The sequence below is a fragment of the Paenibacillus thermotolerans genome (assembly GCF_028745515.1).
Lineage (GTDB): Bacteria > Bacillota > Bacilli > Paenibacillales > YIM-B00363 > Paenibacillus_AE > Paenibacillus_AE thermotolerans.
In genome coordinates this window covers 115,343-173,013 of record NZ_JAQZSG010000007.1, presented here as the reverse complement: position 1 = coordinate 173,013, position 57,671 = coordinate 115,343, and the positions used below count along the sequence as shown (strand labels likewise).

Sequence of the window (57,671 nt, the reverse complement as noted above, 5' to 3'; positions counted from 1 at the left end):
GTCGTTGGCTAAGAGATACTCCCCAATTTCCTCATGAAGTTTATTGCGTAATTCAACCACATATTCGTTTTTCTCCAATGTACGGATGTTTGCCGCTTTGCCTTGGCTGCGTATCACTTCTGGAATGAGATCACGAACTAGCTTGTTATATGTAGGCATTTTTTCTCCCTTCTTACACTTTAACCGCAGTCTGTAGCACGAAAGCAGGCAATGCCTCTCTCATTCTCCATTCGATACTAATAGGCGCTGACCCACTGTGGCTTTGGTAATCTGCTAGCCCAATGCAAGTAAAAGGCATAGTAACGGTTCCCTCACTCTTCTTATCCCTAACAAAGAGCAGCACCGGGTGTTTCGTCTTCCTTTGGTTAATATAACGCTGCCCGGTTGGCGATGTTACCGTCGTGCGGCTTTGAGTTTGCCAATGAAAAACACGCTCATTGATGGCGTAGTCGTGATACATTGTTGAGGGCGAGTAATCCTTTTCGTACTTGTTCAGCGTAATAAAGAATACATCCATGTTACGATCTTTAAGGTGTAGAACTCCCTCTTGAAAATGACTGTGCTTCCAAGCCTTATGCTTGCCGAGTGCGGCCAATACCTGATCAATCGTATAGTTACAATATAAATCAATAGGAACGTCGCTGCCTAACTCGGGAATGGCTCGACCTACGATATCGATCTTATCGCACTGGTATTGAATAACATCCTTCAGTTCTTCGAAACAGAGTGGATTTTCAATCAGCCAATACAACGCGGATTCCACATGGTCAAAATGCTGCTCCTTAAGCTCCGATAATCCCGCATCCCAGAACGTGTAATACAACATAAGGAGCAATTTCTGTTCCTCTTCTGATAGACCTAATAACGCCTGTCCTTTTACCGTCCGAATATTCTCTATGAATCGAAGTGAGGTCTCTAAAAAACGAACCGAATTATTAAATGATAAACGCTCCAGCCCTTTCGCAAGAACGCGTTCCCGTTCCGAATCAATCGTTATATCATAAGGAACAACCTTCTCCGCAACACCGATTCCGGAAATCGTTACCCTTCTTTTGCCTTCCATAGATTTCAACGGGATCCACATGATAGTTTTCGAAAAAATCACCGATTCTAGCATCCGGTTGATGCTCGAAGAAATCACGCACTTTTCGCCGAATATTCCGCAGATTGTTGATTGAACTTTTAATATGATCCAGGACAATTTCCTGAGCTCTCTTCTCCAATATGACGGAACAACCCCGAGGTACATTGGGAAAATGCTGTTCAATCTCCATCACCACGGATTTCCGATTTCTAGGCAGCAACGCCTTAAAACGATCCTCGAAATTATACTCACGGCGCGCATGACCGACAAAATCGAGCACCGTCAGCGCTTCCTTACCCTCGGAGAGACGAAGTCCCCGCCCTAACTGCTGCAAATAAACCGTTAAGCTTTCCGTCGGACGGAGGAATAGAACCGTGTTAATTTCCGGAATATCGACACCTTCATTATAAAGGTCGACAACAAAGACGAAATTGATCTCTTTCCTTACCAAACGCTGTTTCACCGTGTCACGAACTTCGTCGGCCGATTCAGAAATAAGATATTCCGATGGAATTCCTAGAACGCTAAACTGCTGCGCCATAAACTCCGCATGTCGCTTTGAGACACAAAATCCGATCCCGATAATATCGTGCATATTCGTACAATAACGCTCAAGCGCCGAATAAATATAACGAACCCGTTCATTCGCTTGCTTATGTTGGAATACGAAAACATTTTCTAGCTCGGATTCATCATATTTTCCATATCGCCAGCTTAGGTCGCTCAAATCAACACAATCCGTAACGCCAAAATAGTGAAACGGACTTAACAGCTTTCGCTCGATGGCCTCGTATAAACGAATTTCAGCTGCGATCCTTCCATTGAAGTAATCCGTAACGTTTTTTCCGTCGGCACGCTCGGGTGTTGCGGTGAGACCTAATAGCACCTTGGGTTGAAAGTAATTCATTAGCTGCTGATACGATGGCGCGGCGGCGTGATGGAATTCGTCAACAACGATGTAATCGTAGAAATCCGGAGATGTTCGGCCGATGAGATCCTGCGAATTCAAAGACTGAATCGATACAAATAAATGATCCAGACTAGATGGGGTTTCCCCGCCAACCAACATTTCCCCAAAGTTTAAATCTCGAAGAACGGATCGAAAGCATTCTATGCTTTGACTAAGAATCTCCTTTCGATGCGCCACAAAAAGCAGCCGACAAGGCGACCCCTGGTGCTGCTGACGAAATCGACGATAATCGAAGGCTGAAATGACCGTCTTACCCGTACCCGTGGCCGCGACGACGAGATTGCGATAATAATGATGAATTTCGCGTTCCGCTTGCAGTTTATCCAGGATCTCCTGCTGGTAATAGTAAGGCTGTATATCAAAAAAATGTGCCCTCCGCACAGCTTCCTCTTGGCCGCTAACCCGCTCCGATCGAAGCGCTCTTCGAAGCTCCGCTGCGTGGAGCTGTGGTATATAGCTCATAAACTCCTGGTTATTCCAGTAATGCTCGAAGGTTACGTCAACCTTTTTCAAAATATCCGGTGCATCTTGCTGTGTCAGCTTCACATTCCATTCTAAACCGTTTGTCATAGCGGATTCGGACATATTTGAAGAACCTATGTATAACGTACTGTAACCGGTATTCCGCCAAAAAACGTACGACTTCGCGTGGAGCCTAGTTGTTTTCGTATCATAAGAAATTTTCACTTCCGTGTTCGGAAGTTGGGCAAGCTTCTCCACTGCTTTATAATCCGTTGCACCCATATAGCATGTCGTGATTACGCGAAGCTGGCCGCCGCGGGAGGTAAATGCTTTTAGATCATCGAGCAAGAGCCGAAGACCACTGAATTTAATGAAAGAAACAAGGAAATCGATTCTGTCACTCGTTTGGATTTCCTTTCTCAACTCCGCCATCATGCTCGGTTCCCGCTTGTCCCCGGTAAAAAGTGAGCTCAATGCAAGTGATGTGCTGGGGCGCATCGCTTCCCGCTCCGGCTTACTTAACTTCGGGAGCTTGCGTGAGTCGATAATTTCGAGCAGCACACGATCCAATCCAAAATGAAGCGTACCACGCTCAAGGGTATTTGCTGTATGTCGGATAATTTCATTGCAAAGAGCGACATGATCCTTCACTGTGTCATCCGAGTTTTCAATATAAAGAAGAACTTGAGTAAGCAACCGCCCCATATACTGACCCAACAGCTTAGCCGATACGGCGCTATCGATATGCTTCAAATCTGCTTCCCATTCTTCGATTAGCGACTGAATCTCTGTGACAAGCATCTCGTTGACAACTTGTTCGTAGATTCCAAGTGTAAGCATACGTATGCCCTTTCATGGGAATGAGAAACATGATGTTTTTACGCTCTATACCTAGCCGGACCTTTAAACACTTCCCGAAAATGCCACCCTGTAAAATGATCTCTTGGTGCATAATCCGGGTGAATAGGAGATCTTATTGCCTTACCGTGATATTTCATAAGCCAATCTTCAAAGCCTTGTGTCCCGTAGGCACCTTCAGCTACGAGTACCTCTTTATCAGATGAAATAGTGAATACTCCACGGTCAAAAAGCTTATGGTGGAGCGAACAAAGAGCCACTCCATTCTCTTCTCGATCCGGCCCACCCGCCTGATGCCATTGGATGTGCGCCGCTTCAACCGCTACCAGGACATTGCCTAAGCGGACATGAAAACCGCATATCGCGCAGCTATGCTCATAAGCTCGAAGGATTCGCTCCCTGAAATACGGATCCCGCGATTTCTTACGAGTGAGATGATAGTGAAGCCCGACCTCTTCCAGAATATCTTCATGCATCGTATCCGGAAAATGCTCCTCTAGCACCTGCATGGCAAGCTCCATCACTAACGTACGGTTATTATCCAGTAACAAGATAACATCCGGGTTAAAGCCACCGGCAACTCCGTTTTCGAGTAATTTTTTATCATTTGGATTTCTTTTATCAACCGCTGTGTCTAACTCCCAGATTCCGTCACCAACCAATCGTACGAAAGGTTCCTCAGGGTGGTACGACTTACGAGCCGGTCCGAACTCGGTGAGCAAGTTCTTAAGCTTGACTCTCGCCTCTTCGTAGGGAAGATTTGTTTTACCGTTCAAATACTGTCCGAGTGCATAAAGGATGAGAAGCGGTTTGTGCGGAGCTCTTTGACCGTTTTTCTTCCATATGGTTAGATTCGCAAATTTTTGTTTTAGTTCTTCCGGTTTCATGTCATTCACCCAATCAGAAATGCGTTATATACTTAGACGACTTCGGCAAATAATAACAAAATCCTTTTAACCTCCTCGTAACGTGTGTTACAACTCAAAAACAATACAGATGTCTTGATCTATCAGAAGGCTTAACAATAAGGGCAAAATAAAGACGGATGAATTGAAAGTCTAGAATTTGTTTCCCTTTTCCGCATACCCTTGCTTGGTCAGGATTGACCACAAATAGCAGGTCAACTTACGCCGTCAACTGCCGGAAATTATGAATTAATAATAACAATAATACTGGGATGACATAATGATGATTGTTACTAAACTAAATAGCCAAGATCTTATGTTAGATCTCGGCTTCGTACTGTGATCTTTAAGGTAAACTACCACCTGCGAATTTAATCCTGTCAAGATAAGAAATTGGAATTTGAGCATCTCAGGATTTTTCCGAGAGAAAACCCAGTCGTATCAAGGGGTTTCGGGTTTTAAGATAAATGTTCGAGGAATCCGAATCATAAAAACGATTTTTTGGCCAATTTTGAACCACAGTCGGTCATATTCTCTAATGCGACTGGAAAATTGGGGCAAAGTGGAACCGAAATGATAAATTGTATCATTTAGTCATGATACAATTTATCCAATCGCATCTAGAATCAGTTAATAAGATTGCAAATATTGTTTCGAACTCTACTTGGCATGTTCTAACATAACATAAAACAATGACCAACAAATGGGGGTAATCGCTTTTTATTTTTGGGCTCTATAGCGTTTATTATTGCTAATCGTTCTCTTCCTCAAACCAGTCCACAGGAATTAACGCTCTTCCGTTTCGCCAAGGTTCTTCAACTAATGAGCTCTGAAAGTCTTCGTCATCTATATTGGCATGGTCTAATACAATAATTTGGAATTTCCCTTCTAATTCATTACAAACAGAATATAATAGGTTGAATAAACGTGAAACTGCTAATCGATCCTCGTCTGTCAGCTCTTCGTCTAAACCTTCCATAACCTCATACTTTTCCGGTGGAAAATACACCTGAGTTGGCTGATCCAGAATAATAAATGATGGGACGGGTCTGTCGCGTTGTATAAAGTATTTATGAAGAGCCAAATGTGAAATTAAATGACAACCAAGCCAGTTTTCGCCACTGCCCATCCTGTACATTGGAATAGGTCTTTCTTCTTGATCTGCAATGACAGTAAGATATTTTAGATCCAGTCGATATGGAGATGATGAATGTTCCAGTTGTAAATCTTCAGCCCATTTTGTCATGTATGTAGATATTCTGCTTAGAACGGATGTCAATAATTCATCTTTCTTTTCTTTATCAAGCTCCTGCTCAAGTATCTCGATTCTACCTTCTAATTCTGCAATTTGTATTTTTAAGTCCTTATCTTCGTTGACTTCTTGATAGTTCTCTAAAAATAAACTAATTCTGCCCACCACTCTGGCAATTCTTGTGTTGATTTCTTTAATATCATCGGCTACTTGCTGTTCCATCAAAAGAGTGTTCATAGCATTCGTAATCGACTGTAACTCTTCTTTATAAGCCTGTAGTTGATACTCCAATTTTTGCAGGAATTCCCGTAGTTTAGGCCGTTCTCTTTCAACAGATATTAAATTATTTCTCAAATTTAAAAGTGAGTTATTAATCATCTCAACAGTTGGAACGGTGTTCTCCAATCTAGACGTACAAAGTGGACAATGATTTTGCCCGTCACCATCACTTGGAAATAAATGTACTGATTCAAGTCGCAATCTTTGTTGATTCGCTTCAAATGTATATCCAACAGCTTCGGCAGCATAAGCTTTTGCTGAACTTATTTGATCATTAACTTGTGCAATTTGCTCTATTAATCCTCGTCTTTCTGATTGCATTTCCTGCAAACGGTCAGTTTCGAATATGGGTTCTGCAAACGGTTTCCATTTCAAAGTGCCTTTTAAGCAACTAAGAATGTAATCCGAATCACCCGATTGAACCTTTTCATCCAACAATCCAACTTGTTTCGCTTCTTCAAATAAAGTGATTGCCTGTGCATTTGAATTACCAACTATAGTGGAAGCTTCGTAAAATTTCCGTTGCAGCAGCTTGAGTTGCCTTTTTGTTTGCCGAAGTTCCTGCTCTAACTTTAATTGATCCTCACGAATTACACCTAGAAAGTAGGGAAGCGTATCCTTAATAGATTGCGGGATAAATGGTTCGTTTTGTCGGTGGAAAAGAATAGATTCGTTTGCTATAACACTTTGTTTTTGAAAGAGAAAGGTACGTGCGTGCTTGAAATTCGCTTCCAATGGATCACGCGATTGCCCCTCGGAAGGGATATGTAGATTGGGCGAAATTCCTATCAGACTTCCTAAATAATCAACCAGACTATCATCGTTGCTATTTGTTGTTATGTTGTCAATTTCAGGAAAATCTATATCTGCCCCTACTTCTAGATGGATTTGGCTTTGACTTAACGCATTTCCTTCCGGAGCTTTTTTTACGATTAAGATCTCTTGTTGTTCGTAGATGAGTTTTATTCCAAAATATACGACATGATTTCGAATTACACCTTCGGGGATTCTAAATTCCGATCTTCCTAAACAATATTCGATTATTTCAATAATTGCTGATTTACCAACTTTAGATTTTCCTGTGATAATATTTACCTTACCTATAATAAAAGGAACAATACGCTTGCGCCCTTGTTTATTATATAGAGCAAGCTCTTTGATCTGAATACTCATGGACAAATCCCCCACATTGTATAAATAGTAGAACTTGAAGAGTTAGAAAACCAACGACCAACAAATTTGCTTTTATTCGCGATCTCCTTAATTTCGTCATCAATAAGAAATCTTCTATATCTCTTCTCAGTTGCAAAAAAGCGCCCATTTAATTCTGTGAGATATCCCTTGTGAATAAGAAATAACATCGACTCACGCGTAATACCAATCATCTCATTTACACGATTTGCAAAGCCAATTCGAATTTCAGGATTAGATTGCAACCAATATTGGAGGTGCGTTCGAATGGTAGAAGGGAGTTGCTCCCGTGTATGACGATGCAAAACAATAGGTAATAACAAAAACATGAGCTCGAACGGAACACCCGTACCAGTTTCGCTTTCATAGGATTTTACGTATTCTTTAAGTATGTACCCACAAAAAGCGGGGTTAAGGAGGTTCGCTACTTCAGTCGGACGTTGGTTCCAACTATTCATCCTGCAGCCCCTTCCTTATGTGCCGTTTTTAATTTATCAAGTACTTGCTTAAAATGAGGATGCCATCCTAAAGGGGTTCCTTCTTTATCAGCAAGTATATGGTAACTCCCTTTTAACACATAGGGTTCTGTACAACCTGGTCTAATCGTTAAATGGGTCGCTTCCATCAAACGATTGTATAATGATTTCCCTCTTTGTTCCAATTCTGGACCAGTTAATCCTTCAATACCTGATTCAATTAAAATTTCAAAATACTCTTCCCATGCTTCATGTAATCGTTTCTCGTAACGCTCCAATTCACCGATACTTACCAGGTGGTCAGATATCCATTTAGATCGCTGCATAAAAGCCCTATAATAATCCCTTAGAGCGAGTTCAATTCTCTTTTCACTTAGAGATATGATTTGTAATTGTTGAACAAACTGTCTTCCATCGTAAGTTTGTGGGTCTTCGGGAACATCGCTTTGATAATCAATTGGTAATCTGTCTGGTCTCAATTGATCTGCGATATCATGTATTTTTTCGGATAAGACTGCTCCAGATATAGTTCCCATTGATTGCTCTTTTAAATGGATTATGACCTGCTGGAACCACCATCCTTCAAGCCGTTCATATAAAGAATCTATTAAGTTTCTTCTTACCGAGAGTGCTAATAGACCTTTAACCTTATCCGAAACGTCAACAATATCTGGTGATTGGTCTAGTATATACATGTTTTCAACTAATGAAAATTGCTGCTCCGGAGTTAACGAAGAGAATGCTTGATATGCAGTCTGATTCGTTTGACTTTCTGACGTAGCAATTACATCAAGCATCATAGATCTGGCTTTGGAAGGATCTCTTATAAGGTTATCCTTCAAATAGTGTCCAATTGAGCCGTGTGGCACAGTCGCCGTTGTCACTAATGTTAGACGTGCTAAAGGAACTTGTGATTTTAGTGCCTCACTCCAAACTCGTACTGTTTTCCATAAATCTGAACAAGCATTTGTTAAGGAAGCAGTTGAGTTCAAATGGTGCTTGAGTTGTAGGAGTTCAGCAGGTGAATAACCATCTTCAAAAGCAACGTCATCCAACTTCTCTATTGATAATTGAGAATCAATCCTTTGCAATAATAGGTATAGAGCATATCTGGATTGATAAAGGTAACCTATAGCAGAGCCTCCAGCTGAAAAAGGTGTAGTCATAACAGATTCCCCCCTACTAAAATACAATATATGCTAATATTCTATCAATTATATTTTAGAGATGCCATACCATTGTTTTTATTAGTCGAAGATATCGAGAATTTGATGGCCTTGCCTGTCCAAGAATAGACGAAAATAATGTCCGTATTCATGGAAAAGGAAAAGGATGCCCCATTGTGTGAACTTATGGATACAGTTCACACAATGGGGCATCCTCCAAAAAACCGTGTGATGATCATTATAGCAGACTTTTGTTGGATGCAAAGGAAAATGAAACCGACATTTTTGTTAGGAGTAAGGAAATGTTCCTTGCCCCTGTTGGGGGGAATCTGAGTCTAATAAGGAGCTGCATGTGGGTGCAAAATTCCGGCGCTATCGGCTCATCATTCGACGAATACTAAGCGGATCGTGCATATAATCATCATGAACTTCCGGATCTGTTAGCTCCATATAAGCATTACGACACTAATAGCATTGAAAGGGTAATTCAGACCTCCCCTACACTGACGTTGCGGCAGATGAATCCACGATCATGCGCTGGCGAACTGGGTTTACGGCATAGTGTATGCAAAAAAGAGTTCTCACATCGCTTGCCATCCGTTATGACCTACCTGTAGCATGTTTGTCAGCGTCGCCATCGTCCGTACTCCATCCTGTTAGACAATTTGTTGGAACCCGCGCTACCTTTTGGTTCTCTCGAGCTGTCCGGCCAATTGCAAATTCACATGCTTGAGGTTACAAACCCGGTATGCCTTCTTTTCCGCAAAACACGGGGTTACACTCATGTCATCCTAAGGATTGGAGGAATGAGATTGAAATATTTACGAAAAGCGAAGATGTAGCGGAAATGCGGTTTCATGTGTCGCCGTTTATCGCAGGGAACGACCGAACTAAACTCAAACAGCTCAAAGTATAGAACTACAATCAAACTGGATTATCCGAACGATTGTTGCGCCGGTATTTGACACAGTATCGGCCTCAAAGTTTGCGTGTTCAAAAGCCCAAAGAACGCGGTCGCAAACTGGTTAATGGTGTTATTTACGAGGTGATCCTGAAAGTGTCGATTCTTCTTCGGCACGAAGTGCCTAGCAGGAGCGTCCGACAATTCATCCAAATCCAATGGGAAAACAAGATCCAGCCGAGTAACAATGAAAAGGAACACATTACAGGAGTAACTGGCACGTCGTGGTTACAGCTCGAGGCAGTTGCGCCTGTATACGGAAACGTGGCGTTCGCCGCGCGTTGCTTTCAAAAGTGCTATCGCAACACTTTATGGCAAAGTGACATCAAATATAACCCTTTGTCATCGTAGGCCCAAACGGGGCGAAGAAACAGGTGTATCTCGTACTCATTGTCGATGATGCTACGCATTTCATTGTACACGGCCAGTGGGATGTCTCTTTTTAATGTACTGCTATTCTCATAATCAGCTGTGGCCACAGGCAAGCTACGGCAATCAATCATCAGAAAAATAGCACATAGTTTTTATACTGAATAATTCCGGTTATACACTTCCTCGAACCATGTCTCCCTTGTTCCTTGAAAAGTTGCCCCGACGTGCTCCTTAAGGATTTCATGAATTGGGGAACCGAAATTCTCGCGAATCCATGTATCACCTATCCGCATTCTTGCCAGTTGGTATTGCATTCCCCTAAGTGAGCTCTTAGTGAACGTAATACCGATTTTCAATGAACCTTTTGGACCAGTAACAGTAAAGTATTTCACTCTACTGTTTTTTGGGATTTTGATATCCGTTGGTGAAAAGGGTTCAATATGCATCATAAACTTCCTCCTCAATATGTTATCGCGAAGAACATTTGGGCTACTTTCAAATGACGAACCCTTTAACAAGGGCACGTCATAAATTTCATAGAAAATTATTGTAAATTAATTACCTCTTATCAAGAAACGTGCCTAACCTCTGTTCTATTGTTATTAAATCTGCTTTTTTACTCATCTCGCAACTCCATATGATTAATACATCCCATCCTAGTTCTTCAAGTGATTTAAAATGTTTTAAATCTCGTTCAATATTCTTTCCGATTTTTTTCAACCAAAAATCTTTATTTGTTTCAGGAAGTTTGCTTTTAACACAGCCATCATGCCCATGCCAAAAGCATCCATGCACAAGTATTACTTTCTTGTACTTTGGCAACACAATATCTGGTTTCCCCGGTAGATCAATACGATGCAATCGAAACCGGTAACCCATTCGATGAAGAAGTTTACGTACGATGATCTCCGGTTTCGTGTTTTTACCTGATATTTTACTCATAATTTCGCTGCGTTTTACTTTATCGAACTTATCCATTAACTCAACCCGTTCGAATACAATTATGGATCACCCAAGGAACCTACTAGGAAGGTGATATTAACCAAACACTCCCGATTTCTATATTAGAAGTATGTTTCTACTGCCGGACAAAGTGTTCAGTAATATGAGAATGAATGTTAAGGCTCTGAACCTTACTAAACATCGGTGGCAATGCATTCCCAATCATAAGTGCCAATGACGTTTTTGGAATATGCGCAGGGAAAATATAATCAGGCGGAAATGTTTGTAACAATGAAGCTTCTCTTGCCGAAATGCACCTATTTTCTTCAGGGTGAAGGAACCTACCTTTTGAGGGATTCAGACACCCGCCAGTAATAGTCGAAGAAACATCATTCCACCTAAGCCGCCCATAGACATCATTAAATCCGACATTGTCCTTCTTGTGACAGTCTAAAATATACTTTTCCGGGAGATCTCTCCTGCTTCCCCCGTTTTTAGGAATGTTACTAATCATTTCTTCAATTCTTTTAACATGTTTCGGAAAAATTCTGTGTACTGGGTCAGAAGTAGTAAATGCACTTTCCAACCCCCCAATCATCTCTCTAACAGTTTTTCTTTCATTGTTTCCGGGTGATATTTTTATCTCACCGACGCGTGAACCAACCATAACAAATCGTTTTCTTCTTTGAGGAACTCCATATTTTGAAACATTCACAACATCAAAATCGATATTATACCCTAAAATCTTTAACTCTTTGGCTACTTCCTCAAAAAGTGGATAGCTTATGATCGAGGGCACATTCTCCATCATCAGAGTAAGGGGCATGAATTCTTTTACAAACCTCAAGTACTCCAAAATAAGGTCATTTCTAGGATCTTCAACTGGTTCCTTCCGGTTTAGTCTTCTCATCGAAGAAAATCCTTGACATGGAGGACAACCGGCAAGCAAATGCAAGGTTTCCCCATTCAATAATTTCTTAATTTTTTGCAAATCTATCGTGCGAATATCTTCGTCGAAAAGCAATGTTTCTTTGTGATTTTCGGTATACGTTTCGGCTGCGAATTTGTTAATCTCGACAGCTGCAACTACGTGAAATCCAGCTTGCCGTAATCCTTCGGATAACCCTCCACAACCTGCAAATAAATCAATAGCTGTATAAGTTTCACTCTTATTCATTGAATCACCCATTTAACTATTCAACCATTTATTATAAAATCCTATATCCTTCTCTTCAAACGTCCCCACTACCAGTCCACGATCCAAAAATACGTTAAATTCTTCACAACTGGTCTCCGGAAGAAGACCACAAGAATGACAGGAAGCTAGATTTAATGCATCTCTACCTTGACCCTTACTGGTTATACATACCGGATCATTTGAGCACAACTCACCAAATTCGATCGCTTTTCTAAAAGTGCGGGGTAAACAATCCCAATAGCCTTGTCTAACAAGTCCGCCAAGTGTACCTTCGGAATCTCCGCTGGCAGTGTAAATAAGAATTCCTGACATTTCAACTCCGTCTTCTTGTTCACTGCAGTAAAGTCTTTCTCTCAATGATGCAGCTGTATATCCACATTCAAAGCTCAGTTGCCTAATAAGTAGATGAGCAATCGTATGCAGCAAGATGAACTTGGGAGTTATTTCCCTATTTGTAACATCCCCTTGGTATGAAGACTGATAGTTAGCGTTAATAATTCGAGCTCGCCGTTTAATTGCTTCATCGTTTTCGTCTATCCATCTATTTATATCAGAATTATTAAATTCAATAAATATGCCCTCACCTCGGACTTCATAACCGGGGTACCACCTTGTTTCGGGCTCCTTAACCGAGATAAACCCACGAATATTCTCACCCGAATCATATGCATCAGGCGGTTCTAGGCGCGTAAACCCTGTTAATGCCCGAACTTCTCTGATTTTATGAATGAGTGAAATATCTTTAACAAAAGGAATTTCATACATATTTATATCTGTCGCTTCTCTAACAAAATCATTACCATTTAGATCATTAATTGATATTTTTCCCGAAAGAGCCTCAAACTCTTCAATACGATATTTAATCCCGTTCGCATTTACCGGCTCATCTTCACCATTATCTAGCAAACGCCTTGACAAGATATTCTTAACCACTGCTGAATCAGCGGAAAGCTCTCTTGCTATATCCTCAGCCCACTTATCAATGCGTTTCCTAATTCTTTCGACCTTTTCATCCTCTTCATAATCACCGATTATTCTTAGGACATCATTAAATCCTACCGAATTTACAATGCGATCGTTAATCTTTTCTGAATATGGAGGAATTACAAGTGAACTAACAACTTTGGGATAGTATAAGGAAGATGCACCTCGTTGCATTGCCCTGGGGGACTCTACACAATCAACGGAGTGATTTTTCCATGGCATCTTCCCCGTGCATTGATAACCTATCTTCTCCATCGCATCCTTATCAAATGCGCCCTTCAAGGTAGCTCGAGAATTGCAATTCTTACACCTTACGTTCAGACCTTCAAGACCAGCAGATGCTGTCGCACCGGTCTCAAATGTTAAGATTGGGTTGGAACAAATTTCACTCTCTTTTTTCCCATGGGCCCATAGCACCCATGGGAAATCGTCGATATGTCCTTTAGTACAAGCAACCACAATACGACTGGGGACTAGGCCTTGCCTACATTCCATACAACGAGGTTTTCTCATATGCGGATCAAATTCTTTTTGTTTTGATGTAGCCTTCCTTAAATACTCATTGACCCAAAGTTTTAATGGTTTAAACACCCTGCATTTCGGGCAAAAATACCATTCCGGGAATCGAGCATACGCAATTCCCCAATCGTATTTATTTTGGCCCCCAGGCATACCAAAGTAATCAACTTTCAATGCTTTCTCTAATCTTTCATCGTGTATTCGCGTAACCTTCGTTTCCCAATATTCAGGGGCAGCAGTCATTAAAGTCTGATCCGGGAAATCAACCATTGCACCAACGCCATATTGTAGTATTGCTTGTGCGCTTCTGACACTATGTGTAACAATATTAAGCCTTTGTATATCCCTCTGCCTTCCTAATCTAGACAATAGTCATCACTCCCAAATAATTAAACCGGCAGTTACACTCTTATCAACATTCCTCATTGATGTTAGAGTTTCTTTAGCGGAGTCAGGGCTGCCGTTTCCGAATACTTTAAGCAATCTTTTCGTGTCTGACGGAGGATCTTGCACTATATATCTGTCCCCATAATAAAAGTTACTGCCTGTGGAACGATTAATGCGGTCTTCCCAGTCACCCCAAAATTCTTCCATTTCCTCAATGATAGCATTACTCTCATCTTTTAAATCGATATCGACGCGGTCTCTAATTTCATTTATCCGATCAATTATAAACTCCTCAATTTCCCTTATCGCTTCATCATCTCGTTGAAAAAAAGCAGCCTCATTATCTGAAGTGAGTTTATATTTGTGCCTCATTAATGTGACCATTACTGCGTGTAGAGCCCGGTCACGGGCAGGTTTTGAAAATGGTGTTGCGCCTGTAGGTTCTACAAATTTATAAAACGATTCATGGTAACTTCTGAATTGTTCGTAGTGTGATCTATCCCGACTCTTAGCACCGTCGTACAACACAAAAGCTACGCCAGGATAAGTTCTTCCAATTCGGCTGGATGCTTGAATGTATTCGCTTGTCAACTTTGGTTGCCCGACAAGTAACATTACATTTAATCTCGCAACGTCCACCCCTACCGAGATCATATTCGTCGCGAGTAATACGTTAATCGGATATTTCTTTTCTCTCTGGTTTTCCTCGCTATAAACAACCTGTTCGAGCTTTTCTAATGTTTCGTTTAATTGCGAAGTGGAGATTCTGCTCGTCAATTCATCGGCGGACCCAGTTCTTCTCGTTAAACTTCTATTCCCAAAACGCTGTGCCGTTCTTCTTAAAAAGTCTTTAACGTCATCATCCACCAACATCGAACATTTACTCAAATCGCGCAAACTATTGAAATATACCGCCAAAGTCCAAAACTTATCCTTCACCTCATATGGAATATCCATCATATGAACACGTTGGAGTATTGCCGCAATAGATCTTACTTCCATCATTGCTTTAGTTTTCCCGGAAGGCATTATACCTACATAAAACCGTCCGTGCTGCTCTTTTATGCAAGCTTCCCGCGCAAAAAAAGAATCATCGGAATCAATGCCGGGAGAAGGGAACTGTTTGACATCGCGATTGAATAAATTTGAACATTGATCTTTTGCGCGACGAATCGTTGCTGTTGATGCGATAATTTTCGATTTCACACCTTTTGCACTAACCAGTGCATCGATTGCCGTTTCGTATAATCCCACCATTGTACCTAAAGGCCCCGATATTAAATGTAGTTCGTCCTGAATGATTAACTCAGGGGTTCGATTATTACTTCTCGTTGCAAAGAAACTTCCCGCATCACTCTTCCAAGGCAGCATTGCAAATTTATCTACCGTACCAAATAATAGTGTCGGGGGATTTTCGTATAATTCCTCGTCAACAACTTGAATTGGCAATGCTGTTTCAAATTCGCAGTTTTCCTGAGTACAATATATTTCAAACCGCTTCTTATTTTTCATTAGATAGCCCCAGCGGCCAATCAGATTGTTACCTGTTCTGTCGTAATCTTTAACAAGCTTAGTTCCACACCATGGACATTTTAATATTTGAAATTTGTTATGCTTATCCTTGACGTCACGCAGGTTACTGCTGTTTGCCTTTTGAAGCTCATCTAGACATTTTTTTGCATCATCATTCTTATTTGGGGTATGCGTACCTCCGATCCAAAGTCCAATCGTTATTTTCTCGCTTCCAAGTTTGTAAGATGGATACTTTGGTTTCCTGCTTTCACAATCTTTTCTAATAGATTCACAAGCACAAATAAGAGTGCCTGCTCTTAAAAATTGTTGGGCAGCAAGTAGTCTTAAAGTATACCTCATAATCACTGTGGTGCCTGCAGACGTAGGAAGATGGACGAGCCTGCGATAAAATATCGTGAATGCTGTCAACCCCAGATACGCCTCTGTCTTTCCACCGCCGGTAGGAAACCAAATCAAATCAACTAAGTTTCTCTCAGAGCAATCTTCTTCCACTATTGATCTAATACTCATCAATAAAAACGCCAATTGAAACGGACGCCATTTATGATTTTGATCATCTTCCTCGTAATAATTTAAATTCATTATTTTATTTTGCAATTCTTCATCTTGGGGGTAATGATCTTCCTTCTGAAGAACGGAATGAATGCGTTGCATGAACATGGATCTGTTAGCCAATTGGAAAGCGTCATATATAACATCGTTCTTCTCTAACAATTTTAATCCATAGTACATACGGTCACAGGATTCTTTACATTCCTTGATATGATGTTCCATTGCCTCTTGAAATCTACTATCGAGAAATTTACCCTTTGACTCGATCTTTGAAATCCAAGAAGAATAGGCGTCAACTAAATCTTTCATTGATTTGATTTTCAATAATTTATCTGTTTTATTCAAATCGGATAGGTACTTCATTGAGAATGTGTTGAGATCTACTCTACTGTCTTTAATACTAAAATCCATTTGGGGCACTTCGAATGTCGGCAAGAATTCAGACCATATTTTCCCTTCGCCTGTATCCCTAACATCCCAATCGGCCGAAACTCCATGTCCGGTTGCAAACACCTTTTTATCTCGATAAAGAAGATCTAGTCCCTTTTCTTCTAGGTCGCCATTATCAGCATATTCCCGGTTGGAGTAAACTTCAAAACGAAGCCCATCATTTTTGCTTGAATCAATATCAATTCTTGGCTGAAAGAAAGAATTGGTTCCGTTATAACCGCCGGTGTTCATGTTCACCAACAGAATGGTTATCGCTTGTAATCCATCAAGAGTATATTTTCTAAGAGCCACACATTTAATTTCTTCATTATCCAACTTGAATCTTTCAAAATATCCCTTGTCAGAAAAACGAATAGTAACAGGCAAACAATGCGGAACCCTAACAAATCCCTGGGTAAATTGGTTACTTAACCTATAAAGGCAGTCAAACAAATAATCATCATCGATCTCGCCACTTTGCTTTATTTGGGTTACTTCCTTTGGCATCAATCGATTTTTCAATATTAAAAGTTTACTTTCCTTATCATACTCGACCAAAAAACTCAATTTATCGGGAAGTATGTACTTTTCCGGATCTTCCGGAATAAACGGCACCTTACAATCTTCAATTAATGCTTTTCTATATGTCCCAAATGAAATATTCGCAACGATCTCTTGAATATCCTTATTCACAAAAAAAGTAATCCCCATTGAAGACGGCATGTTTTGCATTGATAAACTGATGTCTTCATCTAGCGTGCCATTATCGGAATCATCCGCAATGTTGCCTAAGTATCTCTGTTTCTGTTCAATATCTTCATCGATGACGGTCCCTAACGGTTCTTCGATTTCGTGTTCCGGTTCCTCAGCTTGTTCGGTTATTTTCGGTAAAGCTTCATCAGTATTTTCCGCGTTTATTAAATTTTTTTGCGGAAAAAGCACACCAACACAATATCGTGTTTCCGGTAAATCGGTGATAATCTCATGTTCTACATCAGGAATTGAGTATTCAGAACCGGGCCCTAGCAATTCTTTCTTCATTTGTTCGATTAACTGGGATCTCGTATCTAATAATAAGTCCTTCACAGGCGTCACTCCCAAATCCTACGATATTATTGGTTTATTGGCTAAATGAGAAGGTACTACAAGATTTTCCGCCTTTATAATTTTTTCTATCTGAAGCAACCTTGACATCTTTGAGAGGTCGATCGGCAATTTACTTAATATTTCATCATAAACATCCTTATTTTTGTTGTAATTCTTAATAATGTTCTTTCCTAGATATTTTAAAATCCTTATTCTCATTGATCTAACTTCTCTGCTTGATTGATGATATGTTTCGGGATTCGAAAGCATCTCCGGGTCTTTCGTGATCTTGGCAATAGTTTTGTAAGAATCAAGATCTCTGGGCCCAACTATATGACTTGCCTCATCCAACCAAGTTCTCAATGTAACTTCATGTTTCCAAGCTCCAGCATCCGCCATCATATCTGATAATTCTTTGTAACTTATTCGTTTTTTATAAATATAGTCCTTCAACACTTGTTTCCAGTGTATCGATTTACGATTTGCTTCTCTAAATTGATCGCTACAATCCTCACTCTCCAAAATAATTTCTAGGATCCTTTCCACAATATCTCTTGTACCACTGTCGTAACTAGTAAAGATCAGAAAGTCTCCTACATTTAACGAAGAAACATCCGTTTCTTTCACAACCTGGCGGTCACTATCAAATACATATGCAGAGTAATACCTGGTAAAAAGAATTTTCTCACCTGTTTCTAATAGGGCGACCCTCACAATTTCAGATGTCTGCATACCTGTATTCGAGGAGAATTTAAAATCCTCACTTGAAAACGATAAAGAAATGCTATCTGTAAATATCTCCAATTGATCTTCAAGATAACGTTCATCTAACTCGGCATCGACACTAACTACAACTTCTTTGGAGTCGTCTTGATCAAGGGTTTCATTATTTTGTATCAACAAATTTCTTTTTTGTAGAGATACAAGCTTATTTTTTGTAACTTCAGCCGCTAGGTAATATTTCTTAATTTCATTTTTGTACATTACAAAAGATACTACCTTAGAATTGCTAAATAACAATGGATTTAATTTAGTCCAGTCCCATATACCAACGACGTAAACTTGGTGGAAAAGTATTGATGAACTATATTTATTAGGTGTGAAAAAAGCGCATTTATCAACTGTTTCCCTCAGATATTCAGGCGCGGCTTCCCAAAAAACTTTTTGATAATATGTTTTCGCGCAAATTATAGATAATTTTCTTTTTGATATTTTACTATCTTTTATTTTTTCCAGTAAGTAGTTAAATTTAGGATTCGTATATTCCAGTTTCGTCTTTATGTGATCTATATTTTCAACTATCTCTCTGGCTATCGACTCCAACTTTGTACCCATAAACTCAACCATAATTTTCTTTATCAAATCCAACTCTGAGTTTGGTGATGGAGCATTTATTTGACCGTTAGAGACCATTTTCTCCATCACTGATATAGGAAAAAATGATCTTTCAAGGAGATTAAGTAACCAGTATGCTTTTTTAATAAAGAACTCTTTTTTATCGCTATCGTCTATTTGTTTTGATAGTTGAAGTAAATTCTTTTTACACTGGAAAAACTCATCATTATCAAATGGCCCGTCAATTAGAACTGTTTCTTTCTCGATATTTTTATAATTGAATATCAATCTCTGAAGCAGCTTACTTTCTTCATGTATTTCGTTTTCCTGCTGTTCAGATACAATCTCTTCACTTTGAATTGTTGTATCGTTTGTCCAGATGAATGGTTTAAGATTTTCCATTTCATTAAAAACAGGCGAATTGATTCCCTTACAAATCTCACCAAGCAAAATAATGCTTTTTAACGAACTTCGTTCATATATACTTGCTATTTCTGAAGTGTCATTTACAAAATATTCTGAACCGTTGATTATTACTGTCTCAATGCTTTTATTTTCTATTATTAATTCTCTGGCTAACGATAATTTGTTTACGAACCTTATTACCGGATCACTCTTTGCAGTATTCCCTGGATAATGATGAATCTCGTTAGGTGTAATATAAGCAGCCGGAAACAATTCGCCCATTTTTATACGTTTATCGTTGACCTTAAGGCTCATACTTCCTATTATCTCATCAGCTTCGATCTTGTCACAAACAATCAGAACCGATTTATTTATTACGCTCTTTATTTCTTCATTTTTAATATCAAATAACTCTGATATTACGCTCATTACATTCCGCTTTCTTTTGATACCACGACCGTCCAAAGTCTTTCCGTCACCAAAGTACGGTTGTACTTTATTCGCAAGGGTGATAGGGATATAATTAGTAGTTCGTGTCCCTCCTTTATCAGCATTCACAATTATAATTTTTCCATTGGGATCTCTACCTTTATAAATCCCCCTTTTATTCTCATAAAGTACTAAGTCCCCTGTATTTAAATCATCTAAAAATGCAGTATTATCTCTTTCGTCAGATAAATATGTCTTAAAACAGGCAAGCACAATAGCGAAATATAGGGGGATTCTTGTACCATGATGTAAAACTATGCCTCGTTCTTTTTTTGAAATTGTAAGTAGACCAATCATTGTTTCAACGTGGCGTAATATGATTTCGTTTTTTTCCAGATACTTATCACTAAGCATGAATGAAGATTTAACGAAAGCATTCCTAAGGATGGATACAATATTTTCAGACATATCGACACCTCAAAATAGACATTTTAATTGTCTCCTACTAAAAAATCTTGATATGGCCTTGTCTGGACTATTCTTGCACTTCTCACGGTCGATCATAAGTGGACATTTCACGATATTAAGGTCCCATATTCTAGTTATACTACCGAAAGATGTAGAACTCTAGTAGGAATTTAAATATTGGAAGTAGGCAGAAGAGGAGAATGGGTGGGTCCATCTGAAAAAGGGGGCCGAGTAAACGCGATGCAAACAAGTACTGCCAGCTACAAAGTAAACACCTTACTCGAATTTTCGTGAAAGGATAAGACCAATTGAAAAGTCCGGCTCGGATCGCTTCACCCGGATATTTTCCGGATACGCTGCCAGCTTTTACGACCCGAAGAGCACAGTTAAGAGCTTGCAGCGTAGGGACCAGTTGTGACTTGCGTTCAATTCGCCTCAAAACTATAGGTCAATTATGGAAATATTCATTTACAATGAATAAGGACATCAACCGAATGATGTCCTGTACAATTTCATTTTGCAAATCCTCCACCAATCTATTTACACATCATAAACTTCACCTAAACCAAACAAAATATGATAATCTGTTACTTATACTTCTATTAGCGATTGCCGGCCTAGAGGAGAATGAGAACCGATGCTGAAAGACTTGTTTCTGCACACTTTGATTATTTTGCTTCCGATCTTTCTATATCAGGTTCTCGCGATCAATTTTTCAACACTGCTTAACACCAAAAATACCAAATATTTAATAGGGATACTAAGCGGTTTTTCGTCTGCTTTATGTATGGTGTTTCCGATTAATATGGAAGGATTTTTGTGGGATTTACGTTTTGTCCCCCTCTTTATTTCCTTTGTGTACGGGGGATACCGTTCAGGGGCGATTGCTTCGGTAATTGTACTGTTATTCCGGTTCTTTTTGCCTTACGACACTCTACTCCTCCTGTTTATTTATATCATCCACGCCACGTACTGCGTTCCTGTGCTATTTGTTGTGAAACGTTACCCCCAATACAAATTGCTCAAAAAAATAAGCATCAGCATCATACTAAGCTGCTTTTCTTACCTTGTAATTTTCAGCAACTTGTGGGCATATATGAAGCTGTCACATAAACCGAACCCCTTCGAGCTAAAAACGATCGATTTCTTCCTAAACATTTTCTTTATTGAAATGTTCGCGGTAGCTCTCTCTGTGCTTCTTATGGAAACTTATTTGAACACAGCCAAAATGCGAAATAATATTATACAATCCGAAAAGCTGAACGTCGTCAGTCAGCTGGCCGCAAGTGTCGCTCACGAGGTTCGAAACCCGCTTACCGTTGTCCGCGGATTTTTGCAATTGATTGGACAATCCCCTACAAACGAAAAAAATGCCGATTTCATCAAAACTGCGATTACCGAACTCGACAGAGCGGAAGAGATCATCGGGGATTATTTGAATCTGGCGAAGCCCCAGCTGGAGAAGATCGAGGTCATGAATACCCTTGAGGAATTGCAAAAAATCGCCGATCTCATGGCGTCTTATGCATCGATGCGCGGTGTCGGGCTGCTACTAAGCTGTGACAATCCTTCCCTTTATATTAGCGGCGAGAAAGCGAAGTTTGCTCAGGGCATGATCAATATCATCAAAAACAGCATCGAAGCAACCTCGTCCGTAGGCGGCGTTGTGAAAATGGAAGCGTTCAGGGAAGCGAGGCATGTCATCATTAAAGTAATCGATTACGGACATGGTATGGCGAAGGAAGAACTCAAGCGTTTGGGTACTCCGTTTTACTCCACGAAGTCGAAAGGAACCGGCCTCGGTTTGATGGTTACGTTTCAAATCATTCGAGCTATGGAAGGCAAAATCGAGTATTCCAGCGAGAAAAACGCGGGCACGACAGTAACCATTACATTGCCTGCACGTTAAAACTATCGACATGTAACTGCACATCTATTGTTTTACACTACCTACCCATTGGGGGTACATTTTTTCTACTTAGAGAAATTAACCGTGTAGATTGATAAGTGATTAGCCTTTCATTTCTTATTTCCTTTATGTTATCATATCAATAAATAAGCCGAGTGCTGTGAACACTCGGCTGTACAACGGCTTGGATGGGGCATCCCTTCTAAAGTCTGGGGAAAAGAACCCACCTTCGGCGCTCAACCTACGGGTGGGTTCTTACTTTCTCTTGGTAGTTACCTATTATACCAACATTATTATTACTATTAAATAACGTTTATTGTATTCCCTTCCACCCCAACCCCACTCTGTCCCCCAACCACTAGATCCAACAACTCTAAACTCGTACAATACTTCGAAACACTCTTATACAAACACCCATACTCACTCAACAACCTCGTCAACCACAACGGCACACTGTCACTCACCTTCACCTCAAGGATCACGAGCCCAGGATCCACAAAGTACGCTTCATCTCTCCCGCCCCCCATAAAGGGAGGATCATACCTTCTGCACATCAAATGATGATCGAACGTGATCCGCAGCTCCGGATCCTCAATGCCCGCCATCGCCTGCCGGTCATAGCTTACGATCACCTTTGGCGCCAACTGATACGCTTCCCTAAAAGCCACGATCTCCTTCAGCACCTGCTCATTGGACACAGGTAGCCCCTGCCCATCCCCCGCAATAAAACGATACGCATCCCTCACCTTCAGCTGCGTCCGCCGCTTGTTCACCACGTTGCCGTGCTTCTTCTTAATCTCCAAGTAGGAAAAATCATTCGCACCCGCCTGATTGTACACGCGCATCCGCAGCTTTTGGCGGTATTTCGCCCGATTCTTCGTCTCGTAATAAATCCGGTAATCCGGCGATTCGAAATATAGGCTGTGCACCCGATACCGGCCCTGATTCCCGCCGTAATCGTCGGATCGCACATAGGGAGCGAGCGCCTGCTGCAGCGACAGGTACGTGCCGAAAGGAATCAAATATTTGACCTCATATCTCGTAAAAACCTCTTTCGCCATGAAACACCACGCCCCCTATGGCATCAATTCCTCAATATGCTCATCGATCCACGCCGCCCGCTCCGCGATCCAATCCTTAAGCCGGTCGACCTCACCCTCATACGTATCCGGGAACGGCGCCACGTTCGGCCAAATATACCTCCCGAGAATGTCCCACCGCTCAAAGTTCCGGTCCGCCGATTCCTCCAGGAACGCCGCATTCTTATCGATCACATCCTGCATGTCGTCAATCAAAGGCCGGATCTCTCTCCAACGAGCGATCACCTTCCGCACAAACTCCGGATCCTGAAACAACCGTCCGTACCAGCTGCCCGGATGCGTCCGCACGATGCCCCATCCGTCCGTCCGCCACCCGCCGTCATAATCGGCATTCCCAAAGCTAATGTCGAAATCCCACACCGGCCCCATCCGCAGCTTATCGCCCCGATCCTTATACATGAACGTGCTCAGCCGCCACGCATCGACGTCGCGGGACAGCTCTCGGATCAAATACCAATCGATGAACGAATCCACATCGATATATTTGGCATACCCGTTCTCCGGGTCGTCAAAATCTCCCCCATACAACACATCCTCAAACTCGTTGATATAGCCGATGATGTACGACTTTTGCGCGGACGTAAGCTTCACCGGGTCCGGATAATGGTAAATCAAATCCACGCCGTGCCTTGTCATGAAATACGTCTGCCCCTCCACCCGGTCGATCCGCAGTATATACCCGCCCGTCACATTCGGCTCCACTTGATCCGCTTCCGCATCCGACAACGCCTTTACCCCTACGCGGTTGATGTCCCGCTTAATCCGCTCAACGAGCAAATAATTGCCGACATAATCGTCGTTCAAGTACACTTCCACATAACGCATCTTCGGCACATACAACATCCCTAGCTTCCGCGCGAGATCGTTGGCGATATAATTCCGCATCAAGCTCTTATCAAAATGATTCGGAATCAACAGCCAATCGTCGTTCTCGGGCATATCGAGAATAGGTGCCGAAATATTGTTCCGCTTGTTGTCCCAAAGCTCGATGTTGTAAGGCTTCTTTTTCTCCTCGGTCCACCAGGAGCTGTTCCCCCTGCCCCGAATGCCGATATGGCCGCTGTACAACCCCTCCGCAGGGTAATTGGAGTAGAGGCTGTTCTTGATCGTCATCGTTCCCCGGATGCGTTCCGTCAACGACGTAATGGGCACTCCGTTCGTATCGATATAAACCGCAGGAATCCCGTTAAAAGGCCGCACATAAAAGTCCTTTTCCCCGATCGAGTGATACAACCCTTTTAAAGGAGAAAAGTCGTTGATCGAATTTCCGCTCAAATACAGCCGAGTCCGCAAATTCATAAGCTCGCCCAGCGGCGTCACATCCGCAATCCGATTGCCCCGCAGGTTCACATCCGTAAGCCTCTTCAGCCCGGCAAGCGGCGAAATATCCTTGATGTAATTTTCGCGAGCGTTCAAAACCTCGAGCTGTACCAGCCCGTTGATCGGGCGCAGATCGGAAATCAGATTGCCCCTCATATTCAAGTCTTTGAGCTGCAGCATATGCCGTAACGCCGAAATGTCCCGAATCCGATTATCCTGCACATTCAGCTCTTGCAATCGCTTAAGCGACGCTAATGGAGATAGGTCGGAAATTACGTTCTTTTCCAAGTCGAGCCGAACGAGGTTTGTCAAATACTCCAAGCCCGCCAAGTCCTGAAGCCCGCGATTGCGCAGGTCGAGTTCCTCCACCTGTTTCAGATCGGCGAACGTCAGCTCATCCGGGTCTTTATACAGCTGAGCAGCGACTGCTGCCGCCAAATCCTGATTGCGAAGCGGAACCTCCGAATGCTCGGCAAGTCCCACCAATGCGAAAAGGCACGCGATAATCCCAACCGATCCGGCAAGCGCGGCGATTTTTTTACGAGTGAGCCCCATGCTCCGATCCCCCCTGCCTAGGTTGAATATTGCGTCATGACGAGAGATACTTTCATGTTGGCATTTTTCACCCGGATCGCATCAATCAACTCTTTATCGGAGCTGCCGTCCTTCCCCACAACCACATACTCAAGCTGAAACATCGTCCCAAGGTTGGTCGTCTCTACGCTCACTAAGGAATAGGATCGCAGGTATTGGTCGAAGACGTCGTTGAACGCATTCTCATAATAGAAGTTTTCGGGCACGGTAATTTTGAGTGTTTTTTCGTCGCTCGTTTTTTTACCGTAATCGAGGACGAACAGCACGTAAATAAGCACGCACAGCGCAATCGTAAAAAGCACCGCCAGCACGTAAAACCCTAGCCCGCACGCAATGCCGGAGCCCATCCCGAAAAATATGAACGCAATATCCTTCGGATTGCTCATCGCGGTGCGGAACCGAATGATTGAAAACGCTCCCACTAATCCGAACGCCACAGCCACGTTGCTGCCGATGACGATCATAATGACCGACACGACAACGCTCATAATAATGATGGTATGCACGAACGATTGCGAGTACCCTCTTCCGCGAAACGTTAGCTTATAAACCTGGGTGATCACAAGCCCCAACACGAAGCTCAGCACGATCGCAATCAACGCTTCCGTCAACGATACGACCGTAAATTGGCCGATATTGTTCATCCAGTCCGTCAGCATTTCATCCGTCCTCTCTGTTCCTTAGCAGCTTTGTAAATTCTTCTCGAAATTGATTCGCATTGCCGTACGATGGGTGTGGGATATGGTCATGGTTGATGCCATGGGCGTCCAATGTTCGTTTCGAAAACTGGCCGATCGAAATCACCTGTGCGTCAGGGAGAAGTTTTTGCAGCGATTTAACATAGCCGATTCCTACTCTCAGTTCGTCGCTTCTTGGGTCCCGGTTGCTTAAGCGGCCGTCGTTTCTGTCATAAGGATGAAAGGGAAAAATGTTCCAAAAAACGACTTCCCTTGGATCTAATCCCGCACGATTGACAATGAAATCCCATACGATCGTTGCTGTCGGCTCTGCCATGCCGTGCATTTTCTGCGACTCTCTGAGGTGAACGCACGTAGGGTCGCTCGTTCGCCGGCCTACGGCTTCTGAAGAAAGTATATAATGCGGCGGAATCTCCCTCACCTTCCCCATCACCATTCGCTCCGAAGTCATCGCGATGCCGGAGAAGCGTCCGCCCTGGTATCCCAACGCCTCAGCAACGAGTAAATATTTCGCATGCGGAATGCGCGCTTCCAAATACGCTTTCAAGTGGCGGGTTCGAATCTTAGGAGCCTCGGGTCCGATATCGATCCCTTCGTGGTAATCGCGCCAAGGGTTGCAGACATCATCCGAAGAGAAAGCCCTTAGCTTCTTTAGAAAAGCTGTAACCTCTTTTCGCTTCATTTTGCAAATAAACGGTCTACCTCTTCCCGTAGCTTCTCTACTAAAGGAAACGGCTTCCCATGGCTCAAGCTCTCGATGATCCCTCGGTAATACCACTCTTGCTGCTCCTTGCCGCGCTTGAACTTCGTCCACAACTCCTCCCCGATCGCCGAGTAGTCCTCGATCATCGAACGAACATTCTGGAGCTTATCCGCGCAGCTGACGAGCCTGATTTCGTCGGGCGCCGCCTTTAACGCCTCCAGCGTATGCCGTTTCCGTTCTTCCCACGACAGCGATTTGTCCGGCTCCGAGCACCCCATGACGATGTCCGCGACCTTTTGGCCGAATTGTCTCTTAATATCATCCGGCGTCAATTCGGTATCCTCGACCGTGTCATGGAGAATGCCTGCTGCGATGACCTCATCGCTGCATCCCTCCTGCGCCAATATCATTCCAACGGAAAAAGGATGCGAGATGTACGGCACATCGGAGCCTTTTCTGCTTTGATCTTTATGGGCAATGGCCGCGATTCGAATCGCTTTGTCGATCATCGTCAACCGGATCCTCCGCCTTTCTCTTTCATTTGTTTATTCTTTAGATCTCATTAACATTCGACGGTTACAATTTATTTCCTGTTCTGCAGCGGGAATCCAAAAAAAACGACTACCGGAACGCGCCTGCCCGGAAGACAGCGCCCGCCAAAAAATCCGGCCGCTTTTTCTAACGGACACGGATGCAGTTATTCGGCGTTTTGAAGGCAGTTTTCAGTTTTAACGGACACCATTGCAGTTATTAACTCGAAAAAGCAGGGAAAAGCACCAAAAATCGGGGTTTAGCGTCCGTGATGTCCGTTAGCGGAATCACAGCGGGCAAATCGGGGATATAGCGTCTGGTGTGTCCGTTAGCAATACATTAGACCTTACCAACAAAAAAAGAGGCCGATCCGCTCGGCCCCTCAACCAACGATATGAAAAACAATACGGCAAATGGATCGGATCCATGCTTTACTTATCGCGGCCAGCGTCTTTCCACCGGAAGCAAATCCGGAAACTTGGCGTGAGGCTCCGCTTGATACCAATACGCGACCGAAGATACGTCATCCGTTCTTTCGAACAAGCCTCTGCTGTTGTGCCCCATTTGCTGAATCGTCACTCGAAGGTCGCTTTCGAAGCGAATCGGGTCCATCAAATGCCAACGGTACAACCCATGCATCGGCACGCTGTCTTCGCCGAAGTGGTCCGCTCGGGTCGTATCGGTCTTGGAATAATACGGATATCCCAAATACGGCGTATTATAAGGCGTCTCTACGACTTTTCCGTCCTTCTTCTCGTAAAAGCACCAAGCCCCGCCGAAATAGTCCTCGGTACCCGTGCCGCATATGGTCGGCCATTCCTCGTCGCCGTCCATGTAAAACTTGATTTCCCCTTCGCCCCACCAATAGCGTTCCAATGCGGCCCATGCAAGGTAAGTGCCGACGTAGTGGCCTTTCCCCTGCACATTGTCCAAAATCGTGAAGTCCTTCGCCTCGGTCGTTATGTTTTCCCTTCTCCACTGTGCGTGAAAATAGGCCGCTTCCTCCGGAATGGCATCTACCAACGTATAGTTGAATTGATAGAAAAAGCCGTGAATATCCGCAGCATGCTGGTTCTCGACGGTAATTTTCGCCGATTTGCGGAACGGCATCGGGAAGTAGCAGTTCATGCCCCCCGTCGGATTGACGACGATCGGCAGCGAATTGACATTCGCTCTGGCGCCGAAGCCGTTGCAGAAGAAATCTCCAAGCGGCACCTCTACGGACGGAGCCGCTTCATCGTCCCAGTACATGCGCAGCACCAAATCCCGAAGGACAAAATACCCTTTATCCGTGCGGTCCGTTACCGTAATCCAGAAGTGTTGAATGACGCCGGTTCCGTCGATTTCGGCCAGCGTCACGGTTTGCCCTTGCGGAAGCGTAATACAGGGGCGTCCCTTGCGGCCTACGCCTAAGTTGCTCGCCTCTTTCCCCCCGGCTCCTGCTTCGCCTCTCGGATTTTCTGCGCTAATGGAGCGGGTTTTGCCGTTCGTCATCAGCGGTGCGGTCGATAACCCGAAACCAAGCCCTTGATGTTGCATCATGATAATAACCTCCTAAAGTGAAATGTCGGATTGATGATCGCGAGCCATGCCGCTGCCCGCAAGAGCGGGTGCGGGTGCCGGCGCCGCAGCGTAATCGTTATGCTTAAAGCAGAGCACTTGGTGCCGGTCCTGCACGTCGACCATATACGGCTTCGCCGTATGGCAAATTTCCTTTGCATACACGCAGCGTCCGGCAAACTTGCAGCCGTTCATGGCGTATTCCTTCGTTTCGATGTCCGGGAGCGCCATTCGCTCGTCCCACTTCTTTCCGACGCGAGGAATGGAGTCAAGCAGCAGCTCCGTATACGGATGCGCGGGGCGGTTCAATATTTGCTTTGCGTCGCCGAACTCGATCAAGTTACCGCGGTACATCGTGGCGATATAATCGCTGACGTAATAGGCGGTAGACAGGTCGTGGGTAATATAAATAAAACTGACGTTATATTCTTCTTTTAGCTTCTTAAATAAATTGACGACGTTCATTCGCAACGATGCGTCGATCATCGCTACGGGTTCGTCCGCCACGATCAATCTCGGTTTCGGGATTAACGCTCTCGCAATCGAGATGCGCTGAAGCTCCCCGCCGGAAAACTGGTTCGGATATTTGCCGGCGACTTGGCCGTATTCGAGACCGACGGAACGAAGCGCCTCCGTGATGATTTGCTTCGCCTCCGCTTTCGACTTCGCCGCGTCCAAATTTAGCGCCGTTTCATATAAATAAGCGTCAACCGTTCTTCTCGAGCTGAAGGTGGTGAACGGATTTTGGAAGATCGGCTGAACCTTTTTGTAAAACTCTTTTTTGTTTTTTCGCTTTGCGTAATAGGATAACGGCACGCCTTCCAGGACTATGTTCCCGGAGGAAGGGTCGAGCAGCTGCAGGATCATCTTGGCCAGCGTCGTCTTGCCGCATCCCGACTCTCCCACGATGCTCATAATCTGCGGTTGATCCCCGGGAATCGTAATGTCTACCCCGTCTACCGCGGTGATTTTACTTCCGAACAGCATGCCGCCGATTTTAAAATGCCGCGACAATCCGTTGATATTGAGTATGTCGGCCATAGAAACCTCCTTGTGCAGCCTAGTTTAGCAAATGGCAGCTCGCGTAATGGTCATCCTCTACGGCTACCCTTGCAGGTTCCACGAAACGGCACATCTCTGTCGCATGCGGGCAGCGCTCGGCGAATCGGCATCCGGCCGGAGGATGCTTCAAGCTTGGCGGCGTTCCCGGGATTCCTTCCTTCTGACTGTTGTCGCCGATTTTCGGAAGCGCGTTGATGAGCATTTTGGTATAAGGATGCTGCGGATTCGTAAAGATTTGCTCCGTAGGCCCGATTTCGATCATTTGGCCCGCGTACATAATGCCCATGCGATTCGTAATTTGGTAATGCACGCCCATATCGTGCGAAACGATCACCATAGAGTTTTTCATTTTCCTCTGCACTTGAGACAGCATCGTCAGAATGCCTCTTTGCACCACGACGTCCAAAGCGGTGGTCGGCTCGTCGGCAAGCACGATGTCGGGCTTTAAGAAAGTTGCGAGCGCAATGAGAACGCGCTGCCGCATGCCGCCGCTGAGCTGATGCGGATAAGCCTTTAACGCTTCCTCCGGCAGCTCCAGCTCTTTTAAATAGCGGACGATTTCAGCCTGCAGCCGCTTTTTATCCGTAATTCCGTGGTATTTGCTGATCGTATCGAAAAACTGATCCTTCACCTTGGCAACCGGATTCATTACATGCATGGCGCCCTGCGGCACGTACGATATGACCTTCCACCAGCTTTTGTGAATGTCCCCGTTGCGGTAAACTTTGTTCTCGCCTTTGCGGTCCGTAGAGTGAATCTCAACCGAGCCGTGAGAAATTTCAAGCGGATAGCTGATCAGATCGTACATGACCTTCAGCAGCGTCGATTTGCCGCACCCGGATTCGCCGGCGATTCCGAAAATTTCGTTCTTCCTGACCTCAAAGTCGACCTTATCCACCGCTTTTACGTACCCGGTGAGGATGTTGTATTGCGCGCTAACCTCGTTCAATCGCAGCATATTATTTCCCTCTCCTTAACGCAGAATATTGTTGATATCCTGTCATCACCAGGAACAGGGCAATAAAGATCAACGTAATGGCGACCACCGGCGAACCGATCCACCACCAGCGGCCCGCCAACATCGCTTGGTGCTGATTTGCCCAATAGATCATCGTTCCGAGCGTCGCTTTCTCGTTGCTTGACATCCCGATGACCGCAAGGCCCGATTCGGAGCTGATGGCGACGAGAATCGTGTTCACGAAATTCGCCACGGACCATCCGGCGACGAACGGGAAAATTTCCTTCACGATGATCTTCAAGGTGCTTTGGCCGGAAAAGACGGCGGTGCTGATAAACTCCCTCTCCCGCAAAGACAGTGCCATCGAGCGCAGCTGGCGCGCCGGCCACGGCCAGTTGAAGATGATCAACACAAGCGCGATATACAACAAGGACGCTCTGCCTTTCATCATGCTTCCGAGCAATATTAAAATCGGAAGCGACGGAATGACGATGAAAGAATCGGTGAGCAATGTGATGAGCCGGTCGATGAAGCCGCCCTTAAACCCCGCCCATAGCCCTGCCAAAGCGCCGATCACGGTGGCGAAGAAGGCGACGATGATGCCGATGACGAAAGAGTTTTGGACCGATGCGGCCAGCAGCCAGAAGGTGTCTTGGCCTAAATTCGTCGTTCCGAACAAGTGGTCTGCGCTCGGTTTTAAGTTGTTGGGGAACGATCCCCATTCGATAGGATTGACCGGTGAAAAGAAAGGCACGACAAATCCGAGAATCAAAAAGATTCCAAGGACCAATGCGCCCGCCTTTAACCGAAAATTCCAATTTTTCACGTCGTCACCTCCAAGCGGCAGTCTATTGATAACGAACCCGGGGATCCAAGAACGGATAAATCAAGTCGACGATAAAGGTGGCGCCCGCTACGGCGACAATCGAAATCGTAATTGTCCCCATGATCAAGTTGTAGTCCGCCTGCAAAATCCCGGTATAAATCAACGTGCCGACACCGGGGTAGCCGAACAAAATTTCCGTTATTAAAGCTCCGTTGAAGATCGTTCCGATTTGCAGCGCCAGCATCGTGATTTGCGGAAGCGCCGCATTGGGAAGCACGTACCTGGACATAATTTTTCTCTCCGGCAACCCCTTCAACCGCGCGAAATGAACATAATCTTCTTCCGCAATGCCCGCGGACAATGTTTTCATGCTAATGACCCACCAGCCTGTGCCTCCAAGAATGATCGAGAGTGCCGGCAAGGTAGAGTTGTAGATCAGGCTTTTGATAAACTCCCAAGAAAAATCGTAGTTCATGAACGTTACTGTTAAAGGAAAAATCGGATAAATATAAGAAAGCGTCATAATAAGCAGCAATGCCAAGATGTAATAAGGAATCGGATACAAAACAATGGAGAACGCTTCTAAAAGCTTCGAATATCCCTTTTCCTTGCGAAATCCCGCAAGCAATCCGACCGCGTTGCCGATCACCCAGGCGATCAGCGTGGAAATGAGCAGCAAGCCCATAGTCCAAGGCAGTGCGCGGCCGATCATTTCGTTGACCGGCGTCGGGTAGCTGGCAAGCGACGGGCCGAAATCCTGCGTAAACACGACCCGCTTCACAAAACCGAAGTATTGCGACATCAGCGAGCCCTCCAGACCGAACGTCTCATTCAACGTTTCCCGAAGCGCCGTAACGGCAACCGGGTCCATGAACGCCGATTTGGACGTCATCTGGCCGATCATCGCTTCCACCGGGTCGGACGGCAAAAACCGCGGGACGAAAAATACGGTCGTTATCCCGATAAAAACAACGAGGATAAACGTGATGACTCTAGAAAGCAGAAACTTATAGAAATTCATTCGGTATCCACCCGCCTTCCGTGTGTGGTGCGGTTCGTCATACATACCGGGCCTCCCTTAAAGCCCGGTATGTATTTGTTCGAACCGTGTGCTTATCTGCCGGTCGGCTTCAGATGCGGCGTGTAGTACTTAAACTGCGACCACCACCACCACGGCCCTTCGAATGCGTTCTCGGACGTTTGGAATCCTTCCCAGTAATACGTATCTACAGGGACGAATTTCGACGTTCCGAACATCGGCAGGAACGGTATGCCTTTGACGAATTCCTTGTTGATTTCCGTAATTTTTTCGATAACCGCCGGATCGTCGCCTTTCATACCGTTCAATTCGTCCAGCAGCGCACTTACTTGATCGTTCGCCCAGCGGTTGCGGTTGCCCGGCGCCTGCTCGCCGATCGGCACAATATATTGCTTATGCCAGCCTTGCATATTGGCCGTCGTATCCGGAATCAATCCGCACGCAGGCCAATAGGAGCCTACTTCAAAGCTGCCTGTGGACTCGCTGTCCCAGAACGTCGCTCCGTCCATTTGCTGCACATTGACGTCTACACCGTTCTTTCTCCAGCTGTCGGCTACGGCGAACGCAAGACGCATGGATTCGACCTCGAAGTTTGCTGGCGCGTTGATCGTGATCGTGAACGGTTTGCCGTCCGGCTTCAGCCAGCGGTCGCCGTCCTTCTTGAAGCCATGCTTCTCAAGCAATTCGGCGGCTTTATCCGGGTCGTATTTCCACCAGCCTACGCCGAACGTATTGACGATTTCTTCGTTGTCCGTCGGCAAGCCTTCGACGCCTTGCTGCTTGAGAACCTCAACGATGTCTTGGGCGTAAGAGTCGTCAAACGGTTTATACCCGTCGGCCAATTGGAACTCTTTCAACCAGTCCAGCATCGGTTTGTGGTACGTTTCTTGAAGCACCTGGATCGGCGGCAATTGAATCGGGGATACCCGCAGCATGCCTCCGAACGTTCCCATAGAGACGTTCTTAATATCGGTCATAAGCGCGAGGGCCCAACGAACATCCTCGATGTTGAAAGGATCCTTCGCAACGTTGAACGACATGCCCCGTTCGCAAGGATCGTCCATCGTTGCGTAAGGGAAGTTGTCGTACCAAGCTTTCGCGTATTCGTTCTTTTGCTTTAAAATATCCCAGCTTTCAGGCGTGATATCCTGCAAAATATCCATATCGTGCTGGATGGCGGCCATAATCCGCTTCTCTTCCGGCCCGAAATATTTAAATAGAATATATTTCGGTCCGGGCTCGCCTACCAGCTTGCCGACCGTACTGTTCTGCCAATCTTCGCGTTTCTCGTAGAGATACCAGTTTCCTTGCGGATCGCGCTTTGTTAACTTATACGGGCCGACTCCGACAGGATCCGTAAATTTAAACTGGGTAGGATCTTCGTTTTCCCAAATGTGCTTCGGCATAATCCGGAAGCTTTGCCCCCAGATGACGACGCCGAGCTTTTGGGAAAGCCGCGTCTCCGGTTTTACGGTTTCAACCTCGATCGTGAAATCGTCCGTTGCCTTCATGCTTTTGACGATGCTTGAGAAATATCCGCTGTACCCGAGCTCCGTATTTTCCAAAATCATGTTCGCCGTAAATTCTACGTCTTTCGCGGTGAACGGCTGGCCGTCGGACCAGGTGAGCCCATCTTGAACCTTAAAGCGGAATTTGGTATTCGTATCGTCGAGCGGCTCCGGGAACGTTGCCGCCAGCTCGGGAAATTGCTCCCCCTTCAGCGTATCGATTTCCCACAGGTGCGAGAAAATCAGCTGGTGCAATCCGCTATCCATCGAAACAGCGCCCGGCACATAAGGATTCATCCGGTTAGGGTCCGGACTTCCGCCGTTTAAGATGTCTACGATCAGCGTTTCGCTGCGGGGGGTGCCGACATCGGTCATTTTCCCGCTTCCCGCTTTCGTTCCCGTCCCTTCGCCGGAGCTGTCGCCGCCGGCCGTCTCATTCCCCTTTGAGCCGCCGCCCCCGCCGGTACAAGCCGTAAACAACAATGCCATAATCAGAACGAGGGGTGTAAGCCTTTTCAATTTTCTCATTCCCTTTCCTCCTTTGCTGGAATTACCCCGATTGTAGCAAGATGGGAAATTGAAAAATTGGAATAATATTTGATTTCTTTCAAAATAATTTGAAAGTGTAAACGTTAACATAAAAGCCGTTAAAAAGCCCTCTGATAATCTTTCGGACTCATATGTTCAATGCTTTTAAACACGGTGCTAAAGTAGGCTGCATCTTGAAAACCGACCATTTCCGCAACTTGGTACACCTTTAAATCCTTTTGCTTTAAAAATTCCTTCGCCATACGTACCCGAACTTGATTCAGGTATTCGCTGAATGACAAGCCCGTGTATTTCTTAAATTGCGAGCTGAAATACCAAGGGTTTAAATAAACCGTGTCCGACACTGTTTTCAGGGAAAGATCCTCCATATAATGTCTTTCGATATACCGTAATGCGGCTTGAATATAGTGCGGGTTATGCTCCTCATCGTTCATGCACATCATCATGGACATGGAATAATGTTTAAGCCAGCCGATCAGCTCTCTGAACGTTTGAAAGCCGCTTATCCGATCTACATAGTTGTCCTCGCTTCCCGTTTCCAGCTCCATTCGGTGCTCCCTAAGCTCATGCTCCAAATAAGCAAATTCGCTCAACAGCTCTCGCTTTACTCTCGCAGGATCCAGGTACGCGTCCAATTGCTGCAGTTTTAGCATGTTCGCTTCGATGTATTGGTGCATTCGGTTATGATCCGCGCCGACGATACAACGCCCCACCGTTTTCCCGGAGAAATAATCTTGAATCGAAATTTTTTTTTGCCGCTCCATCTTTTCGGCATAGGCTGTCTCGTCAAGAACGACAAAGTGTTCGTTAAACCGTAAGAAATCCAGCATTTGCTTGCAAGCGGCGAAGGACTGCCCCAACCCGTCCGGCCGATGCGTTACCCATGCTAAAGCAATAAATACCGATTGGCCGTATTTGGTCAAGGAATGACGGAACTCGTACAGCTTCTGTTTAAGCGCCGTCATATTGCCCGGCTTTCGAAACAGAACGACGAGGGTATCTTCCAATACAATCGTAAAGATCGATTCGGAGCACATTCCCCAACGGTTTGCAAGCTGAAGCAGCGAATGCTCGATCGCCGGGTCATAATAATCCTTTGCCTCGATTGCCGCCAGAGCTGTCTCCGAATCCGCAGCCCAATCTGCCGGCATTTCTCTTTTTCCTTTGAGAGAAAGCTCGAGCTGAAGGCGGATTGTCGCTTTTTCCGTCTCTCTCCCCTTCTCTATTGCCTTTTCCTCGATTTTTGCAAGCAGGTCGATAATCGTTTGGTAATGGCATGGCTTCAGCAAATAGTCGAACGCGCCCTTCTTCATCGCTTGCCTTACATAATCGAAATCCGCGTGTCCGCTTAAAATAATGACGGATATATCCGGGAAACTATGATTGATCTCCTCCGTAAGCGCAATGCCGTCCATCTCGGGCATTCTGACATCCGTCACCACAACGTCCACATGCTTCGTACGAAGCACCTGCAGCGCTTCCGTACCGCTTTGGACCATGTCCACGATTTCGTAGTGCGGACAATGCTTCTTCAGAATGTGCCGCAACCCGTTCAAAACCGACTTTTCATCATCGACAAGCAATAGGTTTAGCATCGTTACCCCTCCATCACGATCTCTTTTCTCGACCGAGCCGAAAGACCTTCTGTTTCTTCCTTCCATTGGACGGTGTAATCTTCCGTTAAAAAATTCGTGTTTTTATTCAACCGGACGGAAACCTTCGTGCCTTGTCCCACCTCGCTTTCTATGGAAACGCCGTAATTTTCGCCGAAAATGTATCGAATCCGCTGATGAACCAAGCGAATGCCGATTCCCGTTTCTTCGCCCTTGCTATGGGAATCTTCATATAACGAACGCACTTTCTCCTCCGGAATCCCCGTACCGTTATCAATGACTTGAAACCATAGATCGTCTTGATCGCTGTATCCCTTAATGCAAATCGTTCCGCCGATTTTCATATTCTTAAAAGCGTATTTAATCGCATTTTCTACCAGCGGCTGAATCAACAGTTTGGGAATTTTTACGTCCAATACATCCTTCTCGATCTCAAACCTGTATTCTAGCTTGTCTTCAAATCTCATGCTTTGTATTTTTAAATAGTTTTCAAGCTGGTTCATATCCTCCCTTACGGAAACGAATTCGTTCTTATGAGAAATGGAATAGCGCAATATGTTGGACAACGCCAAGATCGCCTCGCCGATTTCCTCCTCGTCCTTCATGACCGACATCCAGTAAATCATGTCAAGCGTATTATAGAGAAAATGAGGATCGAGCTTCGATTGAAGATTGACGATTTCCGATTTGCGGTAATGCAGCTGTTGATAATATACCGTCTTAATCAGGGTGTTCACCCGTTCCACCATAGAATTGAAGTGATGAATGATGACGCTGAATTCGTCGTCGCCGTGATTGCCGATGATGACATCCAATTTGCCGTTCTGAATATGTTCCATACCCTTCATCAGCTTTTTCATAGGCTTTAATATGATGCGGGCCGTAGCCGTAACGAATGCGAGTATGGCAATGAAGATCAGCAGCTCCATGAATAAAAAAATACGGTTTACTTGATTGACCTTGTTTACCGTTTCGTTCTGAGGGATCACTCCGATCAGCTTCCAGCTTCCGCCCTCCAATTCATACTCCAGTTTGGAGCCGTTCATCTGATATAAGGACGCTTCATTCTTGCTTACCCATTCCCTGTCTTGGGCAAATGCGATCATTTGATCTTTTACCAGATATACGGTTCCGCTTTCACCCAGCTTTACTTCGTCCAATTGTTTGTAGAACACCTCATTTACATCGATACGAAGCAGCCCGAGCAGCTCCCCGTTGTCATGGATGAATGAAATCACGCTGACCTGGAACGGTTCGGATTGAGCAAGCCAAACGGTCTCCTCCGAATTATGACGTGAAAAATCTGTCATTAGCTTTCCGGCAGCCGCGTCCATCTGAAACATCGGAACCGAGTAGAAAATATTCATCGGCGGCCGGTTGACCGGGAAAATAATAATGTTGTCCATCGTGTCCAAGTTAGGGCTCCGGAGCACTTGATTGCTAATTCGATATTTCGCCACGTTGTAATTCAACTTTTGGGCCTTTAAGTCTTTCAAATTATTTTTAATCACTTGATTATTGCGGATCGCCTCTACATTTTCGGTAAACTGTTCGTTCTGCAGCTCCACCCTTTTTCCGATTTGGCGTATCGTTTCCTGGAAATTCGTATTTGTTTGTTCCAAAATAATCGCGCCGATCCAGCGCTGAAAAACGCCTACCTGCAAAATAAGGACGATACAGGTGATAACGAGAAAAATAAATATAAATTTGTGTTTGAGGGACCTGATCCTAAGCCATCTGAACATCCGGCATCCATTCCGTTCGAAGGTTTCCGCAGCGGGCGGTTATAACTACTTACTGTGTTCCCCACCCGAATTCCTTTGTCGAAAAAGCACTATTTTTGCGGAATAAACAAACCTCCCAAGCAGCACTCGCCGCCGGGAGGTCTTTATTTAACTATTCACGAATGCTTTCTAGCGCCCTTTGCAGCGAGTCTATGACCTTATCGCACCAATGGTCGAATTCTTCGTCTTCCTTTTGATACTCGGGATTTGACAATATGTGCCCCACCGTTCGCTTGATCCCTTGATCGAAGCGGACCGTTGCCACGAAATCGGGGACGAGCCGCTTCAGCTTGGAATTGTCGAATACGACGGAATTCGCCTTATCGCCTATAAGCCCGCCGCGGTAATCCTGCGTACTGCAAGCTGCCAAAAACTCCGAAGGGACATGGACTGCGTTCAGCTTTACCCCAAGCGCGTCGGCAATCGCCTGATAGATTTGATTCCATGTGAGCGATTCGTCCGAAGTGATATGTACGGATTCCCCAATCGCGTGAATATTGCCCATTAGCCCGATAAAGCCCTTCGCAAAGTCGCTGTTGTGCGTCATCGTCCACAAGGACGTTCCGTCGCCGTGAATGATGACCGGCTTCCCTTCCAGCATCCGCTTGGCTACTTGCCACGAGCCGTTCTTTCCGTGAACGCCGAGCGGAATGGAACGCTCATCGTACGTATGGCTCGGACGCACGATCGTAGTCGGGAAGCCGTGCTCCCGGTATTGCTTGATCAAGTATTCTTCGCAAGCGATTTTATTTCTCGAATACTCCCAATACGGATTCGCCAGCGGCGTGCTTTCCGTAATCCGGTAATCGGACAGCGGCTTTTGGTAAGCGGACGCGGAGCTGATGAAGATGAATTGCTTCGTTCTGCCGTGAAACAGGCGGAAGTCTCTTTCCAACTGTGCAGGATGAAAGGCGATAAAATCCGCAACGACATCAAAGCTTAGCTCCCGGATGAGCTCCGCCACATGCGCTTCGTCGTTAATATCCGCTTGGATCACTTTGACGTTTGCTGGTAAACCGACATTTTGGGTACCCCGATTCAGCAAATACAGCTCGCAGCCTTGTTCCGATAATTGCTTTGTGATGGCGGAACTGATCGTCCCCGTGCCGCCGATAAAAAGCGCTTTCATTTTCCCACCTCCATAAGAAATAAAAGAGAGTTCCCTATTATATATTCCTTAAGCCTGAATTTTCTCCTTCCTTACTCCCTAAGACGTTTAAATAACATGACGAGGGGAGAGTATGATTTAATACGACATTTATTCTTGAAAGCTGGGAGCACTAATGAATTTAGATTTTATTTGGCAATCGTTGGTTATTATGACGGTAGGCTTCATCTTATTGCGAATTGCAGGCAAAAAAACCATTTCGGAAATGACCGGGCTTGAAATCGTCACTATGCTGGCCATCGCTTCCGTCATCGCACATGCCATAGCCGAGAAAGGGCTGTGGAAGACCATTGTGACTTTGTGCATATTTGTCGGGCTTTTGCTGACCGTTCAATATCTTTCGTTAAAATTCAATTGGCTCGAAAAATGGTTCATCGGAAAATCGACGCGCGTCATTCAGGATGGGGAAATACTTACGGACAATTTGAAAAAGCTGCGCATGACGGTCGATCAATTGGAAGCGAAACTAAGGGAGAAAGGGATTACCTCGTATCGCGACCTGAAGAACGCCACGGTCGAGATGAACGGGCAACTCGGATACGAATGGATGAAGCATGCGAAGCCCGTTACGTGGGGAGATTTCGAGAAGCTCCTGGCAGCCATGCATTTGCCGCAGCCGCCCAAACAACAGCAGCAACAGCAGCAACAGCAACAGAATGGAAACATCTTTTATGAGATCGAGCATCAAACCCATCAATCGCAGATTCCGAAAGAGTTGGATTGAGTGTTTCGATTCGGCGGCGTTAGTACCAACTTTTGGTGCTAACGCCCAGTCCGGCGAACGCTAACGCGGCGTCTATCACCGACAGCAACTGTTTCAGCCTTCCGGCTCCAACAGCCCCATCTCCAAGCAGGTTCCGATCGATAACACTTTTATCCCGGTTACAAACTTGATGTGCACCTGATCCTCGCCCATATCTACGATACTCCCCGTGCCAAACACTCTATGCTTCACCGTCATCCCCGTCTCCAGCGCCGCACGACTAACGATCGCATTCGGATTGTACGGAATGTCGGCCGCTGTTTTGCGTTGTTTCGTATGGCGTTTCGAAGCCGGCCCCTTCTCAGGCTCACTCCGCTGATTCCGCTGCTTCGGCGGATTCATGATTTCCCTTACGGCCGTAACGAACCGCGATTCCTTCGCGCTCTCCCCATCCCGCTCCCGATAAACGATAAGCTCCAAATGCTTCTTCGCCCTCGTCATGCCGACATAAAATAAACGTGCCGCCTCCTCCATCAAGTCGATACGATCCGAATCGTCCGAAGACGGTAGGATGCCTTCTACAAGATCGATCATATATACTCTTTCAAACTCCAAGCCTTTGGAGCTGTGCATCGTAGAGAAGGTTACCGCCTGCTGCCCTCTTCTGGTCTTCGCAGAAGTAAGGACCGATTCCAAGTGCTTGAGACGGTTCGCAAACTCCTCCATCGTCGGCAGCGTGTCGGCGATTTCTTCCAGCGTATTGAGGATGCCGATCAAGTATTCCTTGCGGTAGCCCATACGCTCGCACGTTTTTTCAAGAGCTTTCTCGTATCCGAGCCGATCCCGGATGACACGGATCGCATGAAGCGGCGGCATCCCGTTCATTTGGCGGAACGTCTCTTTGGCATCGGTAAGCGGTTTCACTTGATAATCCTGCAGTGGAACATAGTTCAATAAATTATCGAAGACCGACTCGTTATTTCGAATTTCATGCAATGCCGCCATTTGCTGCTTGGAGATGTAGCCGTTGAATTTTAAATGAATCTTTTCCAAAATATCCGTGCGCTTGTCGGTGAACGTCATTCGCATGAAGTTCAGTACGTCCTCGACGACCCAATGCGAAAAAAAGCGGTTATCCGCATCCTTCATATAAAACGGAATGCCCGCACGGTCAAACTCGTTCATCAAGGCTATCGAGGATGAATTGTTCCGGTACAGCACAGCGACCTCCCGGAGGTTCTCAACACCTTGGATTTCCTTCACCAAATACTTGGCTTGGTTGCGGTAATCCGCGAAGCTTTTGATTCGGATCGGCCCGGCCGGCGGATTGTTCGTGAACATATTTTTGTTGTAGCGGTTTTTATTTCTTTGGATGAACCGGTTTGCGACATGCACAATATCGCTGGAAGAGCGGTAATTTTGCTCCATGTACAAAGTGACGGCGTTCGGATAAACGGTCTTGAAGTTCAGCAAATAGGACGGCTCCGCGCCGCTCCAGCTGTATAAGCTTTGGTCGTCGTCGGCAACGACGCAAAGATTGCGGTGATGACGGACCAGCTTCTCGATAATCGCATGCTGCACCATCGATGTGTCCTGGCTCTCGTCGGTAAGCACATAATCGTACCGGCCTTGATACTTCTGAAGAAATGTCCGATCGTTCGTTAACGCACGCTCGCAGAGGGTCAGCATATCGTCAAAATCAAGCAGCAGCTTCCCGTTGCCGCTATGTTGTTTAAAAGTCTCGTATTCACGCAAAATCCGCTCTGCTTTCGGCACTTCCACATGAACGGACGGCCATTTTTCGGGTGGAATCATTTTATTTTTGATGAAGCTGATATAAGTGGTCAGGTCATCCAATTGATCGTCCGTGATGTTTTCTCCGACGATCGTTTTAAACAGGCTGCGCAAAATCGTCTTCTTATGGAACGGAACATGCCCCGAGCGGCCGCTTTCTTGCGCTTCCGAATCGATCTCTCCCTCAATAATGTCAAAAGAGGTGTTCGCAGTACGCAGGTAATCCCGCACCACTTCGAATGCAAAGCTGTGTATGGTAGAGAAGTCGACCGGCTGAAGCTGTGGAAAAAATCGCTTGAACCGCTCCTTCATATCGCCCGCCGATGCGCGGCTAAAAGTAACTGCCTTTATGCGGGACGGGTCGATCCGTTTCTCTTCAATCAAATATCCGATTCGCATAATCATTGTCGTCGTTTTTCCGGAACCGGGCGAAGCCAGCAATAGCAACGGTCCTTCCGTGTGAAGCACCGCTTGCCGTTGGACATCGTTCAAAGCGACACCCAATTCTTTCTTCTTATGTGCAAAAAAATTTTCTTTCACAAGCATTACCAAATACCCTTTCACTCGATCGGTTTCACGGATTGCGGGGTTCGCCGCTTTCTGCGGAAACAGAATTCGAACGTTCGGCATCCGCAATCACTACTTTTAGTTTTGACTCAAGATAGGTTCCTATAAACCATACAGACGCGGCCCCCGTCACCCAAAGAAACACCAGGATGAGCATTCCCCACCAATTTAAATAGAACAGCAACGCCCCAAATATGAGTTCGCATAACACAATGAAAAACGCATTCCCGTGCTCCCGCAAATGTTTGTAGGATTCAACGTATTCATTTACTTGGGAGAGCTGTTTTCTTTTGGCCCGGCTGCCGCTTAAGCTCAGGTAATATTTAAAGACGCTTCCTTTGTGAGCCAAGCCTCTAATCGCATGAAGCAGCAGTACGGGGCCGCTCGCTATATAACAGTACGCTAAACCGATCAGCCCGTATATCCAAAGATGGATCGGTTCCCAAGGGATGCCCGGTTGTTTCGAATTTCCGATGCCGGACTCGATGATCGTTAGTATTAAGCTGTGTACTTGCGATTCCCGGTGGAGCACAAGAAAGATGACAATGATTGTCCCTACAACCGTCCCCACAAAATACCGCACAAGGTAAAACTCCCACCATCGGAAATTCGAGTCGGCATTCACTTCGTCACACCTCACCAAGCATCAATTAGTATTCTAGTTACTAACATAGCAGATCAATATAAAATCCACTAGCTTTAATGTGGAAACCTTTTTTGCGTGCCGTACGCAAAACTTTGCGTTGAGCCTCTCAATCTATGCGCCCAAGCACCCGATGTTTGCGCGTAATCGTGGTCTGCCCTCCTATATGATGGGTTTATCCAAAAAAATGACCACGAAAGGTGCTGTTGTCGTTCATGTCACATCATCATCAAATGCAAGCTCAGGCTCATAGCCCGAGCATGCGCACGCTGTTTGCAAACCGTTTCGTTCAAGCGTTGCTGCTCTCCGGTCTGTTCCTGCAGTTAGGCATCTGGATCCGGAACTTCGCGATCCTGCTCTTCGTCACGGAACAGACGAATAAGGACCCTGTTGCGATCTCTCTCATCTCGGTAGCGGAATTCGCTCCGATCTTTCTGTTCTCGTTCATCGGCGGCGCCTTCGCCGACCGCTGGAGACCGAAGAGAACGATGGTGCTCTGCGATTTGCTAAGCGCCGTATCCGTATTCGTCGTGCTGCTTACGCTCGTATACGGCGGGTGGAAAGCGATCTTTTTCGCCACATTGGTTTCTTCCGTCTTGTCTCAGTTCTCGCAGCCTTCAAGCATGAAGCTTTTCAAGCTGCACGTGCCGGAATCGTTAATGCAAGCCGGCATGTCGATGTACCAAACGATGATGGCGATTTTCATGGTGTTAGGTCCGATGCTCGGTACGCTCGTTTATTTCCGATTCGGCATTGACGTCGCCGTAGCTATTATGGGGATCTGCTTCCTGCTCTCCGCTGCCGTGCTTTCTTTCTTGCCGGCCGACAGAAAATCGGAAACCGATGCAGCACCGGCTACGAATGTCAGTCAAGAGATGAAGATGGGGCTCCGTTACGTACTGTCCAACAAAATCTTCGTTTATATGGGCGGCTTCTTCCTGGCCGGAGGACTTGGGCTCGGATTAATTAATCCGCTTGGCATATTTCTCGTAACGGAGAAGCTCGGCTTAACCGAAGAGCACTTGCAATGGTTTACGGCCGCAAACGGAGCGGGGATGATTCTCGGCGGAATCGCCGCAATGGCTCTCTCGAAGAGCATGACGTCGCAGAAAATGCTGTTTATCGGATTTTTCTTCAACGCCCTCGCCGTATCGATTCTTAGCATGACCGATTTGGCATGGCTGGCGCTCGTCTCCATGTTTATTTCGGGATTGATGGTGCCGCTCATTCATATTTCGTGCAATACGCTGATTCTGAGCAACGCGGAGGAAGCATACGTAGGCAGAGTGAACGGCATCCTCAATCCGTTGTTCATGGGCGGTATGGTGCTCACGATGAGCTTGGTCGGCGTATTGAAAGCGTCTCTTCCGCTCAGCGCCCTTTACCTGATGGCTTCGACATTATTTGTGATCGGCTCCATAGGCGTGTTGCCGCTGCTGCGGCTGCGCCTCAAGCACAATCAGCCGATGTCGGCGTCCGGCGCAATGCACCATTAATCAAACAAAAGCCTGCACGCCGCTAACGGCATGCAGGCTTTTGCTTAGCTCCTTATTCAAACATCGGCTTCGACTTATCGGTTTGAAGCTCGTTCACTTCTTCAATGAGCTTCGCGCCGCCGGCTTCCTCCCATTTCTTCAACTGATTCATCCAATCCTGCTTCGTCAATTTGTGGTTGATCGCCAAGCCTTCGACCGTAGATTTCATAATGTCCTCGTACAGCTTGGTGCCTTCCTTCATCTCGAACGGGCTGACGATCGTGCGGTCCCGGTAATCGGGATATTGGACTTGAACGTACTCGTCGAATTTTTGCTTGTACGGTTCGAACTTGTCGCCGAATTCGTTAAGCTCGAAGCCGTTTTTGATCAAATCCCAGTTTTGCATCGCTTCATTGTAAGGCGTGATCGTCAGGAACGGCTCGATTTGCGGCTTCTGGTATGCAGGATCACGATCGGCGTCCAGGATGTCTTCTTTCTGTCCGTCGGCGGATACCGTATACGTCTTGCCCTCGATGCCGTATCTGCGCAGATCGTACCCTTCCGTCAGCTGCCAGTTCAGGAAGCGGAATATGCCTTCCGGATCCTTCGCCTTCGACGAAATATATATGCCGCGGTCGATCGGTACGATGGTGCGAATGCCGCCTTCCTCCCCGTTAAACCCGGCCAGCGGGGACATCAGGCCGATCTTGGCGTCCGGATTCATCTTCCTCATGTCGCCGAGCAGCGTGAGATAATCCGAGTAGTTGTTCGGGAAGACGGCTGTCTTGCCCGACAAAAACTTTTCCCGTACTTTCTGATGATCCTGGACGACTCCGAAATCGGGATCCAGCAAGCCTTGCTTGCTCAAGTCTTGCAGCCATACGTTAAAGTTAATCCACTTGTCGTTCGCGAACTGCGGAATGAGCTTGTTCGGGTCTTCCGGAGACGGTTCCCAGCCGTCATGGCTCGTACCGAAGGAAGTAGCCAGCTCCTTCAAATACCAGCGTGTTCCGACGGAAAGCGGAATCGTATCGTTGCTGCCGTTGCCGTCCGGATCGCTGTTCTTGATAACTTCCAAAGCCGCAACCAGCTCTTCCAGCGTCTTCGGCTCGGGAATGTTCAGCTTCTCGAACCAATCCTGGCGGTACATCAGCATGAACGGAACGTACGGGCTGACCGGGTTGGGGATGAAATAAATGTCGCCGTTCTCGTCGGTGACCATATCCCAAAGGTATTGCGGAAGCGCCTCTTTGATGGCCGGATACTTGTCCAAATAGTCGTTGATTTTCAGGAACGCCCCTTGCTGCTGAGCTTCTAGGAAGACGGAGTTCGTAGGGCCGCTGCCCCACAGCACGTCCGGAAGATCGCCGGAAGCGAGGATGGCGTTTACTTTCGGGTTATACTCTTTGACTGGAATGATTTGCGCTTCGATTTCGACATTGCCCTGCTTGAACAATTCTTTCTCGTACGGGCCGCCCTTTTGATACGTTGCGGGACCCCAAACGGGACGCAAGTAGGAAAACTTGGCCGGCTCTGCGGCTGCGGCCGGAGCTTCCTTCGGGTCGGACGACGCCGGTTCGGCGGCGTTGTTGGCGGCGGAGCCGGCGCAGCCCGCTACAAATCCCGCGAGCATGGCGGTTGCCAACATGGTGCTTGCCTGCTTGAGAAATCTCATCTTTTCTCTACACTCCTATACTCTTTTTTTTATGATCAGCTTTTCAGCCTTTCACTGAACCTAGGAAAATCCCTTTGACGAAATACTTTTGCAAGAACGGGTACACGAGCAAAATCGGCACCATTGCAAAAATGATCGTGGCGGCTTTAATATTTTCAGGCGTGACAACCGCCTTCTCCGCCGACAACGCATCGTTGATCGACCCCATATTCATCATGTTCTGATCGATGATGATCGACCGCAGCACAACCTGAAGCGGCCATTTGGAGTTATCGCTGATGAAGAACAGGCCGTTGAAATAATCGTTCCAGTGCCCGACCGCGTAAAAGAGGCCGACCGTCGCCAAAGCGGACTTAGACAGCGGAAGCACGATGCTCCACAATACCCGTAAATCGGAGGCTCCGTCCATGTAGGCCGATTCCTCCATTTCCTGCGGTATGGACCAGAAAAAATTGCGCATGAGTATAAAATTGAACGGCGAGACAAGTCCGGGAATGATCAGCACCCATAACGAATTCAACATCCCCAAATCTTTATAAAGAATATATTGCGGGATCAGCCCCGCTCCGATCAGCATCGGGATAATGATGAGCCACATGAAAAACTTATGGCCGGGAACCCTCGTTTTGGACAAGCCGTAAGCCGCGGCTGTCGTAAACACCATGTTGAGCAGCGTTCCGGCTGCGGTGACGAACACCGTAATGGCGAACGAATTGATAAGTACGGGCGTCGAAAAAATGTACTTGTACGCTTCTACGGTGAATGCCCCGGGAACGATCATCAACGGATTGGCGGTGATCGTATGCGCCTCGCTGAACGATTTGGCCAAGACGTTCAACATCGGGTACAGAGTGATCGCGGACAGCAGCATGTGAATGACAATGATGACGGTTTGCGCCCACAACGGGTTATCGTCCAAGCTGCGCTTGATTACCACAGCGATCTCCCCTCCCACTTCTTCACGATGGCGTTGGCGATAATGATCAGCGCCATGCCGATCGCTCCTTTGAACAAACCTACGGCCGTCGCCACTTCGTAGTTCGCGTCAAGCAATCCGATTCTGTACACGTACGTATCGATGATGTCGGCTACATCCAGGACGGCAGGATTATACAGCATAAAAATTTGATCGAAGCCGGCATCCAGCAAATGGCCGATATCCAGAACAAGCAATAAGAGGATCGTCGGTCTTAAGCCCGGCAGCGTAACATGCCAAATCTGGCGAAGCTTAGAGGCTCCGTCCACTTTCGCCGCTTCGTATAGATGGGGATCGATTCCCGCCAAAGCCGCCAAATAAATGATCGCGCCCCAGCCGAACTCTTTCAGAATACCGGTTACGACAAGTATGGAACGAAAGGAATCCGGATCGGTCAAAAAGTTGACGCGTTCCATGCCGAAGCTTGCAAGAACACTATTAATGATTCCGGCCGGCCCGATAAAATTAAGAATGATGCCGGAGAACACCACCCAAGATAAAAAATGCGGGAAATAGGTGATGGTCTGAACCGATCGCTTGAACCACATCAATCTCAATTCGTTGAGCAAAAGCGCGAACAAAATCGGAACCGGAAATCCGGCGATTAACCGGTACAAATGGATGACGACCGTATTTTCGATCACCTGCAAAAACTTCTCCGACGAAAAAATGTAGCCGAAGTGCTCGAACCCGACCCACGGACTTTCCCAAATCCCTTTAAACACTTGAAAATCTTTAAATGCGATTTGCAAGCCATAGAACGGAACATAAGCAAATAAGATGAAGTACGCGATCGCCGGCAAAAACAAAGCATATAGCAGCCTGTTTCTCCAAATCTGCTTCCACAAGCCTGTGTTTCCGCTCATAGAACCACTCTCCGTATGACATCGGCTACCCCGTCTTCGACATTGCTGGGGGCGATCAGCTTGGCCGCCCGTTTCACCGGCTCTTGTGCATTGCCCATCGCGACTCCAAGATCGGCGAATCGAAGCATCGGGATATCGTTCAGTCCGTCGCCGATGCACACGGTTTCGGACCTGTCTATATGCAGCAGCTTGCATATTTCCGCAAGCCCGGTCGCCTTGCTCACTCCCATCGGGTTGCACTCTACGTTCGTAACGTGCGAACTGCTAAGCTCAAATACGTTCCAAGCATGCAGCTCCCGTCTGATTTCCTCCAGCAGCTCCGGTTTTTCGGAACGCAAGGCAAACTGCAGCCAAGTATGCCCTCCGGTTTGTTGCGGTTTGTTTTCCTTCTCAATAAGCCCTTCCGCCGTATGCGCCCAGAACGCGACATCTTCATCGTACTTCTCAAGGAATGCGAATATCCGGCCAACATGCTCGGCAGGAATCTCACGTCTTGCGTAGAGGACATCCGGCGTCCTCCATACTTCGCTTCCGTTATTCGCGACGATCGGTCCGTTCAAACGCAGCTTCTCGGCATACGGCCTTATTTCGCGGATCGGCCGGCCGGTAGCGAGAATGACCGCTGCGCCTGCTTTGATCGCGTCATTGACGGCTTCGGCATTCGCATCGGAAATTTGCTTGTCATTGCCGAGCAATGTTCCGTCCAAATCTAGAGCAACTAACTTATAGCGCATGGGAACCTCCTATGTTTTCATCGACAAAGATGATTTACCGCCGTCCCCGCCTTTCTCTAGTTGTATTAAAAGTACCAAACAATATATCAAACTAAACTCTATACTTTGACTTTAAGACAAGTTAGAGGTGCGGTCAAATTAAGATATTGTTAAGCAAACAAGGTTTTTAACCGAAATTTTATATTTGACTTCAATTGTATTAAATGTATTATATTATTGAATGAAGATCGTCAATAACAGCGATTCTGAAAGGTGAACTCGGATGGACCATTTTCTCTCGCCGCCTTCTTCAGGCACACCGCTTTATAAACAAATAAGGGCATATATTTTAAAACAAATACACGACAACGTCTGGAAGCCCGATCAGCAAATTCCGTCCGAGCACGAATTGGCCGAACAATTCCAAGTCAGCCGAGTTACGGTGCGCGGCGCATTGAAGGAATTAGCCGAAGAAAACATCATTTACCGCATGCGAGGCAAAGGGTCCTTCATTCACTCGGAAGCGGCCATGGCAACTCAAATAAAACAGAACAGCTTGGAAGGTTCTCGATTCGTTGCCCTGCTGATCCCAAGGCTGGATAACCGGTTTACCGCCAATGTCGTAAGCGGCATCGAAGAAGTGCTGTCCGCTCAAGGCTACCGGCTGCTCGTAGCCCGAACGCACGATTCCAAGGAAATCGAGAAGAAGCAGCTTCATGAGATGGTTCGGCTTGGAGTGAATGGGATTATCGTGTACCCGGTTTCGGATGAAACCTACAATGAAGACATTCTGAAGCTCAGCCTTAACCGGTTTCCGCTTGTCGTCATCGACCGGTATTTGCGGGGAATCGAGACGAATTGCGTATGCTCCGATAATATCCAAGGCGCGAAAACCGCAACCTCCTATTTGCTCGAACACGGACATAGCAAGATCGCTTTCATTTCCTCGAACAAAATTACGACAAGCATTGAAGACCGCCTGTTCGGATACCAGCAAGCATTGTCCGAAGGGAATATTCCTTTGAATTCCGGTTATCAGCTGTATCTTCAAGCCAATCAAGGAAAGCTCAGTTCCGGCTATTTAGAAGATTTGCAAGCATTTTTCAAGGATCATCCCGAGGTTACGGCTTGTTTCGTGACGCATTATTCCATCGCCTTTCACGTCATTCATGTGTTGAAGAGCATGGGGAAGGCCGTCCCCCGCGATCTGTCCGTTATTTGCTTTGACGATTACGAAGGCTCCGAGCATGCGGAAGTTCCGCTCACTTGCGTAGAACAGCAGGAGTACCGGCTCGGACAACAATCGGCGGAATTATTGATCGCGAATATTGAATCCGCCGGGCAAGAACGGGGCATGGTCAAGCTCCCCACAAACTTCATCATTAGAAGCTCGGTAAGCCGAAGAAGCGAACAAGGCCCTTCCTCGCATTGAGGAAGAGCCTTGTTTTTATTGTGTATTTATTCGTTCGGGTAACGTACCGAGCTCCAATCCGCGGATACCTTAGGCAGCGCCACCCGATATCCGGGCTCCTCTTCATAGCTTCCGGTCTGCGGATGCATGACGGAAAGCTCATAGCCGCCGCCGTTCTCCAGAAAGGTCATGATACGGAATCTCCCTTCGCCGCCGCCGTCCGTGAACTGCCAGTTCTGGAACGATTGGAATACGGGATTTCCGTGGTCGCCGATGTCGACGCGGTAACTGACATTGCTCGGGACATGATGGCCGGAAAACACCGCAAGTACGTTCGGATGCTTTCGAAGCGATTTCTGCCAAATATCCTCGCCGTCGTTGGCGCCGAATGCGCCGGAGTACGTCTTCGGATTCAAACCGTCGTCCGTCTTCGTCCTTTCTCCATGGATAAACAAGTAGGAATGCGTAATGACGATCGCCTCATGATCCCGATGCGCTTCCAGGACGCGGTCCGCCCACGCCAGCACCTCATCCCGCGGACCGAATTCAAGAGCGAGCACCAGCAATTTGCGGCCTTCCGCATCAAGCTTGACAAACATATTCTCGGCAGCGCCCTCTTCAAACAATCCGCCGAACCATTCCTGATCTCGATACAGCTGAGGACCGAAATAACGATTATACATCGTCAGACTGCGGTCTATGTCCAGCAAGTTGTCGTAATCGTGGTTTCCCGGGCAGATCACGAACGGAACGTTCGCTTCGCTCAGCATATTCATCGTATCGGAGGCAAGGACAAACTCCTCTTCCCGATTCGCGCCGGAATCGACGATGTCGCCCAGCTGAAGCGCGATTTTGACATTCAATTCCTTCGCGTGATCCGCGATCCATCGGGCCATCGGTTCAAGCAAATGGGGGTGATGGCGGGTTGCCGTCTGGATATCGGGAATGATAAGGATAGAAAAAGCTTTACGATTCATTGTGCATGCACCGCTCCTTCGTCCGTATTAAAAAAATAACGTTTAATGACTTCGGCGACACCGTCTTCCTCATTGGTAAGCGTCGTTTCGTCCGCCGATTGCTTCACCCGCTCCTGCGCGTTGCCCATAGCCACGCCTAACCCGGCCGCACGAATCATCGACACGTCGTTCAAGCTGTCTCCGACCGCGATCGCCTCGTTCAGATCGAAGCCAAGCAGACCGCACACCTCCGCTAACCCGCTTCCTTTCGTTCTGCCTAGCGGATTGCATTCGATGTTGGTGATATGGGAATTGCTAATTTCCAGCATACGCCATGAACGGACTTCTTCATAGATATCTTTTAGCAAAGCGGCATGTTCCGTTCGGATGGCGACTTGCAGCCACTTCATGTCAAGAGCGCTAATGGGGTCCCAATGTTCGTAGTCGAATTGACCTCCGGCAATCTGTACCCAAAATTGGATTTGCCTTTCATACTTTCGCAGAACCTCGGTCATCCGTCTTTTCGTATCCTCGTTCATTTCATGGCGGCTGTGCAGCTCGTAAGGCGACTTCCACACCTCGCTGCCGTTGCTGACGATGACGGGCAGATGGAGGTTCAGCGCTTTCGCGTGCTCTATCACACCATTAATCGGTCTGCTGGTGGCCAAGATGACCTTCACTCCGGCTTCAAGGGCCGCTTGGATCCATATCCGGTTTTGCTCGGAAATTTCCTGCTTCCGGTTCAATAACGTACCGTCCATGTCCAATGCAATCAATTTGAATCGGGCCGTTTGATTCGTCATAACCGATCCCTCCTATCACTACGTTCACAGTTGTATATTTGCTATATTACAAGATAAAGAACAACTTAAGAACACTTAGACTATACTTTCAATGCAATAAAATAGTCAATCCGATTTACAAAAATAAAATAATGCGAGACCTCACTCTTTCAGGCAAATTTCCACTTGTCCTCATCCGGCGATTGGGCATGTTGACTGGCTAACAGACATGGATGCAGTTATTCAGCTTTTTGAATAGAGCTTTCAGTTTTAACGGACACAACTGCAGTTATTACCTCGAAAAAGCAGGGATTAGCACCAAAAATCGAGGAATAGCGCCTGTGGTGTCCGTTAGCGCTATGGCGGTGGGCAAATTGGCAGTATAGCGTCTGTGGTGTCCGTTATTTTGAACATTCGGTCAGTACGTTGGAAGTCTCCGATCACAAAAAAAGTGCCTTTCGGCACTCGGTTGTTCATTTGTCATATTTTCTCGGAGGTGCCGTCGACTCCCGCACGATGAGGCGCGGTTGAACAATCGCTTTATTGCGCGGCTGACGCGGTTTGTTGGCGATCGATAGCAGCATTTTGGCAGCCTCCCGCCCCACCGTATATTCTTCCTGGCATATGACCGTGGGAGGGATTGCCGAAAAAGCGGACATTTCGAAATCGTCCAGGAAGATGACGGACAAATCGTCGGGAATGCGAATACGCAGCTGTTTCGCCGCTTCCAGTAACGTCATTCCGACCGCGGAATTGGCGGCAATGACAGCCGTGATGTCCGGATTCCCGGATAAATACTCCTTGATTTGTTCCATGCTGACGGAATGGGCTCTTTGTTCCGGGAATATCGTGTTCACTTGCGCAGGGTCAAGCTTCGTCATGCACAACTGCCGGCCGACCGGGATGTTATGTTCATGCAACGCCTTTTCGTATCCCGCGATCCGGTCCTCAATGCTTGTCGTGCCCTCCGCATAGGTGGAGACGAACCCGATCTTGCTATGTCCGAGCTCGATCAAATATTTCGCAGCCTGATAAGCGCCGTTCACATTGTCGGAGCATACGTAGTTCGTCTCCACACCCCTGATGTAGCGGTCAACGACAACGACCGGAAAGTTATTTAGCGTCAGCTTCAGCAGTTCCTCATTGTAAATTTGGCTATAGGCAGGGTAAATAATGATTCCTTTGACGCCGATTTGAACCATTTGCTTTAGAAGCTTAATTTCAAGCTCCTGAGAGTCTTTCGTTTCGCAAAACAGCAATCGATACCCCGCTTCCGAAAGCTCGTTTTCGATCCCGTTCAACAGGTTCGCCGTGAAGCGATTATCCGAACGCGGAACCAAATAGGCCACCGTTTTGTCGATATATTGCGCCGGTTTATATATCGGCTCCTCGCCGGATTTTTTCGGAGAAACAAAGGAGCCTTTCCCTTGGATGCGGTAGATCAGCCCCTCTTCCACCAGCTGTTTAAGGGCATTCTTGATCGTGATTCGGCTCACGTTAAATTCGGCGGCGAGTTCGTTTTCCGACGGAATTTTGTCGTTCGGCTGCCAGTCCATCCGGGTGATATGATCCAGAACATAATCCCGGATCTGCTTATATAACGGAGTTCGAACCGCTTCATCCTTGTTCATGCCGCCGCTCCTCATTCATCTTTGTAATGATTTTGTAAATCGATTGACACTCGTTCATTTCAAAACCTATACTTCACTTTGCAACGTTCTATAACAAGTTTACAAGACATATAACAAATATACAACTTAGAATAGCGTTTAGGGAGGAGTTAAACCGATGACGCCAAATATGCGTTTCGTTGTCATGGGCGACCTGCATTATGTGCAGGAGCAATCGCATCAGGAAGCATTGAACGGACGTCCGAAGGGAGTAACGGAGCTCGCCGATGTGACGAGAAATTTGTGGTTTACCAAACATGTGACACCGAAGATCATCTCCGGTATTGCCGCATTAAAGCCGGACTTTGTCGTACAAACCGGAGACATTATTCAAGGACACTGCGACGATGAAGCGGGCGGATTGCGGGAGATGCAGGAAGCGATGGAGCTTCTTGAGGAGCTTCGCTGCCCTGTTTTTTTTGCGCTTGGCACGCATGACGGCATTCCCGGCGGGCCCGAAGGCTTGCAGGTCGAACGCTTCGTATATCCCGCGATCGGCAAGGCATTAGGTACCGCTCCCGTTTCCAAGGGGTATTACACATTTGAAAAAGCGGGCTGTTTATTTATCGTCCTCGATTACACCACATTCGTCCGCAACGGCGACCAGGAAGCATTCATCAAGGAAACGTTCAGCTCATCAGGCCGCTATGAGCATGTATTTGTATTTGCCCACCCTCCGCTTTTTTGTGTGGGCAGACCGTTTTTTACGCATTTCGATTTTGCCGGCACAGTTCTAAAGCAAATTTCGGAGCATCCTGTCGATGCTTATTTCTGCGGGCATACCCATAATCAGGTTACAACGTTGCACAAAGTCGGCGAGTATTGGCTTCCGCAATTGAAAAGCACGGTTCTCGCTTATCCTGACCGCGCTCCGGTTCATCTAAGCGAGGTTAGAAGCCTCTTACCGGAGCCCTCCACATTCGAATACGGCTGGGGCTATCTGGAGGATTCCGCTCCCGGCTGGTGGGAGATTACGGTGAACGGCGAATCGGTGCAGGCCGACTGGCACGTACTGAATCAAGGAGTGCTTGGGCAATTGACTTGGAAGCGCGGCGAAAAAGCGGTGTTCACGAGAAGGCCGGAATTTGCCGAATCGGCCGGGCAGCGGCTTCCGAACCTAAACGAAATGGTTTCGGTTCGGCTCCGGGCAGCCGGTTCCAACTGCAGAACGCCGGAAGGGTATAAGGTTTCTCTGAATGGACGCGAAATCGGGACGCTGCCTCGGCTTGAATACTTCGACAGCCGCCAATTTATGGCTATTGGGAAGGAGCACTGGCCGCTGCTAACGAATCGAAACAGGCTGTCGATCACTACCGCAGAGGAATCGATGTGTATCGGCGGATTCGTATTGGAAGTGGAAACGGCAGCCGGATGGATTCGCAGCAACGTGACCGATTATTTTGCCAATACCGACCGCTGGGATGTATGGGGGAAATCCCCGCTGGAGAAAATCGCGCCGAATCAATCCGTTTCTGTGGAGCTTACCTTTGGTTAACAAGCGGAACATGAAAAGCCTGCACGCCGAAATAGGGCATGCAGGCTTCGCTTTTGCTTTGCCGAGCGGAATTGCTTATTTCTTTTGCAGCGCGTTCACCTTCTCGTCGAGCTCCTTGCAAATATCCTCGAGCGATTTTTCGCCTTTCATGTAAGGTGCGAAAAGATTGCCGAAGAGGGCCGTTTCCGCTTGACCGGCGGCGTTCAAATAAAGATCGGTCACCCGCGGAACGTTGAATTCGATATATTTCATGAACGCGTCGACGTTTTTCCCCTCGAGCTCGGGCTGTTCCTTCCAATACGATTCTTGCTGCAGCGACTTGAGCACCGGAACCGCGCCCAGCATATTGCCGGAGAACGCTTTATGGCCTTCCTTCGTCAGCAAGTAAGCGGCAAAGTCGGTTGCGTCCTCCAGATGCTTCGTGCCCGGGTAGACGCCGTAGCCGCTCGTTCCGGAGCCGATCGCATGCTGCTTCGGCAGCACCGGGAACGAGATGACGTCCCAATCGAAGCCGTTTGCCTGCGCGGCGTTGACGACTAGCCCGACGTGCGGTCTAACGCCGAAGAAGAATGCCGCTTTTCCTTCTTCAAATTTGGGGTACGACTCTGCGTACTCGTTGGCCATGACACCTTCCTTCATCAAATCAAGCACGGTCCGGAACGCTTCAACGGTTTCCGGTCTTGAAAAATCGGCGAGTCTCGTCTCTTCGTTGGCCAGTGGGTACCCGCCCAAGCCGAGCGCGAACGCGGTCCAGTTCGGTAGCCAGTTCACGTCGCCCGCGTTTCCGGTTTGTATGACGTTGCCGTTTGCATCCTTTTTGGTCACGGCTCTGGAGATATCCACAAACTCTTCCCAAGTCCAGCCGTCTTGCGGCATCTCGAAGCCCTCGTTCTCCAGCAGCGTCTTGTTGACGAACGTAACCATCTGGCTGTGATCCCGCGGCGAGAAGTAGTATTGGCCGTCAAACAGACCGTAGGAAAGCATGCCTTCCGAAACGTCGCTCAAATCGACTTGCATGCGATCGAAGGCGTCATTGAGCGGCGCCAGCAAGCCTTGCTCTTTAAACATGTTGACGAAGCCGTCAGGCAGCCAGTAAATATCCGGCGCATTCCCCGCGGCCGCCATGCCCGGGACGTTGCCCGAATGCGTGCCTACCAAATATTCGAACGAAACATGCGGATGCGTCTTCTGGAATTCCTTCGCAACGGCTTCGAACGCGATTTTGTCCTCTTCGCCGAGCGTTCCGATGGTGAGCGTCACCGGATCCTTCTTCACCGGCTCCGAACTAGGCTCGGATTCGTCGACAGGGGCCGGCTCGTTCCCGCTCGTTTCCCCCGGCGTTTCCGCTGTCGATTCGTTATCGGCAGGAGTATTCGTGCCCCCTCCGCCGCAAGCCGCAAGTAATGAAATCGTCAATATGACCGTCATCGTAAGAAAGAAAAGCTTCTTCAACCCCGTTTTCATTGCTTCATCCTCCTTTTATATTCTTATTGCATAAACCTTGATTTTATAGAACCGTTCCGATCCGAGCCGTTCCGAAGGTTACCACCTCCTTAAAAAAGCTGCTCCTTGACTAATCGCCGGCAAGCCCCGTCCTTTCGATCCCTTCCACCAAATACCGCTGCCCGATCATGTAAACGAGAAACTGCGGAGCAACGATAATGACCACGGCCGCCATCAGCATTCCTTCGTTGAGATTCGAGTTGACCGCGCCTTTCATCACATAATCGTAGTTGATAATATCCAGCATCCACGGCATCGTGAACATGTCGCTCTTATTGGCGAAATACCGGGCGAAAAAGTTGTCGTTCCAATGCCAGACGAGCGAAAACATGGCGACGACGAAGATCGCAGGCTTGGCGAGCGGGAGCATAACGCGGGAAAATACGGTGAAGCCGCCTGCTCCGTCGATGCGCGCCGCCTCGTCCAGCTCGTTCGGCAGCCCTTTGAAAAATTGGGTAAAAATGAGCGTGAACAAGGCGCCGCGAATGCCTTGCGCGAACAACGCCGGAAGAATCATCGGCCAATACGTATTGATCAGCTCCCACTTCGCGTACATCGAATAAAAAGCGATGATCGTCGTCTGCGGCGGTACGATCAAGCAAACGAGCAGCAAAACAAAGATTAAGCCGGAGCCTCTGAATCGATATCTGCCGAGCCCGTAGCCCGCGATCGCGCACGAGACGATTTGACCGAGCATCGGGACGACCGAATGAACGAGCGTATTCCGAAATGTAACCGGAAAGTTCAAGCTGCGGTACGCATCGGCATAGTTTTGCCAGTAGACGGAATTGGGCAGCCAAGCGACGCTGTCGTCCAGCAAATCCCCCACCGACATCGTCGAGCGGCTGACCATATAAATGAACGGCAGCAAAAATATAAATCCGAACTCCAGCAGAACGATATAGACGAGACATTGAAATCCGAATTTTTTCGTCTTCTGCGTGTACCTCAGAATCAGGTTGCGCTCATTCAAGTACGCTTTCGCTTGCGATAAACTAGCTTCCGGCTTTATCACTTCCTAATAGCCTCCTTCCTATTGCAAATAGGACCAGAACAATCGCCAGCACGGATAAGAAATAAATCCAGCTGACCGCCGCGGCGACCCCGAATTGAAGCTTCCCCAAGCCCCAATCATTGATCAGATTCAGCATCAAATTGCCCGGATCCGTGAACGAATCGATCAATGCATAGATGATCGTCAAAATAACGATCGGCGCCATCGAGGGCAGCGTTATTTTCCAGAAGCATTCCCAAGGGCTGGCCCCGTCGATCTGAGC

44 protein-coding genes and 2 pseudogenes (2 of these 46 running past the window's edge) are annotated in these 57,671 nt (G+C 46.6%); 7 read left to right on the top strand and 39 right to left on the bottom strand.

The features are described from left to right. From PT964_RS08530 to PT964_RS08500, 7 genes are all read right to left on the bottom strand, one after another. A protein-coding gene (locus PT964_RS08530; protein ID WP_274362924.1) for a nucleoside triphosphate pyrophosphohydrolase crosses the window boundary here: on the bottom strand, window positions 1-159 show its beginning. The gene continues 168 nt to the left of window position 1, outside the view; 159 of the gene's 327 nt are visible here — the first part of the coding sequence; the start codon lies at window positions 157-159; the stop codon falls past the left edge of the window. 13 nt (window positions 160-172) lie between these two features. Further along, window positions 173-1,063 (bottom strand): DUF3427 domain-containing protein, encoded by an 891-nt coding sequence (locus PT964_RS08525; RefSeq protein WP_274362923.1) that lies wholly within the window; start codon window positions 1,061-1,063, stop codon window positions 173-175. Continuing rightward, window positions 999-3,356, bottom strand: coding sequence for a DEAD/DEAH box helicase (locus tag PT964_RS08520; RefSeq protein WP_274362922.1), 2,358 nt, complete (start codon window positions 3,354-3,356; stop codon window positions 999-1,001). Before PT964_RS08520 ends, PT964_RS08525 begins: the two co-directional genes overlap by 65 nt. A 38-nt stretch (window positions 3,357-3,394) precedes the next feature. Next, entirely contained in the window at window positions 3,395-4,261 is an 867-nt protein-coding gene (locus PT964_RS08515; protein ID WP_274362921.1) for a phosphorothioated DNA-binding restriction endonuclease, read from the bottom strand. 769 nt (window positions 4,262-5,030) lie between these two features. Beyond that, window positions 5,031-6,983, bottom strand: a complete 1,953-nt coding sequence (locus PT964_RS08510; RefSeq protein WP_274362920.1) for a DUF3732 domain-containing protein — start codon at window positions 6,981-6,983, stop codon at window positions 5,031-5,033. Next, window positions 6,980-7,459: a three component ABC system middle component gene (locus PT964_RS08505; RefSeq protein ID WP_274362919.1), complete on the bottom strand. Its 480-nt coding sequence runs from the start codon at window positions 7,457-7,459 to the stop codon at window positions 6,980-6,982. Before PT964_RS08505 ends, PT964_RS08510 begins: the two co-directional genes overlap by 4 nt. After that, a complete protein-coding gene (locus PT964_RS08500; RefSeq protein ID WP_274362918.1) occupies window positions 7,456-8,643 on the bottom strand; it encodes an ABC-three component system protein in 1,188 nt (395 codons plus the stop codon). Before PT964_RS08500 ends, PT964_RS08505 begins: the two co-directional genes overlap by 4 nt. Before the next feature lie 431 nt (window positions 8,644-9,074). On the opposite strand from PT964_RS08500, the pseudogene PT964_RS26505 reads away from it, so the two are divergent. Further along, a pseudogene (locus tag PT964_RS26505) lies at window positions 9,075-9,260 on the top strand (hypothetical protein); the annotation flags it as partial. Window positions 9,261-10,128: 868 nt separating this feature from the next. Here the strand turns inward: PT964_RS26505 and PT964_RS08495 are convergent. From PT964_RS08495 to PT964_RS08470, 6 genes are all read right to left on the bottom strand, one after another. Beyond that, the gene (locus PT964_RS08495) at window positions 10,129-10,425 is read right to left on the bottom strand and encodes a hypothetical protein (protein WP_274362917.1); all 297 of its coding nucleotides are present in this window, start codon (window positions 10,423-10,425) and stop codon (window positions 10,129-10,131) included. 109 nt (window positions 10,426-10,534) lie between these two features. After that, on the bottom strand, window positions 10,535-10,954 hold the full coding sequence (locus PT964_RS08490) for a very short patch repair endonuclease (RefSeq protein WP_274362916.1): 420 nt from the start codon (window positions 10,952-10,954) through the stop codon (window positions 10,535-10,537). A gap of 100 nt (window positions 10,955-11,054) precedes the next feature. Continuing rightward, complete coding sequence (locus tag PT964_RS08485; protein ID WP_274362915.1) at window positions 11,055-12,095, bottom strand: DNA cytosine methyltransferase; 1,041 nt, start codon at window positions 12,093-12,095, stop codon at window positions 11,055-11,057. Window positions 12,096-12,107: 12 nt separating this feature from the next. Then, window positions 12,108-13,988 carry a DUF1998 domain-containing protein gene (drmB, locus tag PT964_RS08480; RefSeq protein WP_274362914.1) on the bottom strand — a complete coding sequence of 627 codons (1,881 nt, stop codon included), beginning with the start codon at window positions 13,986-13,988 and terminating at the stop codon, window positions 12,108-12,110. A gap of 6 nt (window positions 13,989-13,994) precedes the next feature. After that, window positions 13,995-17,606, bottom strand: a complete 3,612-nt coding sequence (locus tag PT964_RS08475; protein WP_274362913.1) for a helicase-related protein — start codon at window positions 17,604-17,606, stop codon at window positions 13,995-13,997. A gap of 18 nt (window positions 17,607-17,624) precedes the next feature. Then, complete coding sequence (locus tag PT964_RS08470; RefSeq protein WP_274362912.1) at window positions 17,625-20,243, bottom strand: DrmE family protein; 2,619 nt, start codon at window positions 20,241-20,243, stop codon at window positions 17,625-17,627. Window positions 20,244-20,880: 637 nt separating this feature from the next. On the opposite strand from PT964_RS08470, the pseudogene PT964_RS26500 reads away from it, so the two are divergent. Both PT964_RS26500 and PT964_RS08465 read left to right on the top strand, forming a co-directional pair. After that, window positions 20,881-21,309: pseudogene (locus PT964_RS26500) on the top strand (LytS/YhcK type 5TM receptor domain-containing protein); the annotation flags it as partial. A 30-nt stretch (window positions 21,310-21,339) separates the two neighbouring features. Further along, the gene (locus PT964_RS08465; protein ID WP_274362911.1) at window positions 21,340-22,152 is read left to right on the top strand and encodes a sensor histidine kinase; all 813 of its coding nucleotides are present in this window, start codon (window positions 21,340-21,342) and stop codon (window positions 22,150-22,152) included. Window positions 22,153-22,454: 302 nt separating this feature from the next. Here the strand turns inward: PT964_RS08465 and PT964_RS08460 are convergent, their stop codons facing one another. From PT964_RS08460 to PT964_RS08395, 14 genes are all read right to left on the bottom strand, one after another. Then, window positions 22,455-23,213: a polyphosphate polymerase domain-containing protein gene (locus tag PT964_RS08460; RefSeq protein ID WP_274362910.1), complete on the bottom strand. Its 759-nt coding sequence runs from the start codon at window positions 23,211-23,213 to the stop codon at window positions 22,455-22,457. Window positions 23,214-23,228: 15 nt separating this feature from the next. Next, complete coding sequence (locus PT964_RS08455; RefSeq protein WP_274362909.1) at window positions 23,229-25,127, bottom strand: CotH kinase family protein; 1,899 nt, start codon at window positions 25,125-25,127, stop codon at window positions 23,229-23,231. A gap of 17 nt (window positions 25,128-25,144) precedes the next feature. Beyond that, a complete protein-coding gene (locus tag PT964_RS08450) occupies window positions 25,145-25,825 on the bottom strand; it encodes a DUF4956 domain-containing protein (RefSeq protein WP_274362908.1) in 681 nt (226 codons plus the stop codon). A gap of 1 nt (window position 25,826) precedes the next feature. Next, a complete protein-coding gene (locus PT964_RS08445) occupies window positions 25,827-26,546 on the bottom strand; it encodes a uracil-DNA glycosylase (protein ID WP_274362907.1) in 720 nt (239 codons plus the stop codon). Next, window positions 26,543-27,076 carry an HD domain-containing protein gene (locus tag PT964_RS08440; RefSeq protein ID WP_337995016.1) on the bottom strand — a complete coding sequence of 178 codons (534 nt, stop codon included), beginning with the start codon at window positions 27,074-27,076 and terminating at the stop codon, window positions 26,543-26,545. The genes PT964_RS08445 and PT964_RS08440 overlap by 4 nt, the downstream gene beginning before the upstream one ends. Before the next feature lie 457 nt (window positions 27,077-27,533). Then, complete coding sequence (locus PT964_RS08435; protein WP_274362905.1) at window positions 27,534-28,640, bottom strand: glycoside hydrolase family 172 protein; 1,107 nt, start codon at window positions 28,638-28,640, stop codon at window positions 27,534-27,536. Between the two features lie 12 nt (window positions 28,641-28,652). Next, on the bottom strand, window positions 28,653-29,699 hold the full coding sequence (locus tag PT964_RS08430) for an ABC transporter ATP-binding protein (RefSeq protein WP_274362904.1): 1,047 nt from the start codon (window positions 29,697-29,699) through the stop codon (window positions 28,653-28,655). Window positions 29,700-29,718: 19 nt separating this feature from the next. Next, window positions 29,719-30,678, bottom strand: a complete 960-nt coding sequence (locus tag PT964_RS08425; protein WP_274362903.1) for an ABC transporter ATP-binding protein — start codon at window positions 30,676-30,678, stop codon at window positions 29,719-29,721. A 1-nt stretch (window position 30,679) separates the two neighbouring features. Further along, window positions 30,680-31,504: an ABC transporter permease gene (locus tag PT964_RS08420; protein WP_274362902.1), complete on the bottom strand. Its 825-nt coding sequence runs from the start codon at window positions 31,502-31,504 to the stop codon at window positions 30,680-30,682. A gap of 22 nt (window positions 31,505-31,526) precedes the next feature. Then, window positions 31,527-32,525, bottom strand: coding sequence for an ABC transporter permease (locus tag PT964_RS08415; protein ID WP_274362901.1), 999 nt, complete (start codon window positions 32,523-32,525; stop codon window positions 31,527-31,529). Window positions 32,526-32,617: 92 nt separating this feature from the next. Further along, entirely contained in the window at window positions 32,618-34,579 is a 1,962-nt protein-coding gene (locus tag PT964_RS08410) for an ABC transporter substrate-binding protein (RefSeq protein ID WP_274362900.1), read from the bottom strand. A 119-nt stretch (window positions 34,580-34,698) separates the two neighbouring features. After that, the gene (locus PT964_RS08405; RefSeq protein ID WP_274362899.1) at window positions 34,699-36,195 is read right to left on the bottom strand and encodes a response regulator; all 1,497 of its coding nucleotides are present in this window, start codon (window positions 36,193-36,195) and stop codon (window positions 34,699-34,701) included. 2 nt (window positions 36,196-36,197) lie between these two features. Continuing rightward, window positions 36,198-37,835: a sensor histidine kinase gene (locus PT964_RS08400; RefSeq protein ID WP_274362898.1), complete on the bottom strand. Its 1,638-nt coding sequence runs from the start codon at window positions 37,833-37,835 to the stop codon at window positions 36,198-36,200. Window positions 37,836-38,109: 274 nt separating this feature from the next. Then, entirely contained in the window at window positions 38,110-39,126 is a 1,017-nt protein-coding gene (locus PT964_RS08395) for an SDR family oxidoreductase (RefSeq protein ID WP_274362897.1), read from the bottom strand. A 154-nt stretch (window positions 39,127-39,280) separates the two neighbouring features. On the opposite strand from PT964_RS08395, the gene PT964_RS08390 reads away from it, so the two are divergent. Then, window positions 39,281-39,889: a DUF421 domain-containing protein gene (locus PT964_RS08390; RefSeq protein ID WP_274362896.1), complete on the top strand. Its 609-nt coding sequence runs from the start codon at window positions 39,281-39,283 to the stop codon at window positions 39,887-39,889. Window positions 39,890-39,982: 93 nt separating this feature from the next. On the opposite strand, the gene PT964_RS08385 is transcribed toward PT964_RS08390, so the two are convergent. Both PT964_RS08385 and PT964_RS08380 read right to left on the bottom strand, forming a co-directional pair. Further along, window positions 39,983-42,208 (bottom strand): ATP-dependent helicase, encoded by a 2,226-nt coding sequence (locus PT964_RS08385; RefSeq protein ID WP_274362942.1) that lies wholly within the window; start codon window positions 42,206-42,208, stop codon window positions 39,983-39,985. Window positions 42,209-42,236: 28 nt separating this feature from the next. Next, complete coding sequence (locus PT964_RS08380; protein ID WP_274362895.1) at window positions 42,237-42,812, bottom strand: hypothetical protein; 576 nt, start codon at window positions 42,810-42,812, stop codon at window positions 42,237-42,239. 275 nt (window positions 42,813-43,087) lie between these two features. Between PT964_RS08380 and PT964_RS08375 the strand changes: the two genes are divergently transcribed. Then, window positions 43,088-44,368: an MFS transporter gene (locus PT964_RS08375; protein WP_274362894.1), complete on the top strand. Its 1,281-nt coding sequence runs from the start codon at window positions 43,088-43,090 to the stop codon at window positions 44,366-44,368. A 52-nt stretch (window positions 44,369-44,420) separates the two neighbouring features. On the opposite strand, the gene PT964_RS08370 is transcribed toward PT964_RS08375, so the two are convergent. From PT964_RS08370 to PT964_RS08355, 4 genes are read right to left on the bottom strand one after another with little or no spacing between them, the layout of a single operon-like run. Then, the gene (locus PT964_RS08370) at window positions 44,421-46,022 is read right to left on the bottom strand and encodes an extracellular solute-binding protein (protein WP_274362893.1); all 1,602 of its coding nucleotides are present in this window, start codon (window positions 46,020-46,022) and stop codon (window positions 44,421-44,423) included. Window positions 46,023-46,065: 43 nt separating this feature from the next. Then, entirely contained in the window at window positions 46,066-46,959 is an 894-nt protein-coding gene (locus tag PT964_RS08365) for a carbohydrate ABC transporter permease (RefSeq protein ID WP_274362892.1), read from the bottom strand. Further along, on the bottom strand, window positions 46,953-47,864 hold the full coding sequence (locus PT964_RS08360) for an ABC transporter permease (RefSeq protein WP_274362891.1): 912 nt from the start codon (window positions 47,862-47,864) through the stop codon (window positions 46,953-46,955). The genes PT964_RS08365 and PT964_RS08360 overlap by 7 nt, the downstream gene beginning before the upstream one ends. Then, on the bottom strand, window positions 47,861-48,598 hold the full coding sequence (locus tag PT964_RS08355; RefSeq protein WP_274362890.1) for an HAD family hydrolase: 738 nt from the start codon (window positions 48,596-48,598) through the stop codon (window positions 47,861-47,863). Before PT964_RS08355 ends, PT964_RS08360 begins: the two co-directional genes overlap by 4 nt. 262 nt (window positions 48,599-48,860) lie before the next feature. On the opposite strand from PT964_RS08355, the gene PT964_RS08350 reads away from it, so the two are divergent. Next, window positions 48,861-50,009, top strand: a complete 1,149-nt coding sequence (locus tag PT964_RS08350) for a GntR family transcriptional regulator (RefSeq protein ID WP_274362889.1) — start codon at window positions 48,861-48,863, stop codon at window positions 50,007-50,009. A 26-nt stretch (window positions 50,010-50,035) separates the two neighbouring features. On the opposite strand, the gene PT964_RS08345 is transcribed toward PT964_RS08350, so the two are convergent. The 3 genes from PT964_RS08345 to PT964_RS08335 form a co-directional block, all read right to left on the bottom strand. Next, window positions 50,036-50,965: a metallophosphoesterase gene (locus PT964_RS08345; protein WP_274362888.1), complete on the bottom strand. Its 930-nt coding sequence runs from the start codon at window positions 50,963-50,965 to the stop codon at window positions 50,036-50,038. Continuing rightward, window positions 50,962-51,747, bottom strand: coding sequence for a Cof-type HAD-IIB family hydrolase (locus tag PT964_RS08340; protein WP_274362887.1), 786 nt, complete (start codon window positions 51,745-51,747; stop codon window positions 50,962-50,964). Before PT964_RS08340 ends, PT964_RS08345 begins: the two co-directional genes overlap by 4 nt. 452 nt (window positions 51,748-52,199) lie before the next feature. Next, a complete protein-coding gene (locus PT964_RS08335) occupies window positions 52,200-53,357 on the bottom strand; it encodes a GntR family transcriptional regulator (RefSeq protein WP_274362886.1) in 1,158 nt (385 codons plus the stop codon). Between the two features lie 157 nt (window positions 53,358-53,514). Here PT964_RS08335 and PT964_RS08330 point away from each other — a divergent pair, with 157 nt between their 5' ends. Beyond that, window positions 53,515-54,891 carry a metallophosphoesterase family protein gene (locus PT964_RS08330; RefSeq protein ID WP_274362885.1) on the top strand — a complete coding sequence of 459 codons (1,377 nt, stop codon included), beginning with the start codon at window positions 53,515-53,517 and terminating at the stop codon, window positions 54,889-54,891. A 75-nt stretch (window positions 54,892-54,966) separates the two neighbouring features. On the opposite strand, the gene PT964_RS08325 is transcribed toward PT964_RS08330, so the two are convergent. From PT964_RS08325 to PT964_RS08315, 3 genes are all read right to left on the bottom strand, one after another. Then, window positions 54,967-56,355, bottom strand: coding sequence for an ABC transporter substrate-binding protein (locus tag PT964_RS08325; RefSeq protein ID WP_274362884.1), 1,389 nt, complete (start codon window positions 56,353-56,355; stop codon window positions 54,967-54,969). Between the two features lie 109 nt (window positions 56,356-56,464). Continuing rightward, window positions 56,465-57,409 (bottom strand): carbohydrate ABC transporter permease, encoded by a 945-nt coding sequence (locus PT964_RS08320; protein WP_274362883.1) that lies wholly within the window; start codon window positions 57,407-57,409, stop codon window positions 56,465-56,467. Then, window positions 57,390-57,671 carry the final stretch of a carbohydrate ABC transporter permease gene (locus tag PT964_RS08315; protein WP_274362882.1) on the bottom strand. The gene runs 567 nt beyond the window's last position, so the window shows 282 of its 849 coding nt (coding positions 568-849); the start codon falls outside the window, past its right edge; it ends in the stop codon at window positions 57,390-57,392. The genes PT964_RS08320 and PT964_RS08315 overlap by 20 nt, the downstream gene beginning before the upstream one ends.

Bases quoted from the DNA above. Each gene is read 5' to 3' on its own strand.
- PT964_RS08435 (WP_274362905.1), bottom strand. From the start codon at position 28,640: ATGATGCAACATCAAGGGCTTGGTTTCGGGTTATCGACCGCACCGCTG.
- PT964_RS08515 (WP_274362921.1), bottom strand. From the start codon at position 4,261: ATGAAACCGGAAGAACTAAAACAAAAATTTGCGAATCTAACCATATGG.
- PT964_RS08485 (WP_274362915.1), bottom strand. From the start codon at position 12,095: ATGAATAAGAGTGAAACTTATACAGCTATTGATTTATTTGCAGGTTGT.
- PT964_RS08470 (WP_274362912.1), bottom strand. From the start codon at position 20,243: ATGTCTGAAAATATTGTATCCATCCTTAGGAATGCTTTCGTTAAATCT.
- PT964_RS08335 (WP_274362886.1), bottom strand. From the start codon at position 53,357: ATGAACAAGGATGAAGCGGTTCGAACTCCGTTATATAAGCAGATCCGG.
- PT964_RS08525 (WP_274362923.1), bottom strand. From the start codon at position 1,063: ATGGAAGGCAAAAGAAGGGTAACGATTTCCGGAATCGGTGTTGCGGAG.
- PT964_RS08340 (WP_274362887.1), bottom strand. From the start codon at position 51,747: ATGACGAATCAAACGGCCCGATTCAAATTGATTGCATTGGACATGGAC.
- PT964_RS08415 (WP_274362901.1), bottom strand. From the start codon at position 32,525: ATGAATTTCTATAAGTTTCTGCTTTCTAGAGTCATCACGTTTATCCTC.
- PT964_RS08410 (WP_274362900.1), bottom strand. From the start codon at position 34,579: ATGAGAAAATTGAAAAGGCTTACACCCCTCGTTCTGATTATGGCATTG.
- PT964_RS08390 (WP_274362896.1), top strand. From the start codon at position 39,281: ATGAATTTAGATTTTATTTGGCAATCGTTGGTTATTATGACGGTAGGC.
- PT964_RS08520 (WP_274362922.1), bottom strand. From the start codon at position 3,356: ATGCTTACACTTGGAATCTACGAACAAGTTGTCAACGAGATGCTTGTC.
- PT964_RS08495 (WP_274362917.1), bottom strand. From the start codon at position 10,425: ATGATGCATATTGAACCCTTTTCACCAACGGATATCAAAATCCCAAAA.
- PT964_RS08460 (WP_274362910.1), bottom strand. From the start codon at position 23,213: ATGGCGAAAGAGGTTTTTACGAGATATGAGGTCAAATATTTGATTCCT.
- PT964_RS08440 (WP_337995016.1), bottom strand. From the start codon at position 27,076: ATGATCGACAAAGCGATTCGAATCGCGGCCATTGCCCATAAAGATCAA.
- PT964_RS08465 (WP_274362911.1), top strand. From the start codon at position 21,340: ATGAAGCTGTCACATAAACCGAACCCCTTCGAGCTAAAAACGATCGAT.
- PT964_RS08405 (WP_274362899.1), bottom strand. From the start codon at position 36,195: ATGCTAAACCTATTGCTTGTCGATGATGAAAAGTCGGTTTTGAACGGG.
- PT964_RS08445 (WP_274362907.1), bottom strand. From the start codon at position 26,546: ATGAAGCGAAAAGAGGTTACAGCTTTTCTAAAGAAGCTAAGGGCTTTC.
- PT964_RS08490 (WP_274362916.1), bottom strand. From the start codon at position 10,954: ATGGATAAGTTCGATAAAGTAAAACGCAGCGAAATTATGAGTAAAATA.
- PT964_RS08350 (WP_274362889.1), top strand. From the start codon at position 48,861: ATGGACCATTTTCTCTCGCCGCCTTCTTCAGGCACACCGCTTTATAAA.
- PT964_RS08345 (WP_274362888.1), bottom strand. From the start codon at position 50,965: ATGAATCGTAAAGCTTTTTCTATCCTTATCATTCCCGATATCCAGACG.
- PT964_RS08395 (WP_274362897.1), bottom strand. From the start codon at position 39,126: ATGAAAGCGCTTTTTATCGGCGGCACGGGGACGATCAGTTCCGCCATC.
- PT964_RS08370 (WP_274362893.1), bottom strand. From the start codon at position 46,022: ATGAGATTTCTCAAGCAGGCAAGCACCATGTTGGCAACCGCCATGCTC.
- PT964_RS08425 (WP_274362903.1), bottom strand. From the start codon at position 30,678: ATGCTGCGATTGAACGAGGTTAGCGCGCAATACAACATCCTCACCGGG.
- PT964_RS08330 (WP_274362885.1), top strand. From the start codon at position 53,515: ATGACGCCAAATATGCGTTTCGTTGTCATGGGCGACCTGCATTATGTG.
- PT964_RS08325 (WP_274362884.1), bottom strand. From the start codon at position 56,355: ATGAAAACGGGGTTGAAGAAGCTTTTCTTTCTTACGATGACGGTCATA.
- PT964_RS08375 (WP_274362894.1), top strand. From the start codon at position 43,088: ATGTCACATCATCATCAAATGCAAGCTCAGGCTCATAGCCCGAGCATG.
- PT964_RS08500 (WP_274362918.1), bottom strand. From the start codon at position 8,643: ATGACTACACCTTTTTCAGCTGGAGGCTCTGCTATAGGTTACCTTTAT.
- PT964_RS08450 (WP_274362908.1), bottom strand. From the start codon at position 25,825: ATGCTGACGGACTGGATGAACAATATCGGCCAATTTACGGTCGTATCG.
- PT964_RS08510 (WP_274362920.1), bottom strand. From the start codon at position 6,983: ATGAGTATTCAGATCAAAGAGCTTGCTCTATATAATAAACAAGGGCGC.
- PT964_RS08360 (WP_274362891.1), bottom strand. From the start codon at position 47,864: ATGAGCGGAAACACAGGCTTGTGGAAGCAGATTTGGAGAAACAGGCTG.
- PT964_RS08505 (WP_274362919.1), bottom strand. From the start codon at position 7,459: ATGAATAGTTGGAACCAACGTCCGACTGAAGTAGCGAACCTCCTTAAC.
- PT964_RS08385 (WP_274362942.1), bottom strand. From the start codon at position 42,208: ATGCTTGTGAAAGAAAATTTTTTTGCACATAAGAAGAAAGAATTGGGT.
- PT964_RS08455 (WP_274362909.1), bottom strand. From the start codon at position 25,127: ATGGGGCTCACTCGTAAAAAAATCGCCGCGCTTGCCGGATCGGTTGGG.
- PT964_RS08430 (WP_274362904.1), bottom strand. From the start codon at position 29,699: ATGGCCGACATACTCAATATCAACGGATTGTCGCGGCATTTTAAAATC.
- PT964_RS08355 (WP_274362890.1), bottom strand. From the start codon at position 48,598: ATGCGCTATAAGTTAGTTGCTCTAGATTTGGACGGAACATTGCTCGGC.